The sequence below is a fragment of the Serratia sp. 4542 genome (assembly GCF_016805595.1).
In the GTDB taxonomy this organism is placed as follows: domain Bacteria; phylum Pseudomonadota; class Gammaproteobacteria; order Enterobacterales; family Enterobacteriaceae; genus Serratia; species Serratia nevei.
Genome location: NZ_RXKV01000010.1, coordinates 682,051 through 737,848, shown reverse-complemented (window position 1 = coordinate 737,848; position 55,798 = coordinate 682,051). Strand labels below are relative to the sequence as shown.

General features: G+C 61.0%; 51 protein-coding genes (1 of these 51 cut by a window edge). 26 read left to right on the top strand and 25 right to left on the bottom strand.

Going from position 1 to position 55,798, the window contains the following annotated elements:
* Window positions 1-48 precede the first annotated feature (48 nt).
* Entirely contained in the window at window positions 49-459 is a 411-nt protein-coding gene (locus EKL15_RS15760; protein WP_038880297.1) for a hypothetical protein, read from the bottom strand.
* A 184-nt stretch (window positions 460-643) separates the two neighbouring features.
* On the opposite strand from EKL15_RS15760, the gene folM reads away from it, so the two are divergent.
* The 4 genes from folM (at window position 644) to EKL15_RS15740 (ending at window position 5,002) form a co-directional block, all read left to right on the top strand.
* Window positions 644-1,366 (top strand): dihydromonapterin reductase, encoded by a 723-nt coding sequence (gene folM / locus EKL15_RS15755; RefSeq protein ID WP_060418637.1) that lies wholly within the window; start codon window positions 644-646, stop codon window positions 1,364-1,366.
* A 75-nt stretch (window positions 1,367-1,441) separates the two neighbouring features.
* Complete coding sequence (rstA, locus tag EKL15_RS15750) at window positions 1,442-2,167, top strand: two-component system response regulator RstA (protein ID WP_049198289.1); 726 nt, start codon at window positions 1,442-1,444, stop codon at window positions 2,165-2,167.
* Complete coding sequence (rstB, locus tag EKL15_RS15745; RefSeq protein WP_049198288.1) at window positions 2,164-3,468, top strand: two-component system sensor histidine kinase RstB; 1,305 nt, start codon at window positions 2,164-2,166, stop codon at window positions 3,466-3,468. The genes rstA and rstB overlap by 4 nt, the downstream gene beginning before the upstream one ends.
* A gap of 34 nt (window positions 3,469-3,502) precedes the next feature.
* Window positions 3,503-5,002: a carboxypeptidase M32 gene (locus tag EKL15_RS15740; RefSeq protein ID WP_060418634.1), complete on the top strand. Its 1,500-nt coding sequence runs from the start codon at window positions 3,503-3,505 to the stop codon at window positions 5,000-5,002.
* Window positions 5,003-5,169: 167 nt separating this feature from the next.
* Here EKL15_RS15740 and EKL15_RS15735 read toward each other — a convergent pair whose 3' ends face one another.
* On the bottom strand, window positions 5,170-6,075 hold the full coding sequence (locus EKL15_RS15735) for an alpha/beta fold hydrolase (protein ID WP_087762739.1): 906 nt from the start codon (window positions 6,073-6,075) through the stop codon (window positions 5,170-5,172).
* 185 nt (window positions 6,076-6,260) lie between these two features.
* On the opposite strand from EKL15_RS15735, the gene asr reads away from it, so the two are divergent.
* From asr to EKL15_RS15725, 3 genes are all read left to right on the top strand, one after another.
* On the top strand, window positions 6,261-6,536 hold the full coding sequence (asr, locus tag EKL15_RS15730) for an acid resistance repetitive basic protein Asr (protein WP_025302975.1): 276 nt from the start codon (window positions 6,261-6,263) through the stop codon (window positions 6,534-6,536).
* Window positions 6,537-6,571: 35 nt separating this feature from the next.
* Window positions 6,572-6,703: a hypothetical protein gene (locus EKL15_RS24770; protein ID WP_016927581.1), complete on the top strand. Its 132-nt coding sequence runs from the start codon at window positions 6,572-6,574 to the stop codon at window positions 6,701-6,703.
* Window positions 6,704-6,830: 127 nt separating this feature from the next.
* Window positions 6,831-7,643 (top strand): serine protease, encoded by an 813-nt coding sequence (locus EKL15_RS15725; RefSeq protein ID WP_049198285.1) that lies wholly within the window; start codon window positions 6,831-6,833, stop codon window positions 7,641-7,643.
* Window positions 7,644-7,681: 38 nt separating this feature from the next.
* Here EKL15_RS15725 and EKL15_RS15720 read toward each other — a convergent pair whose 3' ends face one another.
* Window positions 7,682-8,458, bottom strand: coding sequence for a helix-turn-helix domain-containing protein (locus EKL15_RS15720; RefSeq protein ID WP_087762738.1), 777 nt, complete (start codon window positions 8,456-8,458; stop codon window positions 7,682-7,684).
* A gap of 101 nt (window positions 8,459-8,559) precedes the next feature.
* Here EKL15_RS15720 and EKL15_RS15715 point away from each other — a divergent pair, with 101 nt between their 5' ends.
* Window positions 8,560-9,717 carry an MFS transporter gene (locus EKL15_RS15715; protein ID WP_100395855.1) on the top strand — a complete coding sequence of 386 codons (1,158 nt, stop codon included), beginning with the start codon at window positions 8,560-8,562 and terminating at the stop codon, window positions 9,715-9,717.
* On the opposite strand, the gene hrpA is transcribed toward EKL15_RS15715, so the two are convergent.
* Window positions 9,695-13,582: an ATP-dependent RNA helicase HrpA gene (gene hrpA / locus EKL15_RS15710; protein WP_100395722.1), complete on the bottom strand. Its 3,888-nt coding sequence runs from the start codon at window positions 13,580-13,582 to the stop codon at window positions 9,695-9,697. The genes EKL15_RS15715 and hrpA overlap by 23 nt on opposite strands.
* A gap of 269 nt (window positions 13,583-13,851) precedes the next feature.
* Between hrpA and azoR the strand changes: the two genes are divergently transcribed.
* Window positions 13,852-14,457, top strand: a complete 606-nt coding sequence (gene azoR, locus EKL15_RS15705) for an FMN-dependent NADH-azoreductase (protein WP_015377994.1) — start codon at window positions 13,852-13,854, stop codon at window positions 14,455-14,457.
* Between the two features lie 121 nt (window positions 14,458-14,578).
* Here the strand turns inward: azoR and EKL15_RS15700 are convergent, their stop codons facing one another.
* Genes EKL15_RS15700 through EKL15_RS15690 form a run of 3 tightly spaced genes read right to left on the bottom strand, consistent with a single transcriptional unit; the run spans window position 14,579 to window position 17,717 of the window.
* Complete coding sequence (locus tag EKL15_RS15700; RefSeq protein WP_060418625.1) at window positions 14,579-14,902, bottom strand: YdbL family protein; 324 nt, start codon at window positions 14,900-14,902, stop codon at window positions 14,579-14,581.
* Window positions 14,903-14,910: 8 nt separating this feature from the next.
* Window positions 14,911-15,108, bottom strand: a complete 198-nt coding sequence (locus EKL15_RS15695) for a YnbE family lipoprotein (protein ID WP_100395721.1) — start codon at window positions 15,106-15,108, stop codon at window positions 14,911-14,913.
* Entirely contained in the window at window positions 15,105-17,717 is a 2,613-nt protein-coding gene (locus EKL15_RS15690) for a YdbH family protein (protein WP_060418618.1), read from the bottom strand. Before EKL15_RS15690 ends, EKL15_RS15695 begins: the two co-directional genes overlap by 4 nt.
* Window positions 17,718-18,184: 467 nt before the next feature.
* Here EKL15_RS15690 and EKL15_RS15685 point away from each other — a divergent pair, with 467 nt between their 5' ends.
* Entirely contained in the window at window positions 18,185-19,177 is a 993-nt protein-coding gene (locus EKL15_RS15685) for a 2-hydroxyacid dehydrogenase (RefSeq protein ID WP_038880333.1), read from the top strand.
* Between the two features lie 50 nt (window positions 19,178-19,227).
* On the top strand, window positions 19,228-19,656 hold the full coding sequence (gene hslJ, locus EKL15_RS15680) for a heat shock protein HslJ (protein WP_087762735.1): 429 nt from the start codon (window positions 19,228-19,230) through the stop codon (window positions 19,654-19,656).
* 29 nt (window positions 19,657-19,685) lie between these two features.
* Here hslJ and EKL15_RS15675 read toward each other — a convergent pair whose 3' ends face one another.
* Window positions 19,686-19,940 (bottom strand): DUF333 domain-containing protein, encoded by a 255-nt coding sequence (locus EKL15_RS15675; RefSeq protein WP_015377999.1) that lies wholly within the window; start codon window positions 19,938-19,940, stop codon window positions 19,686-19,688.
* A gap of 499 nt (window positions 19,941-20,439) precedes the next feature.
* Complete coding sequence (gene ssmE, locus EKL15_RS15670; RefSeq protein ID WP_004930487.1) at window positions 20,440-20,772, bottom strand: multidrug efflux SMR transporter SsmE; 333 nt, start codon at window positions 20,770-20,772, stop codon at window positions 20,440-20,442.
* Window positions 20,773-21,010: 238 nt separating this feature from the next.
* Between ssmE and nifJ the strand changes: the two genes are divergently transcribed.
* From nifJ to EKL15_RS15655, 3 genes are all read left to right on the top strand, one after another.
* The gene (gene nifJ / locus EKL15_RS15665) at window positions 21,011-24,544 is read left to right on the top strand and encodes a pyruvate:ferredoxin (flavodoxin) oxidoreductase (protein WP_100395720.1); all 3,534 of its coding nucleotides are present in this window, start codon (window positions 21,011-21,013) and stop codon (window positions 24,542-24,544) included.
* Between the two features lie 228 nt (window positions 24,545-24,772).
* Window positions 24,773-25,711 (top strand): tRNA 2-thiocytidine(32) synthetase TtcA, encoded by a 939-nt coding sequence (ttcA, locus tag EKL15_RS15660; RefSeq protein WP_060418604.1) that lies wholly within the window; start codon window positions 24,773-24,775, stop codon window positions 25,709-25,711.
* A 146-nt stretch (window positions 25,712-25,857) separates the two neighbouring features.
* On the top strand, window positions 25,858-26,256 hold the full coding sequence (locus EKL15_RS15655) for a VOC family protein (protein ID WP_100395719.1): 399 nt from the start codon (window positions 25,858-25,860) through the stop codon (window positions 26,254-26,256).
* Window positions 26,257-26,474: 218 nt separating this feature from the next.
* On the opposite strand, the gene zntB is transcribed toward EKL15_RS15655, so the two are convergent.
* Window positions 26,475-27,458 carry a zinc transporter ZntB gene (gene zntB, locus EKL15_RS15650; RefSeq protein ID WP_064290024.1) on the bottom strand — a complete coding sequence of 328 codons (984 nt, stop codon included), beginning with the start codon at window positions 27,456-27,458 and terminating at the stop codon, window positions 26,475-26,477.
* A gap of 228 nt (window positions 27,459-27,686) precedes the next feature.
* Between zntB and EKL15_RS15645 the strand changes: the two genes are divergently transcribed.
* Window positions 27,687-28,709, top strand: coding sequence for a hypothetical protein (locus EKL15_RS15645; protein WP_087762870.1), 1,023 nt, complete (start codon window positions 27,687-27,689; stop codon window positions 28,707-28,709).
* 194 nt (window positions 28,710-28,903) lie between these two features.
* Window positions 28,904-29,152, top strand: a complete 249-nt coding sequence (locus EKL15_RS15640; protein ID WP_004930507.1) for a hypothetical protein — start codon at window positions 28,904-28,906, stop codon at window positions 29,150-29,152.
* 159 nt (window positions 29,153-29,311) lie between these two features.
* On the opposite strand, the gene EKL15_RS15635 is transcribed toward EKL15_RS15640, so the two are convergent.
* Complete coding sequence (locus EKL15_RS15635) at window positions 29,312-30,946, bottom strand: ABC transporter substrate-binding protein (RefSeq protein WP_183907076.1); 1,635 nt, start codon at window positions 30,944-30,946, stop codon at window positions 29,312-29,314.
* Window positions 30,947-31,105: 159 nt separating this feature from the next.
* Complete coding sequence (locus EKL15_RS15630) at window positions 31,106-31,456, bottom strand: hypothetical protein (protein WP_025302994.1); 351 nt, start codon at window positions 31,454-31,456, stop codon at window positions 31,106-31,108.
* 206 nt (window positions 31,457-31,662) lie between these two features.
* Between EKL15_RS15630 and mpaA the strand changes: the two genes are divergently transcribed.
* Window positions 31,663-32,370, top strand: coding sequence for a murein tripeptide amidase MpaA (mpaA, locus tag EKL15_RS15625; RefSeq protein WP_060418590.1), 708 nt, complete (start codon window positions 31,663-31,665; stop codon window positions 32,368-32,370).
* Window positions 32,371-32,373: 3 nt separating this feature from the next.
* On the opposite strand, the gene ycjG is transcribed toward mpaA, so the two are convergent.
* Window positions 32,374-33,348 (bottom strand): L-Ala-D/L-Glu epimerase, encoded by a 975-nt coding sequence (ycjG, locus tag EKL15_RS15620; protein ID WP_100395718.1) that lies wholly within the window; start codon window positions 33,346-33,348, stop codon window positions 32,374-32,376.
* Between the two features lie 225 nt (window positions 33,349-33,573).
* On the opposite strand from ycjG, the gene tpx reads away from it, so the two are divergent.
* Window positions 33,574-34,077, top strand: a complete 504-nt coding sequence (gene tpx, locus EKL15_RS15615; RefSeq protein WP_004930536.1) for a thiol peroxidase — start codon at window positions 33,574-33,576, stop codon at window positions 34,075-34,077.
* A gap of 57 nt (window positions 34,078-34,134) precedes the next feature.
* Here tpx and tyrR read toward each other — a convergent pair whose 3' ends face one another.
* From tyrR to pspA, 7 genes are all read right to left on the bottom strand, one after another.
* Window positions 34,135-35,706: a transcriptional regulator TyrR gene (tyrR, locus tag EKL15_RS15610; protein WP_038880356.1), complete on the bottom strand. Its 1,572-nt coding sequence runs from the start codon at window positions 35,704-35,706 to the stop codon at window positions 34,135-34,137.
* 314 nt (window positions 35,707-36,020) lie between these two features.
* Window positions 36,021-37,082 (bottom strand): YcjF family protein, encoded by a 1,062-nt coding sequence (locus tag EKL15_RS15605; RefSeq protein WP_100395717.1) that lies wholly within the window; start codon window positions 37,080-37,082, stop codon window positions 36,021-36,023.
* Window positions 37,079-38,476 (bottom strand): YcjX family protein, encoded by a 1,398-nt coding sequence (locus EKL15_RS15600; protein WP_038880359.1) that lies wholly within the window; start codon window positions 38,474-38,476, stop codon window positions 37,079-37,081. Before EKL15_RS15600 ends, EKL15_RS15605 begins: the two co-directional genes overlap by 4 nt.
* Window positions 38,457-38,723 carry a phage shock protein PspD gene (gene pspD / locus EKL15_RS15595; RefSeq protein WP_072035771.1) on the bottom strand — a complete coding sequence of 89 codons (267 nt, stop codon included), beginning with the start codon at window positions 38,721-38,723 and terminating at the stop codon, window positions 38,457-38,459. The genes EKL15_RS15600 and pspD overlap by 20 nt, the downstream gene beginning before the upstream one ends.
* 96 nt (window positions 38,724-38,819) lie before the next feature.
* The gene (gene pspC / locus EKL15_RS15590; RefSeq protein WP_004930552.1) at window positions 38,820-39,179 is read right to left on the bottom strand and encodes an envelope stress response membrane protein PspC; all 360 of its coding nucleotides are present in this window, start codon (window positions 39,177-39,179) and stop codon (window positions 38,820-38,822) included.
* Window positions 39,179-39,406: an envelope stress response membrane protein PspB gene (gene pspB / locus EKL15_RS15585; protein WP_039565931.1), complete on the bottom strand. Its 228-nt coding sequence runs from the start codon at window positions 39,404-39,406 to the stop codon at window positions 39,179-39,181. The genes pspC and pspB overlap by 1 nt, the downstream gene beginning before the upstream one ends.
* Window positions 39,407-39,469: 63 nt before the next feature.
* A complete protein-coding gene (gene pspA / locus EKL15_RS15580; protein WP_025303000.1) occupies window positions 39,470-40,135 on the bottom strand; it encodes a phage shock protein PspA in 666 nt (221 codons plus the stop codon).
* 184 nt (window positions 40,136-40,319) lie between these two features.
* Here pspA and pspF point away from each other — a divergent pair, with 184 nt between their 5' ends.
* The gene (gene pspF, locus EKL15_RS15575; RefSeq protein ID WP_100395716.1) at window positions 40,320-41,327 is read left to right on the top strand and encodes a phage shock protein operon transcriptional activator; all 1,008 of its coding nucleotides are present in this window, start codon (window positions 40,320-40,322) and stop codon (window positions 41,325-41,327) included.
* A 194-nt stretch (window positions 41,328-41,521) separates the two neighbouring features.
* On the opposite strand, the gene zigA is transcribed toward pspF, so the two are convergent.
* From zigA to folE2, 3 genes are read right to left on the bottom strand one after another with little or no spacing between them, the layout of a single operon-like run.
* Complete coding sequence (gene zigA, locus EKL15_RS15570; RefSeq protein ID WP_084827731.1) at window positions 41,522-42,709, bottom strand: zinc metallochaperone GTPase ZigA; 1,188 nt, start codon at window positions 42,707-42,709, stop codon at window positions 41,522-41,524.
* A gap of 10 nt (window positions 42,710-42,719) precedes the next feature.
* Complete coding sequence (locus EKL15_RS15565) at window positions 42,720-43,280, bottom strand: carbonate dehydratase (protein WP_100395715.1); 561 nt, start codon at window positions 43,278-43,280, stop codon at window positions 42,720-42,722.
* Window positions 43,270-44,196 (bottom strand): GTP cyclohydrolase FolE2, encoded by a 927-nt coding sequence (gene folE2 / locus EKL15_RS15560; RefSeq protein WP_100395714.1) that lies wholly within the window; start codon window positions 44,194-44,196, stop codon window positions 43,270-43,272. The genes EKL15_RS15565 and folE2 overlap by 11 nt, the downstream gene beginning before the upstream one ends.
* 204 nt (window positions 44,197-44,400) lie before the next feature.
* Between folE2 and sapA the strand changes: the two genes are divergently transcribed.
* The 6 genes from sapA (at window position 44,401) to EKL15_RS15530 (ending at window position 51,302) form a co-directional block, all read left to right on the top strand.
* On the top strand, window positions 44,401-46,050 hold the full coding sequence (sapA, locus tag EKL15_RS15555) for an ABC transporter substrate-binding protein SapA (RefSeq protein ID WP_060418574.1): 1,650 nt from the start codon (window positions 44,401-44,403) through the stop codon (window positions 46,048-46,050).
* Window positions 46,047-47,012 carry a putrescine export ABC transporter permease SapB gene (sapB, locus tag EKL15_RS15550; protein ID WP_004930575.1) on the top strand — a complete coding sequence of 322 codons (966 nt, stop codon included), beginning with the start codon at window positions 46,047-46,049 and terminating at the stop codon, window positions 47,010-47,012. Before sapA ends, sapB begins: the two co-directional genes overlap by 4 nt.
* Window positions 46,999-47,889, top strand: coding sequence for a putrescine export ABC transporter permease SapC (gene sapC, locus EKL15_RS15545; RefSeq protein WP_060418571.1), 891 nt, complete (start codon window positions 46,999-47,001; stop codon window positions 47,887-47,889). Before sapB ends, sapC begins: the two co-directional genes overlap by 14 nt.
* Complete coding sequence (sapD, locus tag EKL15_RS15540; RefSeq protein ID WP_019452674.1) at window positions 47,889-48,881, top strand: putrescine export ABC transporter ATP-binding protein SapD; 993 nt, start codon at window positions 47,889-47,891, stop codon at window positions 48,879-48,881. The genes sapC and sapD overlap by 1 nt, the downstream gene beginning before the upstream one ends.
* A gap of 1 nt (window position 48,882) precedes the next feature.
* A complete protein-coding gene (gene sapF, locus EKL15_RS15535) occupies window positions 48,883-49,695 on the top strand; it encodes a putrescine export ABC transporter ATP-binding protein SapF (RefSeq protein WP_033648455.1) in 813 nt (270 codons plus the stop codon).
* A 422-nt stretch (window positions 49,696-50,117) separates the two neighbouring features.
* Window positions 50,118-51,302, top strand: a complete 1,185-nt coding sequence (locus tag EKL15_RS15530; RefSeq protein WP_203089875.1) for a carboxymuconolactone decarboxylase family protein — start codon at window positions 50,118-50,120, stop codon at window positions 51,300-51,302.
* Between the two features lie 43 nt (window positions 51,303-51,345).
* Here the strand turns inward: EKL15_RS15530 and EKL15_RS15525 are convergent, their stop codons facing one another.
* Together EKL15_RS15525 and dacD are read right to left on the bottom strand one after the other, a co-directional pair.
* On the bottom strand, window positions 51,346-52,251 hold the full coding sequence (locus EKL15_RS15525; RefSeq protein WP_025303008.1) for a LysR family transcriptional regulator: 906 nt from the start codon (window positions 52,249-52,251) through the stop codon (window positions 51,346-51,348).
* Between the two features lie 64 nt (window positions 52,252-52,315).
* Complete coding sequence (gene dacD / locus EKL15_RS15520; protein WP_336948146.1) at window positions 52,316-53,485, bottom strand: serine-type D-Ala-D-Ala carboxypeptidase DacD; 1,170 nt, start codon at window positions 53,483-53,485, stop codon at window positions 52,316-52,318.
* Between the two features lie 282 nt (window positions 53,486-53,767).
* Here dacD and EKL15_RS15515 point away from each other — a divergent pair, with 282 nt between their 5' ends.
* On the top strand, window positions 53,768-55,798 hold the 5' portion of the coding sequence (locus EKL15_RS15515) for an FdhF/YdeP family oxidoreductase (protein WP_201966447.1). 276 nt of this gene lie beyond the right edge of the window; only the first 2,031 of its 2,307 coding nucleotides appear in the window; its start codon is at window positions 53,768-53,770; the stop codon falls past the right edge of the window.

The following is a 55,798-nucleotide window of genomic DNA, read 5'->3' as shown; positions in this document are numbered from 1 at the left end:
TCAGTCAATTGCCTAACCATGAACGGGCGGCCGGGTCGATGCACCCGGTCAGCTTTTAGGGGGAATGGTGACGGTCATGCGCTCACCCACCAGGGCAATCGCGATGCCTTCCGCGCACTCTTTCTGAATGGCCGCCAGCTGTTGAGTCTCCAGCGCATAGGGCAGCTGAATATCAAACACCGTCAGGCCCTGCTGCTGCGCCAGGTCAATCAGGCGCACGATATTGGTTTCATCGCTGACCTGCGTTGACACCACCTGCAGCGCCAGCTCTTTCAACTGCTCTTTGCGCGTTTGTGACGTGGTCACGCGCGATTTCAACACCATGCCGAAGATCGGCATCACACCATAAATAGCATCAACAAAGCGCCAGTGCTTCCTGCACGATGCGGACAGAAAATCCATGTAGTCGAAACAGATTTTCTCACTGCGCGCGATGGATGCAAGGTGATTGCTGTTCATCCCCTCATTCCTCTCATGGCCAGTGTTAACCCGTGGTCTTTCAAGCCGCCGCCGGGCGACAACCTGAAATGCATTGGGGATCTTACATCCAGAAATGGATAATCATGCGAAGCTTTAACGACTTTCCGCCGTATAATGGCATAATTCCCCTATTGTTTGCCAGTCTGTCCAGGAGCTTTAATCAATGGAACACCCCAACTCTGCCCCGGTGCTGATTACCGGCGGCGCGCGGCGCATCGGGCTGGCGCTCGCCAAAGCGTTTCTCGAGCGCGGCGTTCCCGTCATCATCGCCTATCGCAGCGAATATCCGGCGATGGCCGAGTTGAAAACCTTGGGCGCCTGCTGCATTCAGGGCGACTTTTCCACGCACGAAGGCATCTACCTTTTCGCCGACCGGGTGCGGCAGGTGGCGCCTAAACTGCGCGCGGTGATCCACAACGCCAGCGCCTGGCAGGCCGAGTCGCCGGAGGTGCCGCCGGAGCAGGTAATGGCGGCGATGCTGCAGATTCACGTCTATACGCCCTATTTGCTCAATCAGCTGCTCGAATCCTGCCTGACCGGCCAGGGCCAGGCCGGTGCCGACATCATCCATCTGACCGACTACGTGGTGGAAAAAGGCAGCGACAAACACATCGCCTATGCCGCCAGCAAGGCCGCGCTGGACAATATGACCCGTTCATTTGCCCGCAAGCTGGCGCCGGAGGTCAAGGTCAACGCCATCGCGCCGGCGCTGATCATCTTCAATGCGGGCGACGATGAAGCCTATCGCCAGCAGGCGTTGGCGAAGTCGCTGATGAAGGTCGCGCCGGGCGAGAGCGAAGTGGTCAACCTGGTGAACTACCTGCTGGAGAGTCGCTACGTGACCGGCCGCACCCACGGCGTCGACGGCGGGCGGCCGCTACGCTGACGCAAAGATCCGCATGGCGCATCCTCGCGGGCCGCGCTATGCTGAAATCCGCTTTTCTTATTAAAACACGGGCATATGCATAAAATTGTTTTTGTGGAAGACGATCCTGAAGTCGGCAAACTGATCGCCGCCTATCTGGGCAAACACGACATCGAGGTGCTGATCGAGCCGCGCGGCGACAGCGCGCAGGCGCGCATCGAGCGCGAGCAACCCGATTTGGTGCTGCTGGACATCATGCTGCCCGGCAAAGACGGCATGACGCTGTGCCGCGATCTGCGCCCCACCTTCCCCGGCCCGATCGTGCTGCTCACCTCGCTCGACAGCGACATGAACCATATCCTGTCGCTGGAGATGGGCGCCAACGACTATATCCTGAAAACCACGCCGCCGGCGGTGTTGCTGGCGCGCCTGCGTTTGCACCTGCGCCAACACAGCCAGCAGCCGAAAGAAGAGTCGGTTCAGCCGCTCACCCAGCACAACGCGCTGCATTTCGGGCTGTTGTGCATCGATCCGGTCAACCGGCAGGTCACGCTGGGCGAAGAAACCGTCACCCTGTCCACCTCGGATTTCGATTTGCTGTGGGAACTGGCGACCCACGCCGGGCAGATCATGGATCGCGAGGCGCTGCTGCAAAACCTGCGCGGCGTGAGCTATGACGGTATGGACCGCAGCATCGACGTAGCGATCTCCCGCCTGCGCCGCAAGCTGTACGACAATGCGCTGGAGCCTTTCCGTATCAAGACCGTGCGCAATAAAGGTTATCTGTTCGCCCCTAACGCCTGGGCATCGGTGCAACAATGAGAAAACTTTTCGTCCAGTTCTTCCTGTTGCTGTTCGTCTGTTTTCTGGTGATGGCGATGCTGGTCGGCCTGGTGTACAAAGTGACCGCCGAGCGCGCCGGCCGCCAGTCGATGGACGACCTGATGAAAAGTTCGCTGTACCTGATGCGCAGCGAGCTGCGCGAAATCCCGCTGAAGGACTGGAACAAGACCATCGCCACGCTGGATCTCAACCTGTCGTTCAAGCTGCATATCGAGCCGCTCGGCAAACAGGCGCTGAGCGAGGATCTGAAAAAACGGCTGCGGCTGGGGGAAATCATCGCCCTCGACGATCAGTACACCTTTATGCAGCGCATTCCGCGCAGCCACTACGTGTTGGTGGTCGGCCCCATTCCTTATCTGTTCTATCTGCATCAGATGCGCCTGCTGGATCTGGTGTTGCTGGTGTTTATCGGCATGTCGCTGGCGCTGCCGGTGTTTCTGTGGATGCGGCCGCACTGGCAAGACCTGCTCAAGCTGGAAAACGCCGCCCAGCGGCTCGGCGCCGGGCATCTGGATGAACGTACCCACTTCGATCCCACCTCCAGCCTGAGCCGGCTCGGCGTGGCGTTCAACCAGATGGCCGACAACGTCAACACCCTGATCGCCAGCAAGAAACAGCTGATCGACGGCATCGCCCACGAGCTGCGCACGCCGCTGGTGCGCCTGCGTTACCGGCTCGAAATGAGCGATAACCTGTCCGAAAGCGAGCAGCAGGCGCTGAACCGCGATATCGGCCAGCTGGAGTCGCTGATCGACGAGCTGCTGACCTATGCCCGTCTGGACCGTCCGCAGGTTGCGTTAAACATTGAACCCATCGATCTGCCAAAGTGGCTCGAGGACAAGGTCGATGATATCCGTCTTATTCATCAGGAACGCGACATCCAGCTCGATATCCCGCACGTCGGCGACTTCGGCGGCGTCGATCTGCGCCTGATGGAGCGCGTGCTCGACAACCTGGTCAACAACGCGCTGCGCTATTCCGAACAGCGTCTGCGCGTGGGGCTGTGGTTTGACGGCGACCTCGCCTGCTTGCAGGTCGAGGATGACGGGCCGGGCATCCCGCCGGAAGAGCGCGAACGGGTGTTTGAACCTTTCGTCCGTCTCGACCCCAGCCGCGATCGCGCTACCGGCGGCTGCGGGTTGGGGCTGGCCATCGTCCATTCCATCGCCGTCGCCTACCAGGGACAGGTGTTCGTCGAAGGCAGTTCGCTCGGCGGCGCCAGCTTCCGTTTCTGCTGGCCGGTGAAGCCGACATTCAGTTTAAAAGCCGATCTGGCGTAATACCGCCGGACCTTCTCATTGGAGCCGAATAATAATGACATCTGCACATTCCAACACGTCTGCTTACGATCACCTGCGCGCCCTGTTCAGCCGGCTGTCGCGTTTCGGCCACCTGTCCGCCATCGCCGGTTGGGACATGCAAACCATGATGCCGCCTGGCGGCAGCAAGGCGCGCTCCGAAGCGCTGGCCGAACTGAGCGTGCTGCAGCACCAGATTTTAACGGCACAAAGCACCGGCGAGCTGTTGGATCGCGCACAGCAAGAGACGCTGGACGAACTCGATCGCGCCAACCTGCGCGAAATGCGCCGCCAATATGAAGACGCCGTGCTGCTGCCGGCGTCGCTGGTCGAAGCCAAGTCGCTCGCCGGCGCGCGTTGCGAACACGCCTGGCGCGCCCAGCGCCCGGCCAACGATTGGGACGGTTTCGTCGAGAACCTGCGCGAGGTGGTCAAGCTCAGTCGGGAAGAGGCGCAGATCCGCGCACAAGCGGCCGGCACCAGCCGTTACGACGCCCTGCTCAACCTGTATGAACCGGGTATGCGCAGCAGCGATCTCGACCGCATCTTCGGCGATCTGAAAACCTGGCTGCCGGATCTGCTGCAGCGCGTGGTGGCCAAACAGGCCAATGAGCCTTGCCAGACGCCGCAGGGCCCGTTCAATGTGGACACACAGCGCCAGCTGAGCCTCAGCGTGATGAAACTGCTCGGTTTCAACTTCGACAACGGCCGCGTCGACGTCAGCGCCCACCCGTTCTGCGGCGGCGTGCCGGAAGATGTGCGCATCACCACCCGTTACAACGAGAAAGAGTTTTTGACCGCGCTGCTCGGCATCGTGCATGAAACCGGTCACGCCCGCTACGAGCAGAACCTGCCGCGCGATCTGCTCGGCCAGCCGGTCGCCCTGGCCCGTTCCACCGCTATCCACGAATCGCAGAGCCTGCTGTTCGAAATGCAGCTGGCGCGCGGCAATGAATTCCTGAAAATCTTGCGTCCGCTGGTTACCGCGCAGTTTGGCGAACAGCCGGCGCTGGAAGAAGCCAACTTCATTCGCCTCAACCAGCGCGTTAAACCGGGCCTGATCCGCGTCGACGCCGACGAGGTGAGCTATCCTGCCCACGTCATCCTGCGCTACGAAATTGAAAAAGCGCTGATCGAAGGCGATATCGAAGTGGAAGACATTCCGGCGCTGTGGAATGAGAAGATGCATGCTTACCTCGGCCTCGACACCATCGGCAACTACCGCAACGGCTGCATGCAGGATATTCACTGGACCGACGGCGCTTTCGGCTACTTCCCGACGTACACGCTCGGCGCGATGTACGCCGCGCAGCTGTTCCACAGCGTGCGTCAGGCCCTGCCTTCTCTCGGCGAGGACATCGCCGCCGGCAACCTGCAGCCGCTGTTCCACTGGTTGCAGCACAACATCTGGCGCCACGGCAGCCGTTTCCCGACCGAGACGCTGATCGCCAACGCAACCGGCGAAGCGCTCAACCCACGCTATTTCCGTCAGCATTTGGAAAACCGCTACCTGTAATCTCCGCTGGCGCGGCCCTGCCGCGCCCTTTTCCCGCCTGTATGACCGGATAATGCTTCATAACGCACGTTCTGTGCCGACATCGCCTTGGCCACAGAGTGGCGGGTGGCCTCCCCCCATTTGTATGTTGTAACTAAAATAGCAAAAAACGCCGGCGTTCCGGCCTCTCATCCCAGCGCATGACGGGCGATCATCGCCGCCAGCTGCGGCCTCAACGGGGACGGCAGGTCATGCCCCATGCCCGGCATAATATGTAATCTGGCGTTGGCGACCGCGCGGGCGATCGCCACCCCGCCCGCCTTGCGCACCAGCCGATCGCGATCGCCGTGAATGACCAGCGTCGGCGCGGCAATGCGCCGGCTGTAGCGACGCAGATCGCCGCTGCCGAGCAACGCGGAAAGTTGCCGCTGCATGCCTTCCGGATCCACGCCCCGCTTTAACAGCCGATGCACCAACGCATCCAGCTCCGCCTCCTCCGGTGGGTAAAACCGGGTGCCGAGCGCGCGCAGGAAGGCTTTCATCCCCTCGCGGCGCTGCTGCAGCGTCAGATCGGCCGCAGGCCGGCGCACCAACAGCCACAGCAGCGAAGGTGCCGGCGGCGGCAACAGCGGCTGATTGGTGCTGGAGAACAAAATGCACAACGAGGCGACGCGCTGCGGATAGTCGGCGGCCAGTACCTGCGCGATCATGCCGCCCATCGAGGCGCCCAAGACGTGGGCCTGTGGGATACGCAGGTGATCGAGCAGATGCGTCGCGTCCGCCGCCATGTCCGCCAGGGTATAAGGCACCGGCGTTTGCCAACCGAGCTGGGCGCGCAGCATCAGCAGCCACAACGGCTGCGTGCGTTGCGCCTGCGTTTTGCCGGAAAGGCCAACGTCGCGGTTGTCATAACGGATCACCCGAAATCCCTTGGCCACCAGGGCACGGCAGAAATCGTCAGGCCACAGCAGCAGCTGTGCGCCGATGCCCATGATGAGCAGCAGCGGCGGGTGCGCCTCATCGCCCCAGTCCTCATAGGCCAGCGGCACCTCGCCCTGTTCAGTCACGCCACAGCGAATCGTTATCTCTTTCATTTTAAATCCCTTTTATCGCGCCTGGCGGTCATTATAGCAGCAATCCCCCTTGCCGCCGCCGCCCTGTACATTAGGTTACAAGCCGAAACCAATCACTCACGGAAAGCCGGGCGCCGTTTGCCTACTATCATCTCAACGGCCCCGCAGTGGGGTTGATACCCAAAAGTCATGTTGAGGATTCTGCGATGAAAAAAGTATTAGCTCTGGTTGTTGCCGCTGCAATGGGTCTGTCTTCCGTGGCTTTCGCTGCCGAGGCTGCCACCACCGCACCTGCGGCTACCGCAACCACCGCCACCGCTGCGCCGGCTAAAGCTCAGGTGAAACACCACGGCAAGAAAGCCCCGGTTCAGAAAGCTCAGGCGGCCAAAAAGCATCACAAAAAAGCCGGTAAGAAAGCCCCGGCCCAAAAAGCCCAGGCTGCTAAAAAGCACCACAAGAAAGCCAGCCACAAAAAAGCGTAATGACGTGAGGGTCCCCTCACCGCTTCAGGCTTGACATGTACGACACCCGGTTCGCCGGGTGTTTTTTCATCGGGGGGTTCTCATTGATGCTGCGCCGCTACCTGTTCGAGATCGTTCTGACCGCCCTGATCCTTTGTGGACTGATCGCCGTCTTTTTTTACCTGTAGCCTGCCGCGTCGCCGGCGGGAAATTATTGAAAAATCAATTATTGCCCATCCACATGGCTGCTAAATCAGTCTATAGTTAGCATTCAGTGTGTTTATGGATGATCCGTATTTGTCAGGCAAGAGATCTATGCGCATATCCGTTTTACTGTTGCTGTGCTCACTCCCGCTCATCGCTGCTCAGGCGGCACGCGCCGACGGCCCGTCCAAGGCCGAGCAAACGCGTCTGTTTTTCGGCAAAGATGAACGAATCAAGGTCACGGATACCGCCGCCCAGCCGTGGCAGGCCATCGGCCAGGTCGAAACCGCCAGCGGTAATCTGTGCACCGCCACGCTGATCTCCCCGCACCTGGCGTTGACCGCCGGCCACTGCGTACTGGCACCGCCCGGACAACTGGATAAAGCCATCGCGCTGCGCTTCGTGGCAGGTGATAAATCCTGGCAGTATCAAACCGGCAATATCGAGACCCTGGTCGACAGCAAGCTGGGCAAAAAGCTGAAGCCGGACGGTGATGGCTGGATCGTGCCGCCCGCCGCTGCCGCCTATGACTTTGCGCTGATCCGTCTGAAAGACAAAAAGCCGCTGCCGATCGCACCGTTGCCGCTGTGGCAAGGCGACAGCAAGGCGCTGACCCAGGCCCTGAAACAGGCCAAACGGCTGATTACTCAGGCGGGTTACCCGGAAGATCATCTGGATGACCTTTACAGCCACCAAAACTGCAAGGTGACCGGCTGGGCCCAGCAAGGCGTACTGTCGCATCAATGTGATACCCTGCCCGGCGACAGCGGTTCACCGCTGCTGTTGAAAACCGCCGACGGCTGGCAGCTGATCGCCATCCAAAGTTCGGCGCCGGCGGCGAAAGATCGCTATCGCGCCGATAACCGCGCCCTGGCGGTGCCCGGCATCCGCGAAGCGCTGGACGCCCTGGCCGCAGGCAAATAATCCTCTCTCAGCGGCGCATTATGCGCCGTTGTGCTTTTTCAGCCCCCCTGCATATAGCGCCGCGGCGTGGTGCCGGTGAACTGACGGAAAAAGGCGATAAACGCGCTGTCGCTGGAAAACCCCAACCGCTGCGCCACCGCGCTGACCGACGGCAACGTCGCCAGCAGTTCGATCGCGCGCATCAACCGCCACTGCTGGCACCACTGCTGATAGCTCAGGCCGGTTTCCCGCACAAACAGCCGCGTCAACGTTTTGGCGTGCAGATTCAAGCGCTGCGCCAACGCCGCCAACCCCGGCAACTCGTCACTCTCCGGCAGCGTGGCCAGCCAGGCGGCAAGACGCCTATCCTGCGGCAGCCGCAGCTGGGTATTCTCGCGCTGCGCCTCGCTCAGCTCATTGATCAGCACCGCCAGCAAATCGCGCGCCTGGGGCTGCGCCAACGCAGAGTCCAGCGGCCAGTGCGCGATGCGCTCGACGATCGCCGCCAACAGCGGGTTCACCGCCAGCACCGCAGCCTGTGGCGGCATTGCGGTGGTCAGCGCCGGATCGAAATACAGCGAGCGATACGCGACGCGGCCGCGCAGCTGCACCCGATGCGCAATGCCGCCCGGTATCCAGACGCCGCGCGTCGGCGGCAGAATCAGCCACTGCTGCGCCAACGTGACCGTCATGCACCCCTGCGGCGCATACAGCAGCTGCGAGCGCTGATGCCAATGCAGCCCGGAGTCGTGCTCCGCCAGTTCGGCCGCAATGCCGAGCACCGGTGCCGGCAGCCGATCCGGGTCGAACGGGTGATGCTGTTGAATCAGCGCCATCAGATTGTCCTATATCCGTTGTTTTTTGTCCTAATGATTGTAATCGAACAAAGCGTCGCTCCCTATACTGGCCGCATTAACTTTTAGGGAGAATGTGCATCATGCAACGCTTATCTTTACCGCTGCTCGTCACCGCCATCATGACGCCGCAGATCCTGGAAACGCTGTACAGCCCGGCGCTTACCGCCATCCGCAGCGATTTCGGCATCAGCGCCGCGCAGGCCGGGCAGACGTTATCCATCTATTTCTTCGCCTTCGCCCTCGGCGTCGCCTTTTGGGGAGCCTTCTGCGATCGGTTCGGCCGCCGTCCGGCGATGCTGGCCGGCCTGGCGCTCTATTTGGTCGGCGCCGGCATCGCGCTGCTGAGCGGCAGCTTCACGCTGTTGCTGGCCGCCCGTGCGCTGATCGCCTTCGGTGCCGCGGTCGGTTCCATCGTCACGCAAACCATGCTGCGTGACGTCTATCAAGGCCCGGCGCTGGGGCGCATGTTCGCGCTGGTCGGCATCGCGCTTTCCATCAGCCCGCTGCTGGGAATGTTCGCCGGCGGCGCGCTGGTCGCCTGGGGCGGCAGCGCGGCGATCTTCATCGCACAGGCGGCCTGGGCGCTGGCGCTGCTGCTGTGGAGCTACGGCACATTGCCGGAAACGCGGCAGCGGCAGACCGCAACGGCCGCCGCACCGGGCATTGCCCTGACGACGATGCTGCGCGATCGGCATATCTGGTGTTCGGCACTGCTGGTCGCCAGCTTCAATATCATGGTGTTCAGCTACTTCAGCCTGGCGCCGTTCATGTTCGAAAGGCTTGGGTTGAGTAGCCAGCAGTTTGGCTACTCGGGCGTGATGCTGGCGCTGGGCAGCCTGGCGGGAGCGCTGTTGAACCGCCACCTGCTGGCGCGCGGCGTCAGCGCCAAGCGTCAGATCCTGCTGGGCGGGTTGCTGGCGATGGCCAGCGGCGTGGCATTGTTCTGGTGGCAACACAGCCTCTGGATGCTGCTTCCCTGCGCGCTGGTGATGCTGGCGTTCGGGTTGGCTATCCCGAATGTGCTGAGCCAGGCGCTGACCCGCTACCGGGAGCAACTCGGCACTGCCGGCGCGTTATTCGGGCTGCTGTACTATCTGCTGATCGGCCTGGGGTTGACGATCGCGGCACGCGGGCAGGATTTGGCCGCCACGCTGCTGCTGTGCGGCCTGTTGAGCCTGTGGTGTGCCGGCCGCTTGCCGGCCGGCGCACCTGAGCTTAGCCCGAAAGCTGCTCGATAGTTTGCAAAATGCGCTTGTCGGAGATCGGGTAAGGCGTACCCAACTGCTGCGCGAACAGGCTGACGCGCAGCTCTTCGATCATCCAACGCACCGCTTTCACCTCTTCCTCCTGCTGTCGCTTCGGCGGCAGCTTGTTCAGCCACTGCTGCCAGGCCTGCTGCACCTGCTCCACCCGCAGCATCTGCGCGCGATCGCGGTGCGGATCGATAGCCAGTTTTTCCAACCGGCGTTCGATCGCCTGCAGGTAACGCAGCGTGTCCGGCAGGCGTTTCCAGCCGTTGCCGGTCACGAAACCGCGGTAGACCAACCCGCCGAGCTGGGTCTTGATGTCCGACAGCGCCAGCGCCAACGACATGTCCACCCGACCTTTCAGCCGTTTGTTGATGTTGAAGACCGCCGTCAAGATCTGCTCAACCTGCTTGGCCACCTCGACGACCGTGTCGTTCAGCTCGGCGCGGATCTGCTCCTGCAGGCGGGCAAAGCCTTCCTCTTGCCAGACCGGGCCGCCGTGTTCGGCGATCAGCTTGTCGATGCCACACGAAATGCAGTCGTCGATCAGCTCCAGCACCTTACCGTACGGGTTGAAATAGAGCCCCAGCTTGGCCTTGTTCGGCAGCTTTTCATGCAGGTATTTGATCGGCGAAGGAATATTCAGCAACAGCAGGCGGCGCGTGCCCTGCCACATCGCCTGTTGCTGCTCGCTTTCGCTGTCGAACAGGCGGATCGCCACGCTGTCCTTTTCATCCACCAGCGCCGGGTAAGCCTTCATCGAATAGCCGCCGCGCTTCTGCTCGTAAAACGCCGGCAGTTGGCCAAAGCTCCAGACATGCAGATTGCTCTGCTCCAGCCCGTCGTCGGCCACCGCCGACAGCGTCTCCTGCACCTTCTCTTTCAGCTGCAGGCGCAACGCGGCCAGGTCTTTGCCTTCGCGCAGCGTCTGGTTTTTCTCGCCCACCACGCGGAAGGTCATCTTCAGGTGATCGGGCACCTGATCCCACTGCCAATCATCACGTGACACGGTCACGCCGGTCATGCGTCGCAGCTCGCGCTCCAGCGCGTCCAGCAGCGGCAATTCCAGCGCAGTGACGCGGCCAAGGAACGCCTCGGCGTAGTTCGGTGCCGGCACGAAGTTGCGGCGCACCGGCTTCGGCAGCGATTTGATCAGCGCAATCACCAGCTCGCGGCGGATGCCGGGGATCTGCCATTCAAAGCCCTGCTCCTCCACCTGGTTGAGGATCGGCAACGGAATGTGCACCGTCACGCCGTCGGCGTCGGTGCCCGGTTCGAACTGGTAGCTCAGCCGCAGCTTGAGGTTGCCCTGATGCCAGAAGTTCGGGTAGTCGAGCGCGCTGATTTTGTTGGCGCCGTCCTTGATCAGCATCTCTTTTTCGAAGTTCAGCAGGTCCGGCTGCTGTTTGGCCGCGCTCTTCCACCAGCTGTCGAAATGACGGCCGGAAACCACGTCGTTGGGGATGCGGCGATCGTAGAAGCCGAACAGCGTTTCGTCGTCCACCAAAATGTCGCGGCGGCGCGATTTATGCTCCAGCTCTTCCACTTCGGCGCGGAGCTTTTGGTTGTCGCGGAAGAAGGCGTGGCGCGTCTGCCAGTCGCCCTCCACCAGCGCATGGCGGATAAACAGCTCGCGGCACAGCAGCGGATCGATGGCGCCGTAATTGACCTGGCGCGCCGCGACGATCGGCAGACCGAACAGCGTGACTTTTTCGCTGGCCATCACCGCCCCCTGCGATTTCGACCAGTGCGGCTCGCTGTAGCTGTGTTTCACCAGGTGCTGAGCCAGCGGCTCGATCCATTCCGGTTCGATGCGCGCGGCGATGCGGCCCCACAGGCGGCTGGTTTCCACCAGTTCGGCCACCATGGTCCACTTCGGCGGCTTCTTGAACAGGCCGGAGCCGGGGAAGATCGAGAAACGGGCGTTGCGCGCGCCGGTAAATTCCTGCTTGTCCGCATCCTTCTGGCCAATGTGCGACAGCAAGCCGGTCAGCAACGCGGTGTGCACGCTGCGGTAGTCGGAAGGCGTGCTGTTGATCGGCAGCCCCAGCTCTTTCACCACCTGGCGTAGCTGGGTATAGATATCCTGCCACTCGCGCACCCGCAGGTAGTTGAGGAAATCGTTGCGGCACAGCCGGCGGAACTGGCTGGAAGAGTTCGCCTTTTGCTGCTCCTGCAGATAATCCCACAGGTTGACGAACGCCAGGAAGTCCGAGTCCTTGTCGGCAAAGCGGCGGTGTTTTTCATCCGAGGCCTGCTGCTTGTCCATCGGGCGCTCACGCGGATCCTGAATCGACAGCGCGGCGGTGATGATCATCACCTCGCGCACGCTGCCGCTCTTCTGCGCTTCCAGCACCATGCGCGCCAGACGCGGGTCGATAGGCAACTGCGCCAGCTGGCGGCCCTGCGGCGTCAGCTGATAGTGGCCGTTATCGGCGGTGGCGATCGCCCCCAGCTCTTCCAGCAGGCGCACGCCATCCTGAATGTTGCGCTTGTCCGGCGCCTCGACGAACGGAAACGCGGCGATGTCGCCCAGCCCCAGCGAGGTCATCTGCAGAATGACCGACGCCAGGTTGGTACGCAGAATTTCCGGATCGGTAAACGCCGGCCGCGAGAGGAAATCCTGCTCGGAGTACAGACGGATGCACACCCCTTCCGATACGCGACCGCAGCGCCCTTTACGCTGGTTGGCGGAGGCCTGCGACACCGGTTCGATCGGCAGGCGCTGCACCTTGGTGCGGAAACTGTAGCGGCTGATGCGCGCGGTGCCCGGATCGATGACGTACTTGATGCCCGGCACCGTCAGCGAGGTTTCCGCCACGTTGGTGGCCAGCACGATGCGCCGGCCGTGGTGCGACTGGAATACCCGGTTCTGCTCGCTGTTCGACAGGCGCGCATACAGCGGCAGCACCTCGGTATGCGGCAGATTGAGGCGGTTCAGGGCGTCGGCGGTATCGCGGATCTCGCGCTCGCCGCTCATGAAGATCAGAATGTCGCCCGGCCCTTCGCGCCCAAGCTCGTCCACCGCATCGAAAATCGCCTGCAGCTGATCGCGATCGGTATCGTCGCCGTCGTCGACCACCGGGCGGTAGCGTACCTCCACCGGGTAGGTGCGGCCGGAAACCTCGATGATCGGCGCATTGTTGAAATGGCGCGAGAAGCGCTGCGGATCGATGGTCGCCGAGGTGATGATCACCTTGAGATCCGGGCGCTTCGGCAGCAGTTCACGCAAGTAGCCGAGAATAAAGTCGATATTGAGGCTGCGTTCGTGCGCTTCATCGATGATCAGCGTGTCGTACTGCATCAGCAGGCGGTCCTGCTGAATTTCCGCCAGCAAGATACCGTCGGTCATCAGCTTGACCAGGGTATTTTCCCCCACCTGATCGTTGAAGCGCACCTTGTAGCCGACGCTGCCGCCGAGCGGGGTTTCCAGCTCGTCGGCGATGCGGTTGGCAACGGTGCGCGCCGCCAGGCGGCGCGGCTGGGTATGGCCGATCAGCCCTTTCACCCCGCGTCCCAGTTCCAGACAGATCTTCGGCAGCTGGGTGGTTTTCCCCGAGCCGGTTTCCCCAGCGACGATCACCACCTGGTGATCGCGAATGGCGTTTAAAATGTCCTGCTTTTTTTGGCTGACCGGCAGGCTTTCCGGATAGGTAATGCGCGGGCAAGACGCGGCGCGCGCCTGCACTTTTTGCCGCGCCGCCGCGATGTCGCTTTCTACTTCGGCGGCAACCGCCAGCTGGGCATCGGGATTTTTGATTTTTCGTGCGCCCTGCAGGCGACGACGCAGGCGTTGTTGATCGCGGAGCATCAGCTCACCCAGTTGGGCCGGCAGTGCCTCGAGCGGAGATTTCACGTTCGGTGTTCCTTGTTTCTTCGCCGCCAAGGCCAGGCTTAGCAACGGTTTGGTGTTTTTTTAGCGATTTTTTTACTTTAGCCGCACAGCCTATCACAAACGGCTTTCTCCCCCTACTTCCGCGAGTAAAGCGTCGCCATGTCATTCAATAAAATCGAACGAAGATCTCGAAATATTGCGCTATCACTGTTGGGGGAATGTGAATAGCATGTACTTCATGCAAGGGACGCTGAGTCCTGATGTCACTGTCACAACGTAAGGAATTATCGATGAGCAACGTATTGGTTCTGAAATCAAGCATCCTGGCGACCTACTCTCAGTCTAACCAACTGGCCGATTTCTTCGTAGAACAATGGAGCAACGCCCACAGCGGCGACACCATCACCGTACGCGATCTGGCCGCGCAGCCAATCCCGGTGCTGGATGGTGAGCTGGTCGGCGCGCTGCGTCCTTCCGATGCTCCGTTGACCCCGCGTCAACAAGAAGCGCTGGCCTTGTCGGACGAGCTGATCGCCGAGCTGCAGGCCAATGACGTCATCGTGATTGCCGCGCCGATGTACAACTTTAACATCCCGACCCAGCTGAAAAACTATTTCGATCTGGTTGCCCGCGCCGGCGTAACCTTCCGCTACACCGAAAACGGTCCGGAAGGCCTGGTGAAAAACAAACGCGCCGTGATCCTGACCAGCCGCGGCGGCATCCACAAAGGCACTCCAACCGACCTGGTAGAACCTTACCTGCGTCTGTTCCTGGGCTTCATCGGCATCACCGACGTGGAGTTCGTCTTCGCGGAAGGCATCGCCTACGGCCCGGAAGTGGCGACCAAAGCCCAGGAAGACGCCAAGGCGGCCCTGTCTCAGGTGGTTGCTGCCTAAGACCCTGCGCAGGGGCGCCACGCCCCTGCCGGACAAGACGCACGTCCTGTCAAACCTGCACTACCCTCATAATAATCATCTATCCGTATCTCTTGGCGCGCCAGACGGCGCGCTTTTTTTTTTATTTCTGCAGCCACTGGCCGTTGATGCCGCGCACATACTCGCCGCTCTGCGCCCGCGTCACCAGCTTCTGCCCGGCCATGCGCGCCACTTCGTCAACGGCGATGTGGTTGCCGTCCGCCACTTCCTGATACTTCTCGGCGCGGCCGGCGTTGATGCGCTTCACCAACGCCAGCGTTTCCGCGTCCTGCTTCACCGGCGCGATATAGCCGCTCAGGGTTTCGCCTACTCGCCCTTGCTGCTTCGCCTCATCCAGCGTCAGTGCCATTACCACGCCGCTGAACAACCAGGCAGCGCCGGCCAGCCACAAATAACGTTTTTTCATGTCGGCTCCTAGAACAGACCGCTTTGGGTTTTCAGCAGGTTTTCGACGTCCTTATCCACCTTGATATGAATTTCATGCTCGATCTTGACGTTCATATTGATGGTGATCGGATCCTTCGGCGTCGCCACCTCGATGCGCGGCACGCAGCCGCTCAGCAGCGAAACGCACAGCACCGCTGCCAGCGTCGGCACACTCATGATTTTCATTGTTGTTCCCCAGGTTGTGAGAGGGCCTGCTCCAGCCACTCCTGTAAATTGTCGCCGAAGCGCAAACTGCGCCACAGCTGAAACACATTTTCCTGATGGCGATAGTTCAGGATCACCTCGCGCTTGGCGCTCTTCTGCGGGTTGATGCCGTCGATGCGCGCGCTCAGCGTCAGCTCGCCCAGGTTATCGAGATCGACCCGGGCGTGCGAACGGTTGATTTCCATATAGCGCAGCCAGTCGATCGCCGCGCCGGTCGCCAGGTTGTTGCTGCCGATGGCGTCGGCCATGTCTTTGTCCAGCCGCAGCGTCAGCGTGCCGGCGTTGGCGATCCAGCCGTTCTGCACCAGCCATTTTGGGTGGTTCAGGAACAGCGGCAGCTCGCCGTCGACGCGGCCGGACATGGCGAACTGCTTCGGTTTCAGGGCGGTGAACAGCGCGCTGAGATCGACCTTGTCCAGCTTCAGCACCGCGGCGTCATGCTGCGGCAACCGCAGCGCCGATAGGCTGATATGCCCGTTGAGCATGTCCACGCCGACGTTGCTCAACGTCAGCGGCTGCCTTTCGCTGTAGGGATAAGTGCCCTGCAGATCGGCGGAAATGTTCTGCATCTCGAACAGGTTGGTGAAGGACTTGATGCGCAGCGATACCGGCTGTTTGGCACCCAGCAGCCACTGATGCTGCTTGAACCGGTACGACAGGATGAAATCCAGACCGCTCATTTCGCCGTCCTTTAGCCACATGCCGCCGTTTTTCACCACCCAGTGGCCGCCGGCTTCGAAGCCCTGCTCGCGGGCGGCGGAAAACGCCGACTGCGCATAAAACTCGCCGTCGCGCAGCGTGAGATTGAGATCCGGCGCGAGCAGCGGCTGGAAGACCTTCAGCGACTGTTTCGGCCACCAGCCTTCGCCCCGCAGGCGTTCGCCGTCCCAGCGGCCGCGCAGCGCGATCGGCCCGATCTGCTGCGCCTGCAGTTTGCCCTGCAGCTGGAAACTGTCCGGCGAACGGCCGTTCAGCTGCAGCGCCAGCACCGGCGCCGGCAGATGGCCGCCGTCGCTGAAGCTGACCTTATCCGCCGCCAGCTGCAGCTCGCCGTTGAACTGCGGGTTTTGTTCATCGCGCCGCCAGCGCAGCGGTTGGTTGAGGCTCAGGCGCGGCGCGGCGACCGTCACCAGACCGTACTTTAATTTGTCGAAGCCGGTGGAGAGTTTGTCGAGCACCAGCTCGCTGTCCTGCCAGCGGCCGCTGCCGGCAACGTCCCAGGCGGCCTGCAGCGGCGGCAACCGGCCATTGCCCCAGTAGCGCCACTGCCAGTCACCCTTGTCCGGCCAGAAATCCTGCGCCTGGCCGTCCAGGTGCAGCTTGAAACGCCCCCAATAACTGTCGCTGGCGCTCAAAATCGCCTGCAGGCGGCCGGTGATACCGGCAGCGGTCACCTTCACGCCCGCCAGCGGTAAACGTGCCTCCTCCAGCTTCATTTCCGGCGTCACCTTGCCCCACAGGCGCAGGAGCGACCCCGGCTGCAGTACCAGCGTCGGATTAAGAATGCTGCCGCCAATCACGCCCGGGATCGACGCGGTGGTGGAGAAATCGGCCAGATTGGCCTGGCCGGTCAGCTGGAAGCGCAGATCGCTGTCGGTCAACCCTACCTTGCCCGGCCCGAGGGTGAGCACCGCATTGCCCTTGCCGTTGTGGCCGGCGGTGATCACGTTCAGCCGCGCGCTGATCTCCGTTTCATCCCACCCTTTGCTCCAGTCGTGCAGCGCGATGTTCAGGCCGCCGCTCAACGGCTGCCCGCTGTACGGCCAACGCCACTCGCCCTGCTTGATGCTGAGCCGCTGCGGCGCGACTTCCCACGGCAACACCGCCAGCGGGCGATCGTCGCCTTTTTCGCTCACCGTCAACACGCCCTGCTGCTGTTGCCAGCGCATGTCCAGCAACACCGGCTTTTCCAGATAGGCGGTCTGCATTTCCCCCTGCAACGCCCCCTGCGTCGGCAGGCTGGCCAAATCCAGCGGAATGGTTATCTTGCCGGCGAGGTGCAGCGGTTGCGCGCTGTTGGGCGGGACGATGGTCAGACTTTGCAACGTCAGCTGCTGTTTTTCATCCAGCTGCGCCTCGGCGCTGAGATTCGGCCCCTGATAATGCAGGCGTTGCCCGTCAGGGCCGGAGGAAAGCTGCAGCTTGCCGGCATAGCGCTGCCAGGGAATGAGCGTCAGGTCACTAAGGGTGAGATCCAGCGACGGCAGCTCCCGCTGCAGCTGATCGAGCGCCAGCGGCGCGCTGTTGGCGTCGCCGCCCGGCAGTTTTGACAAACAGGCGCTGTCGACGCTGACCTTATCGCTCGACAGCTGCCAGCGGCCCTGGTGATAAGCCAGCCGCGTCGGCCCGACGTTGGCCAGCAGGCAATCTTGCGCGGTGAAACGCGCCCCCGCCAACGCCAGGCCGCCCTGGCGCCAGTGCAAATTGCCCTGCAATTCCAGCCGGCTCCCCGCCGGTAACCAATGCGATAGCACTCCCGGCAGCCAGCGCGGCAGGGTTTGCCACAACGCCAACACCAGAATTGCACAGCCCGCCACCGTCCCTATGAATACTTTCAATCGCCTGGTCATTAAATGATTGCTTGTTCCTGAGTTAGGCATTCGTTAAGTCTATGCCTGAATTGACAATAATGATGGCACGAATTTGACATAGGGTGAAGCTGAGTGCGGTTCCAGAAGCGATTTGCACCTTTTTGGCGCAAACGTGTGCGGGGTTGTAGATTTTCGTTACATATACATCACATAAATAGGACAGTTTTCAGACTTTTGTTATTGTCGTTACCGTTGATGATTAATAGTCTTGCAACCATTCTAATAAAAGTTTAGCTGCTAGCTAACTGTGTACTAGAGAAGCCATTCCCCACACCCCCGTGGGGATTTTTTTGCCGCCTGCCGCCACCGTCGCCTTCCCTCCACCGTATCACGCCTCCGCAACTGCCCGGCAGCGGCCATATCGCCCGCGTCGAAAATGGCTAACCAATTGTCGAATTTACTAAAATCTGTTAAATTGATCACAAAATCACGGTGGAGAAACCACGATGAAATTGGCGATATACAGTACTAAACAGTATGACCGTAAATATCTCGAACTGGTGAATCAGCAGTTTGGCTACGAGCTGGAATTCTTCGACTTTTTACTCAGTAAAAAAACCGCCAAAACGGCCGCCGGTTGCAAGGCGGTGTGCCTCTTCGTTAACGACGACGGCAGCCGTGAAGTGCTCGAAGAACTGGCGGCGCTGGGCGTCGAAATTCTCGCCCTGCGCTGCGCCGGTTTTAATAACGTCGATCTGGACGCCGCCCAAGAACTGGGCATCAAGGTGGTGCGCGTGCCGGCCTATTCGCCGGAGGCCGTGGCAGAGCACGCGGTAGGCATGATGATGTGCCTGAACCGCCGTATTCACCGCGCCTATCAACGCACCCGCGACGCCAACTTCTCGCTGGAAGGGCTGATCGGCTTTAACATGCACAACCGCACCGCCGGGGTGATCGGCACCGGTAAAATCGGCGTGGCGACGATGCGCATTCTGAAAGGCTTTGGCATGAAGCTGCTGGCCTACGATCCCTTCCCGAGCGAACAGGCGCTGGAACTGGGCGCGGAGTATGTCGATCTGAAAACGCTGTACGCGCAGTCCGACGTGATCACCCTGCACTGCCCGCTGACGCCGGAAAACCACCATCTGCTGAATGCCGATGCCTTCGCGATGATGAAAAACGGCGTGATGGTGATCAACACCAGCCGTGGCGCGCTGATCGACTCCACCGCCGCCATCGACGCGCTGAAGCAGCAGAAAATCGGCGCGCTGGGGATGGACGTTTACGAGAACGAACGCGATCTATTCTTCGAAGACAAGTCGAACGACGTGATTCAGGACGACGTGTTCCGCCGCCTCTCGGCCTGCCACAACGTGCTGTTTACCGGCCATCAGGCCTTCCTGACCGAAGAGGCGCTGACCAGCATTTCGCAAACCACGCTGCAGAACATCAGCCAGTTGGAACGCGGCGAAGCCTGCCCGAACCAGTTGAACGCCTGAGCGTAACCTCGGGGCGCCCTTGCGGCGCCCTGTTTATTTGAGAGAACGCGATGAGAAAAACCACGGTAGCCGCCCTTGCGGCGCTGGCCTTAGCGGGGTGCAGCATGAAACCACACACGGCCGTCACGCCAGGCGATCTGTTACATCACAACTTTGTGTTGCAGAGCGTGGATGGCGAAACGGCGAAATCACCGGCGGGTGGCGGCCTGCTCAATCTGGAGTTCGGCGAGAGCCTGCATGTCTCCGGCACGATGTGCAACCGCTTCTTTGGCCAGGGGCAATTACGCGACGGCGTGCTGACGGTGAAACCGCTGGCCATGACGCGCAGGCTGTGCCCTGATGAACAGCGCAACCGCTGGGATCGGGTGATCGGCACCGTGCTCGAAAACGGCGCCGAAGTGACGCTAAACGCCCAGCAGCTGACGCTCAACGGCAGCGGCCACACGCTTATCTATACCCTGCGCGATTGGGTGTATTGATCCTGCACGCCAGGCCTGGCGCCGCGGGCTTACCCGGCGCAGCTGCCCAGGCCCAGCGTGCGTTCTTCGCACTGCTTGCCGTTCGGCATTTGGCACATGCGCAGCGCTTCACCGTTCAGGTTGTGCGCGATGGTGGTGACGCCGCCGACCGCCGCGCAACCGGCGCTGGTCTGTAACGTATTGATTCTGGCACTGTTGCCCTGCTGTACTGGCTCTTCGTTATTGCTGCTGCAGGCGGCTAAAAGCAGCACAGCGCTGGCAAGCAGCCATTTTGATGTCGTCATTATCCCACTCCTGAACCCGGAACTGCGCTGTGTAAAATCGCCATTGCTGATAACGCGCGTCACTTGGCGGACACGTTTCGCTATCTTTGATGCAAACTTGTTTAATCTAGCTCGATATATAAATAATGAAAATATATTCCAGCCATTATTTGTCGTTTTTTTGCGCCGGCCGGACATTTATTTTGTTTGCAGAATATTTCCACACCGGCGCGCGGTGCCAAACGTGACGGCGCCACCCACTACCCGGCCCCGGCCGCACGCAGAAAGTGATAACGTCACCGCTGCCGACGGGGAGATTTCTCCCGCAATATCGATATTCATTATCTTCGCGTGCTTTCAGTATGGCGGCGCATTTTTTGCTACCGGAGAGGAGGATATTTGCGTCTATGCTGGCGGCGCTAAGTAATTAGCATTCCACTATTTTCAGTGAATGATGGCTGAATTCTTCAACCGGCGCGACTTGCTGTCACGCCGGCCTTTTTTCACATTAAAATAACACTCAGTGCACCGAGGCTTTGGACAGTAAATTAATCACCAGCACGCCGGCAATAATTAATCCCATACCGACGATCGCCGGCCAATCCAATTTTTGCTGATAAACGAATACCGCCGCGACCGACACCAGCACGATACCCATGCCCGACCAGATCGCATATACGATGCCCAGCGGCATACTCTTGACCACCATCGACAGCCCCCAAAATGCCACGCCGTAGCCCAGCACCACCAGCAGCGACGGCCACAGGCGGGTAAAGCCTTCGGAGGCTTTCAACATGGTGGTGGCGATCACTTCCGCGACTATCGCCATCGTCAAATACATAAATGCGCTCATGGTTTTCTTCTGTCAGTTTGCCGATGCGCAATTATGACGCGCCGGAAATAAATTGTCTTTAAACGGTGAAAACAATTTATTGCCGCCGGCCCCCAATCGGCGAGGAAATACGCCTTTGACGATTTATCACCCGCCACACAAACACGATAAAGCCACGTTCAAACCCTCTGTTAGACTTTTTTCCATTACTGCGAAAGTGCGCTTTCGCGGCTTTGTGAGCAATGAAAAGGTAACGTCGATGATAACTACAGATGGTAATAATGCAGTCGCTTCCGTGGCCTATCGCACCAACGAAGTGATTGCCATCTACCCTATCACGCCGAGTTCCACCATGGCGGAACAGGCGGATGCCTGGTCCGGCGATGGCCGGCAAAACATCTGGGGCGACATCCCCCGGGTGGTGGAAATGCAGTCGGAAGGCGGCGCGATCGCCACCGTGCACGGCGCCTTGCAAACCGGCGCGCTGTCGACCTCGTTCACTTCATCGCAGGGCCTGCTGTTGATGATCCCGACGCTGTACAAACTGGCCGGCGAGCTGACGCCGTTTGTGCTGCACGTCGCCGCGCGTACCGTGGCCACGCACGCGCTGTCTATCTTCGGCGATCATTCGGACGTGATGGCGGTGCGCCAGACCGGCTGCGCCATGCTGTGCGCCGGCAGCGTGCAGGAAGCGCAGGACTTCGCGCTGATCTCGCAGACCGCCACCCTCAACGCGCGCGTGCCGTTTATCCATTTCTTCGACGGCTTCCGCACCTCGCACGAAATCAACAAGGTCGTGCCGCTCAGCGACGATACGCTGCGGCAAATGCTGCCGCAGGCGGCGATCGACGCTCACCGCAGCCGAGCGCTGTCGCCGGATCATCCGGTGGTGCGCGGCACTTCCGCCAACCCGGACACCTATTTCCAATCGCGCGAAGCCACCAACCCTTGGTATGACGCCACCGGCCAGCACGTGATCGACGCCATGGCGGCCTTCGCCGCCCTTACCGGCCGCCACTATCGGCCGTTCGACTATTACGGCCACCCGCAGGCCGAGCGCGTGGTGGTGGTGATGGGGTCCGCCGCCGGCACCTGCGAAGAGGTGATTGACACCCTGCTGGCCCGCGGCGAGAAAGTCGGCGTGCTGAAGGTGCGCCTGTTCCGGCCGTTCTCCGCCCAGTATCTGCTCAGCGCGCTGCCGGACAGCGTGCGCAGCGTCGCGGTGCTCGATCGCACCAAAGAGCCGGGCGCGCTGGCCGAACCGCTGTATCTGGACGTGATGACCGCGCTGGCGGAAGCCTACAGCCGGGGTAAACGCGCCACGCTGCCGCGGGTGATCGGCGGCCGTTACGGACTGTCGTCGAAAGAGTTCGGCCCGGACTGCGCGCTGGCGGTGTTCCGCGAGCTGGCCCAGCCGCAGCCGCGTCCGCGCTTTACCGTCGGCATCTTCGATGATGTCACCGGGCTTTCACTGCCGCTGAGCGACGAAATCCTGCCACAGCGCGCCTCGCTGGAAGCGCTGTTCTACGGTTTGGGCAGCGACGGCTCGGTCTCGGCCACCAAGAACAACATCAAGATCATCGGCAACGCCACGCCGCTGTATGCCCAGGGCTATTTCGTCTACGACTCCAAAAAGGCCGGCGGCCTGACGGTGTCGCACCTGCGCGTCAGCGAGCAGCCGATCAACTCGGCCTACCTGGTCAGCCGCGCGGACTTCGTCGGCTGCCACCAGCTGCAATTTATCGATAAGTACCAAATGGTTGAACGCCTGAAGCCCGGCGGCACCTTCCTGCTCAATACCCCTTACGGCGCCGACGAGGTCTGGTCGCGCCTGCCGCAGGAGGTTCAGGCGCTGTTGCACCAACGCCAGGCGCGTTTCTATATCATCAACGCCGCCAAGCTGGCGCGCGAATGCCGGCTCGGCGCGCGCATCAACACCGTAATGCAGATGGCGTTTTTCCACCTGACGCAGATCCTGCCGAGCGACGTGGCACTGCAACAGCTGCAGGACGCCATCGCCCGCAGCTACAGCAGCAAGGGCCAGGAGATCGTCGAGCGCAACTGGCAGGCGCTGGGTGCCACCCGCGCCGCGCTGACCGAGATCCCGCTGCAGCCGGTCGACGCCAGCAGCCCGATGCGCCCGCCGGTGGTCTCGGACGCCGCGCCGGACTTCGTCAAAACCGTCACCGCCGCGATGCTGGCCGGGCTGGGCGATGCGCTGCCGGTTTCCGCCTTCCCGCCGGACGGCACCTGGCCGGTGGGCACCACCCAATGGGAAAAGCGCAACATCGCCGAAGAGATCCCGGTGTGGCAGCCCGACCTGTGCACCCAGTGCAACCACTGCGTCGCCGCCTGCCCGCACTCCGCCATTCGCGCCAAGGTGGTTCAGCCGGCGGAGATGGAGCACGCCCCTGCTTCCCTGCAGTCACTGGATGTCAAAGCGCGCGATATGCGCGGCCAGAAATACGTGCTGCAGGTAGCCCCGGAAGATTGCACCGGCTGTAACCTGTGCGTCGAGGTCTGCCCGGCGAAAGATCGCCAGAACCCGGAGATCAAGGCCATCAACATGGCTTCGCGCCTCGATAATCTGACTGCTGAGAAAGACAACTACGACTTCTTCCTGCAGCTGCCGGAAATCGATCCGACGCAGCTGGAGCGCATCGACATTCGCACTTCGCAGCTGATCACGCCGCTGTTCGAGTATTCCGGCGCCTGTTCCGGCTGCGGCGAAACGCCGTACATCAAGCTGTTGACCCAGCTCTATGGCGACCGTTTGCTGATCGCCAACGCCACCGGCTGTTCGTCGATCTACGGCGGCAACCTACCGACCACGCCTTACACCACCAACGCCGAAGGGCGCGGGCCCGCGTGGGCCAACTCGCTGTTCGAAGACAACGCCGAATTTGGCCTGGGCTTCCGTCTGACGGTCGATCAACATCGCGCACGGGTGCTGCGCCTGCTGAATTCGCTGGCGCCGCAGCTGCCGGAGCAGTTGGTCAATGCCTTGCAGATGGACGACGTGGCGCCGGAGCCGCGCCGTAAGCAGATCGCCGAACTGCGCACGCTGTTGGCGAGTCTCGAAGGCGAAGACGCGCGCCAGCTGGCGGCCGACGCCGACTACCTGGTGGATAAATCCATCTGGCTGATCGGCGGTGACGGTTGGGCCTACGACATCGGCTTCGGCGGTTTGGATCACGTGCTCAGCCTGACGGAAAACGTCAACGTGCTGGTGCTCGACACCCAATGTTACTCCAACACCGGCGGCCAGCAGTCTAAGGCCACGCCGCTCGGCGCGGTGACCAAGTTCGGTGAACACGGCAAGCGCAAGGCGCGCAAGGATTTGGGCGTCAGCATGATGATGTACGGCCATGTCTACGTCGCGCAGATCTCGCTGGGAGCGCAGCTTAACCAAACGGTGAAAGCGATTCAGGAGGCCGAAGCCTATCCGGGCCCGTCGCTGATCATCGCCTACAGCCCGTGCGAAGAGCACGGCTACGATCTGGCGCTCAGCCACGATCAGATGAAACAGCTGACCGCCACCGGCTTCTGGCCGCTGTACCGCTTCGATCCGCGCCGCAGCGCCGAGGGCAAGGCCGCATTGGCGCTGGACTCCCGGCCGCCGAACAGCAGCCTGTCGGAAACGCTGCTGAAAGAACAGCGCTTCCGCCGCCTGAACTCGCAGCAGCCGGAAGTGGCCAGCGCGCTGTATCAGGCCGCCGAGAAAGAGCTGAAGGAGAAATACGATTTCCTCAGCCTGCTGGCCGGCAAGGCGGAAAAATCCGCCGCAGAGTAATCCCTTCAGGGCGCGAGTGATTCGCGCCCTGTTCTTTTACCGCCGGCGTAAGCCGCAGCAATAAAACCCGCTGGCATTCCTGCTCGCAATCCGTACCATACAGGCCTCGCGTCGGGCGCGTGGAAGCTGGATGATGAATAATGATCAAAATTGGCCGGTTGAATGGTAAACTCGCGGTCTACAACGCCATGCCCCTAGTGCCCCCCATTGAGAATGAGCACGATTTAAATGTCAGAAAAGCAATCCGTTAGCCAAAAAGAGCAGTACAACCTGAATAAATTGCAAAAGCGCCTGCGCCGCAACGTGGGCGAAGCGATCGCCGATTTCAATATGATTGAAGAAGGCGACCGCATCATGGTCTGCCTGTCCGGCGGTAAAGACAGCTACACCATGCTTGAGATCCTGCGCAACTTGCAGCAGAGCGCGCCGATTAACTTCTCGTTAATCGCGGTGAACCTCGATCAGAAACAGCCCGGCTTCCCGGAGCATATTCTGCCCGCCTACCTGGAAAGCCTGGGGGTGGAGTACAAGATCGTCGAAGAGAACACCTACAGCATCGTCAAAGACAAGATTCCGGAAGGCAAAACCACCTGTTCACTGTGCTCGCGCCTGCGTCGCGGCATTTTGTACCGCACCGCCACCGAACTGGGTGCCACCAAGATCGCGCTGGGCCACCACCGCGACGACATTTTGCAAACGCTGTTCCTCAACATGTTCTACGGCGGCAAAATGAAAGGCATGCCGCCCAAGCTGATGAGCGACGACGGCAAACACGTGGTCATCCGCCCGCTGGCCTATTGCCGCGAGAAAGACATCGAGCGTTTCTCTATCGCCAAAGCCTTCCCGATCATTCCGTGCAACCTGTGCGGCTCGCAGCCTAATTTGCAGCGCCAGGTGATCGGCGACATGCTGCGCGACTGGGACAAGCGTTACCCTGGCCGATTGGAAACCATGTTCAGCGCCATGCAAAACGTGGTGCCTTCGCACCTGAGCGATATCAATCTGTTCGATTTCAAAGGCATTCACCACGGTAGCGCCGTGGTAGACGGCGGCGATTTGGCCTTCGATCGCGAAGACATCCCGATGCAACCGGTCGGTTGGCAGCCGGAAGACTCGGACGACGCGGTGCCAGCGCCAGAGCGGTTGAACGTGCTGGAAATCAAATAAGCCCCTCTCGCCGCTTGCCCTCTGCAAGCGGCGACATTCCCCGCTCTCGACGATCTCGATCCTGTTCACAGTTTGCGCAAAATTTACTGGGCAGTGCCGCTTTTACCCTATACTGTTTATTTATACAGTCAATTGGAGAGCGCGCAATGAATATTACCCCTTGCCTGTCCCACGTCTCGCTAGGCTCCAACGATTTCGAGGCCGCCGCGGCCTTTTACGATCGTGCGCTGGCCGCCTTGGGTTGCCGACGCGTGTTGGAACATCCCGGCGCCATCGGTTACGGTCGCGACTACCCGGAGTTTTGGCTGCAGGTGCCGATCGACGGCCGACCTGCCGCGCCCGGCAACGGCACGCACGTCGGCTTTTTCGCGACCAGCAAGCAACAGGTGGATGAATTCCATCGTCAGGCGCTGCTGGCCGGCGCCGTCGATGAAGGCTCGCCCGGTTCGCGGCCGCACTACGGTGAGGCTTACTACGGCTGCTTTGTTCGGGATTTGGATGGGCACAAGATTGAAGCCAGCTTCTGGGATGAAAGCGCGGCCTGAAACAGAGTAAAAGCCGAATAAAAAAATGCCGGTGATTAAACCGGCATTGTACGAATCAAATGTGCTATGCAGTAATTCAAAAATAAGAAAGTAAGACAATTATGGAGCGCAACGCCCATCGCTTGACGTTGCATTCACCTGCGAGAGAGATCATGCCCCATTTCCCCCGGCTAAATGTTGATATTGCTCAATGTTAACCGGGTTTTCGTCATTTTTGCCTACAACCAGCGGCTGCGCTTCAGCCACCAGGCGACGCCGCCCACCAGGGCCAGCAGCATCAGGCAAAAAGTGCCGAAGCCAAACGGCGCGCTGTTGCCCGGAATGCCGCCGAGGTTGACGCCAAACAGCCCGGTCAGGAAGGTGGTAGGTAAAAAGACCATTGCCAACAATGACATGGTGTAAGTGCGGCGGTTCATCGCGTCGGCCATCACCGTGGTGATTTCGTCGGACAAGATGGCGGTGCGCGCGATGCTGCCGTCCAGATCGTCCAATCCCCGCCCCAGGCGATCGGCGATGTCCTGCATGCGGCGGCGATCGTCGTCGCTCATCCACGGCAGGCGGTCGCTGGCCAGCCGCGCGAAGACGTCGCGCTGCGGCGCCATGTAACGGCGCAGCACGATCAGCTGTTTACGGATCAGCGCCAGCTGGCCGCGCTCCGGCACCTGCTGCTCCAGCAAGGCGTCCTCCAGATCGATAATCTTGTCGTGCAGATCCTCGATAAATTCGCTGGTGTGATCGGTCAACGCATCGGAAATTTCCACCAGCCAGCTGCCGCTGTTGGTCGGCCCAGCGCCGCTTTGCAAATCGTTCACCACCTGATCGATGGAATACACCTTGCGGTGCCGGGTGGAGATAATCAGTTTATCGGTGATGTACACGCGGATGGTGACCAGTTGATCCGGCCGGGAGTTGGCGTTGAAGTTAATGCTGCGCAGGGTGATCATGGTGCCTTCACCCTGGCGGCTGACGCGCGGCCGCGAGCTTTCGCCTGAGAGCGCCTCGCGCACCGAATCCGGCAGCAGCGGCGTGGTGCTCAGCCATTCGGCGCTGGCCGGGTGCGCATAATCGAGATGCAGCCAGCACGGCGCGTCGCAGGTGATCTTGTCATCCTGCTCGATCGGCGTTACGCCCCCCTTGCCGTCCAGCTGGTAGGCATAAACCGCATCGGCGACCTGCAGCTCGCTCCCCTCAATCACATCCATTCATTTATCCCCTCAGTCTTGCTTATGTTGCTGAGTCTAGCGTTAACACCTTGGAGATCAAAGGCCAAGCTGTAACGCCAGTTTTCACGCCGGACAAAAAGCGTGCTCTATACTTCAAGCGAAGCCACATTTGCGACCGGGTGAGGAACGACGATGGCGGGAAGTAGTGAATCAGGCGCAAGACATTTTGCATTGAACCTGGCTGTGCTGCGGTGCCTGTTCTGTACCATGGCGGCGCTGCTGCTGTTCGCCAGCCAACCGCTGCACGCGGAGCCGGCGCTGGAACGCATGTCTACCCCTTTACGGGTCGCGACGGCCGGCGGCAATTTTTCTTACTATGTCGCCCAGAAGCACAACGCCCAGCCGCGTAACGCACTGGTGGTGATGCACGGTCATCCACGCGACGCCGTTAAAACGCTGCAAGCGGCGATCGACGCCGCGCAGGCGGCAGGAGCGGGAGACGATGCCTTACTGGCCGCCCCGCTGTTCCAGGTGCCGGAAAAACTCGCCGTCCACTGCCATTCCGCCGGTCTGCCCCAGCCGCAAGACGGCGACGCCCTGTGGCGCTGCGGTTCCTGGATCGAGGGCGGTTTGGATAATGCCGGGAAGACCGGCTCATTCAACGCCATGGATAACCTGCTGGCCGATATGAAACGGCGCTGGCCGTCGCTGCAGACGATAACCGTGGCCGGTTTCTCTGCCGGCGCCCAGTTCGTGCAACATTATGTCGGCTTTGCCCATCCGCCAGGCGGGGTGCGGCTGCGCTATGTGGTGGCCGATCCTGGCAGCTGGCTCTATTTTGATAATCTGCGCCCCCAACCAATAAACGGGGGGAGCTGTGGCAGTGAAACAGCCTGCCGCTTCCGTTGGCAAACGCTGAACGCCGGCCAGTGCCCACAGGCCAACCGGTGGAAATACGGCCTGGAATCGCTTCCCGCTCACCTGCAGCGCACTGCCGATGCGGCCCGCGGGCGCTATGCCGCTGCGGATATCTCCTACCTGGCCGCCGCCGGTGATACCGGCACCGCGCCGGGCGCCTACTATCGGATACTCGACAAATCCTGCGCCGCCCAGCTGCAGGGCCCCTATCGATTGCAACGTGCCCTGGCCTATGCCGACTATGACCGGCGTTACCTGGCGCCGGATAAGCCGCATCGGTTAACGATCGTTCCCGGCTGCGGGCACAACGTCGCCTGCGTCTTTCCCGCCCCGGCGGCCAGGCAGGCGCTTTTCCCCATTAATGCAGACTAATAATAACGGCAATGAAATAAACCTTTGCCGACAAATCAGGCAATATCGCCGATAAAGCGCTGGCAATGCCGTTATTATTATGACTTAACATATTGCTATCATTTTTAATTCAAAATGATAATAATAAATCAACACAAAGCTGTTTCAGCGCAAATTTTAGGGGCATATACTTTTCTCACTACGAGGAGGTAGTTATGTTACGCGACCATTTAAAAATAAACGCCAGCGATACGCTGGAAAAAATCAGTAATATCCATTTGCAAAACCAGGGCCAGGAAGAGATCAGTGAGTTTGTGGTGAAGAACGCCGCCGGCCTGCAGATTGGCAAGGTCTCCGTCCACGATCGTTTCAGCACCCGACGCTCGTACCCCACCAGCTACCGCATCACCCAGACCGACATGAGCGGCCGCGTGGTGGTGGATGCCATGCGGGACTGTCTATAAGCGTAACCTCTCTCTGAAATAACGAAATAATCATATGATGATGGCAACCCTGTTTATTATTAAACGGGGTTTATCGCGTGGGAAAATTAATTATCGTCTTCGTTGCATCGTCGATAAAATAAAGCCCCCGCATTAGGCGGGGGCGATAAATAAATCGACTCAGTGTTTGATGATATACATCGTCTGGCTGTAGGCCACGTCTTCCGGGTTGGTGATCGGGTAGCCTTTTACCCACGGTTTGATCAGGCGGCCGTTGGTGTACTGGTAAATCGGCGCGATCGGCGCCTGGTCGGCAATGATCTGCTCCATCTTGTTGTAATCGGCGGTCACCGCCGCCGGATTGGTTTCCCGCCCCGCCTGCGCCAGCAGCTTGTCGTAGTCCGCGTTCTTGAACTTGGCGATGTTGCCGCTGTGGGTCGAGGTCAGCAGTGACAGGAAGGTCGACGCTTCGTTATAGTCACCCACCCAGGAGGCGCGGATCACGTCGAAATTGCCGGTGTTGCGGCTGTCGATATAGGTTTTCCACTCCTGGTTTTGCAACTTGACGTCAATGCCGAGCTTCTTCTTCCACATCGAGGCCACGGCGATGGCGATCTTCTGGTGGCTTTCCGAGGTGTTATACAGCAACGTCAACTTCAGCGGGTTGTTCGGGCCGTAGCCGGCCGCCTGCAGCAACGCCTTGGCCTGCGCGTCCAGCTCCGCCTGCGATTGCTGTTGCAGCAAACTCGCCTCCGGTTTGAACCCGGCGGTCACGTCCGGCGTGAAGTGATAGGCCGGTTTTTCGCCGGTGCCCAGCACTTTTTCCGCGATAATCTTGCGATCGATGGCGTAGGACAAGGCCTGGCGCACCCGCACGTCGTTGGTCGGCGCGCGCTGGGTGTTGAACGCGTAGTAATAGGTGCCGAGCTGATCCGGTGTGTACACCTGCCCCGGAATGTCTTTCAGCAGCTTCTGATACATGTTTTTCGGGAAGGATTCGGTGATATCGATGTCACCTGCCAGGTAACGCTTGGTGGCGTTGGATTCCTGGTTGATGGGTACGAAAGTCACTTTGGTCAGCACGGTATGCGCATGATCCCAGTAATGATCGTTAGGCGTCAGCACCAGCTTCTCGTTCACCACCCGCTCCTGCAGTTTGAATGCGCCGTTGCCCACCAGATTGCCGACCTTGGTCCAGTCGTTGCCATATTTTTCCACCACCGCCTTATTCACCGGGAACAGGCTGAAGTTGGCCGTCAGGCTGGCGAAATAAGGCACCGGCTTGTCCAACTGCACTTTGAGCGTGTAGTCGTCCGGCGCCGACACGCCCAAGCGATCGGCCGGCAATTTGCCGCTGATGATCTGCTCGGCGTTCTGGATCCCCGCCAACTGCGCGAACCAGGCGAACGGTGACAGGTTTTTCGGCTCTACCAGCCGCTGCCAGCTGTAGACGAAATCCTTCGCCGTGACAGGGTCACCGTTTGACCACCGCGCGTCTTTACGCAGATGGAAAATGTAAGTCTGGTTGTCGCTGGTCTGCCAGCGCGTGGCGACGCCGGGGATCACTTTCCCGTTGGCGTCCTGATTGACCAGCCCTTCGAACAGATCGCGCGCCAGCTGGGCCTCCGGCAGGCCAACCGCTTTAATCGGATCGAGCGAGGCCGGTTCGTCTTTAATGTGGCGCACGATTTCCTGTTTGGCCGCCAGCGCGGTGCCCGGGGGAACCTGCGCCGCCATGGCGCTGCTCATACAGGCGCCGATCGCCGCCGCGCAAAGCGCCAAACGAAAACCTCGTTGCATTTTTCTTCCCGTCATTATGATGTTCCCCCGTTAACCATCTGAATTTTTTATCATATAGCACAAGATCCGTCCGGCCTAGCGCTCCCGGCCGAGAAGTTGCAAAAAGTGCGATTCAGGCGATAAAAAAACCCGTGCGGCGCAGGGCGGCACGGGCGGTGTTTGCAGCAACGACCGTCAGTCGTACAGGTGGATGCTGTTGATGCGGTAGCTGAACTCTTCGCCTTCTTCTTCATCGAACACGGTGAAAAAGCCTTTCTCGGCCAGCGGACGGGCCGAAATATCGGTTTTTTGCAGCTGGCGCGCGTCGGCGTCGTCGTAGCCATAATCAAGGTAGAAGACATCTTTCTGGTAATCGATATGCAGGGTGAACGGATAATTCGATTCGTCCCCGCGCCCGTCGTCGTTTTTCACCACGCCGAACCACTCCCCCTGACGGATCTGGTTTTCAGCGTCCACGCCGCACAGCAGCGTGATGGTGTCATTTTCATTTTCGCTATAGCTGGCGATGATTCTGGCTACTGGCATGTTAAATCCTCTTGCGGGTGATTGGCTTAGCACTGCCGTTAGTATAACAACAGCGTCAGGCCAGGTGCGGTTTAATTGGCGTTTTCGCCGCCGCCGCGTCACAGATCGCGCAAACGCCGCACAATTGCGATGGGAAAGATGCCTCAAAGCGTAATACACTGAATAAAATGACAATGACTCTCGGCCTTTTACTCAGGGACAACACCATGACCGAACATCGACCGCGCAGTGAACGTGGCCAGTTGGCCGTCGCAGGAGAGAACTACGGCAGCTCGCTGCTGGGCGCGCCGCTGCTCTATTTCCCGGCGGCGGTCAGCGGCCCGGAGACCGGCCTTATCATCGCCGGCACCCACGGCGATGAGAGCGCCGCCATCGTGACCCTGTCTTGCGCGCTGCGCAGCATCGCCCCCGAGCGGCTGCGGCACCACGTGGTGCTGGCGGTCAACCCCGACGGCTGCCAACTGGGGCTGCGCGCCAATGCCAACGGCGTCGATCTGAACCGCAACTTCCCGGCCGCCAACTGGCGCTCCGGCGACACCGTCTACCGCTGGAACAGCGCGGCGCCGGTGCGCGACGTCAAGCTCTCCACCGGCGGGCGCCCCGGTTCCGAACCGGAAACTCAGGCGCTGTGTCACCTGATCCATCGCCTGAAGCCGCACTGGGTGGTGTCGTTCCATGAGCCGCTGGCCTGCATCGAAGATCCCGCCAGCTCGCGGCTCGGCGTTTGGCTAGCGCACAAGTTCGAGCTGCCGCTGGTGACCAGCGTCGGTTATGAAACGCCCGGTTCGTTCGGCAGCTGGTGCGCGGATCTGTCGCTGCCGTGCATCACCGCCGAATTCCCGCCGATCTCCGCCGATGCCGCCAGCGAGCGCTACATTGACGCGATGACCGAGCTGCTGACCTACCCGAATTAATCCCTACGGGGCGATATCGACGATCGCCCCGCATTCGAACGCCAGGCCCGGTTCGACGTCCCGCGCCAGCCAGGTCGGGCCGTCCAGATCGACGAAGCGCGCCGCCGGCGCCAGCGGCAAGGCGGCGGATATCGCCCGCGACGTACACAACATGCAGCCGAGCATGATGGCGACCCCTTGTTCGCGCGCGGCCTGCGCCAGCGCCAACGCCTCGGTCAAGCCGCCGGTTTTGTCCAGTTTGATGTTGACCATCTGATAGCGCTGCGCCAGCCGAGGTAGATCGGCGCGGGTGTGGCAGCTTTCATCGGCGCAGATCGGCAGCGGATGAATAAAGTGCTCCAGCGCGGCATCGTCACCGGCCGGCAGCGGCTGCTCCAGCATCGCCACGCCGAGATCGGCCAGCAGCTGGCAGCGCGCCGCCAGCCCTTCCGCCTGCCAGGATTCATTGGCGTCGACGATCAGCGTCGCCTGGGGTACCGCAGCGCGGATCGCGACCAATCGTTCGCTGATATAGTGATCGTCGAGTTTGATCTTCAGCAGCGTAGCGCCCTGCTGCTCCAGTTCACGCGCGGCGAAGGCCATCGCTTCCGGCGTGCCGATGCTGACGGTCTGCGCCATACGGATATGCGCCGGGGCCGTCACGCCGCTGAGATGCCACAGGCTCTGCCCGTGAAGGCGGCACTCGAGATCCCACAGCGCCGAATCCAGCGCGTTGCGGGCGGCGCCCGCCGGCATCTGCACCCGCAGCTGTTCGCGGGTCATGCCTTGTGCGATCGCCGGCGCCATCTCCGCCAACTGCGCCATCACCGACTCCTCGCTTTCGCCGTAGCGCGGGTACGGCGTGCACTCACCGATGCCGCGCACGTCCTGCTGTTCGATTTCGACCACCACCACCCGGGCTTCGGTGCGGCTGCCGCGCGCAATCACGAAGGCGGTATGCAGCGGCCAGGCTTCCGGGTAAAAACGCATGTCTCTCATAACGGCTCCTGAGCGAAAACTGCGCATTCAGCCAGGCTGATGCGCCGGTGATGTTTTATAGAACAGCCTAATATATACAACTATTTAGCAAACTTTGATATCCAATCCGCCCCGGTTGTCATAAACTGGCGCCAGGGTGTGAACCTGATGTTAAATGCCGTTGCCGGTGCGCCGTTTCATCAGGTTCATACCCTTTGTATAAACACCTGTAAAAGGAATCTAGCAATGACTCAGACAGTACATTTTCAAGGCAATCCGGTCAGCGTAGCGGGCAAACTGCCACAGCAGGGCGAACAGGCCAAGGCCTTCTCACTGGTTGCCAAAGACCTGTCAGACGTAGCGCTGAGCAGCTTCGCGGGTAAACGCAAAGTCCTGAACATCTTCCCAAGCATCGATACCGGCGTCTGCGCGACTTCGGTGCGTAAATTCAACCAGCTGGCCAGCGGCCTGGATAACACCGTGGTGCTGTGCATCTCCGCCGATCTGCCGTTCGCGCAGTCTCGCTTCTGCGGCGCGGAAGGCCTGAGCAACGTGGTCACCCTGTCCACTTTGCGCGGCGCCGAGTTCAAGCAGGCGTACGGCGTCGAAATCGCCGAAGGCCCGTTGGCAGGCCTGACCGCGCGTGCGGTCGTGGTGCTGGATGGCCAGGACAACGTCCTGTACAGCGAGCTGGTGAACGAAATCACCACCGAGCCGGACTACGACGCAGCGCTGGCTGCGCTGAAATAACAAAGCCGGCGAACGCCGGCTTTGGAAACCCGTTAAAGGCGCCGCAAGGCGCCTTTCTTATTCCTCGCCCTCGGCGCCGCCTTTACGGCTGCTCAGGCCATACTCGCGCAGCTTGTTGGCGATGGCGGTATGGGAAACGCCCAGGCGCTTCGCCAGCTTGCGGGTGCTGGGATAGGTGCGATACAGGCGCGTCAGCACCGAGCGCTCGAAACGCTTGCTGATGTCGTCCAGCGAGCCGTCCAGCACCTCGTCGCCCAGCGACATCTCCACCTCGAACTCCGGCAACACGATATCCTGCGGCCGCAGCTCATAGCCTTCGGTTTGCGTCAGCGCGCGGTAGATGGCGTTTTTCAGCTGGCGCACGTTGCCCGGCCAGCCGTACTTGCTGAGGAAGCCGCCCAAATCGCTCGCCAGCTTGGGCCGCGCCACACCCTGCTCATCGGCGAAGCGCGCCACGAACAGCTCGGTCAGCGGCATGATGTCCTGCGGACGCTCGCGCAGCGGCGGGATGGTGATGGTCAGCACGTTGAGGCGGTAATAGAGGTCTTCGCGGAATTCACCGCGCTGCACCAGCTCGGTGAGGTTTTTCTGGGTGGCGCAGATCACGCGCACGTCGACGTGCACCTCATGCTCTTCGCCAACGCGACGGAAGGTGCCGTCGTTGAGGAAACGCAGCAGTTTGGTCTGCATGCGCGGCGACATTTCGCCGATCTCATCCAGTAGCACCGAACCGCCGTTGGCCTGCTCGAAGAAGCCTTTCTTGCCTTCCAGCGCGTTGGGATAAGCGCCCGGCGCATGGCCGAACAGCTCGCTCTCCACCACGTCATCCGGCAGTGCGGCGCAGTTCAGCGCCAGGAACGGCTGTTTGCCGCGCGGGCTGCGCAAATGGCAGGCGCGGGCCAGAATATCTTTGCCGGTACCGGTATCGCCGACGATCAGGAGCGGCGCATCGAGCATCGCCAACTTGCGCGCCTGCTCCAGCACGTGACGCATCTTGGCGCTTACCGCGACGATGTGGTCGAATTCGGTATCGTCGTTCACCGACAGATTTTGCAGCTGGCGGCCCATGCGCGCGGTGGACTTCAGCATTACCACCGCGCCGACCGCGGCCGGCTGCTGCTGTTCGTCTTCCAGATAGATGGGCGTGATGTCCATCAGGAAGTCCTGGCTGCGAATCACCACCCGCTCGGAGTGCGGCGCCGTATGCTCGCTCTCCAGCCAGCGGCTGAAGTTATAGCCGCCGATCAGCGCCCCGGCGGTCTGGTTGCGGATCTTGTCTTCGTTCAGGCTGAACAGCGCCTGTGCCGCCGGGTTGGCCAGCTCGACCTTGCCCTTCATATCGATAGAGAACACCGGTTCCGGCATCGATTCCAGCAGCGCACGCAGCGCGCGATGCTCGCGTTCGGAAGGCATAAAGCTGACGGTGCGCACGTCGGTTACGCCGGCGATGCGGCGGATCTCCGCCATCAGCGCGCGGAAAGTATCGAAATCCAGCTGGGAGAAATTGAGGTAAATGCGGCCGATGGGATCGATCTCGATGCCACGTAAGTCAATGCTGCGCGATACCAAAAGATCGAGTAATTCTCGAGTGAGACCGAGGCGGTCTTCGCAAAATACTTCCAAACGCATCAGTGTTGGCCTTATCTCTGCAGGTGCGGGGATCGTTGACGATGATGATACTCCCTCGCACCGGGCGGTAGAAGCGATCTGTCAGCAAAAGTTGACAGAACTCTGATTTATTGCCGTGGTTGCTGATTTTAAACGCAAGCGGATAACAGCATCGGCGTCATTTTAGCCTACAAACAGAGAGTTATCACAACCATAATTAATTTTGCAGAGATTTATCATGCACTCACAGGGGGATCGACTGTCGTCAAGTCTCGATTACGTTCGGCGTCGGCGCCGTTGAGAAAACGGCGCTCCTGAGAGCGCCGTCGTGGGGGTTATTTGGCCTTGCCGTCGCTCTTTTTCAGCGTGTCTTTCAACTGGCCGATCAGCTGGCTGCGGAAATCGCCAAGCTTCGGCTTTTCCCCTTCCAGCCACGGCAGCGGGCGGCACAGCTCCATCGCCTTGATGCCCAGCCGCGCGGTCAACAACCCGGCGCCGATGCCCTGCGCCGCGCGCGCCGACAGCCGCGCCGCCAGATCCTGCGACATCCAGTCCATGCCCATTTCGCGCACCAGCTCGGAAGCGCCGGCGAAGGCGATGTTCAACAGCACCAGCCGGAACAGACGAATGCGGCTGAAGTAGCCCAGCTCGATGCCGTACAGCGCGGCGATGCGGTTGATCAAACGGATGTTGCGCCAGGCGATAAACGCCATATCCACCAGCGCCAACGGGCTGACGGCGATCATCAGCGTCGACTCGGCGGCGGAGCGGCTGATTTCGCGCCGCGCCTGGTTATCGAGCACCGGCTGCACCAGTTTGGCGTACAGCTCCACCACTTCACGATCGTTTTGCGTTTCATGCAGCGACGCCTGCCAGCGCTGTAGCGCCGGATGCCCCTGATCCAGCCCGGCCTGACGCGCCAGCTTCTCGCAGAATTCGCGCCCTTGCCCCAGCCCGTGGCTATGCAACAGCTCGCGCGCCACGTCGCGCTCTTCCGCGCGCTGGCGCAGCCGATACAAACGCCGCCACTCGGTGACCACCGAACCGACGCCGGCGAACACGATCAGGCCGCCGGCCACGCCGCCGCCCATGGCGATCCAGTCCTGCTGCACCCAGGCGGTATGCACCCACTGCACGCCCTGCGCCACCACGCTGACGCCGAACAGCGCCAGGCCGGCGGTGACCATTTTGCGCCACAGGCTGCGTTTAGGTTTCAGCGCGGCATTGATGATGCCTTCGGCGCGCCCTTCTTCCTCTTCCTGCTGCAGCTCCGGCGCCGCCGGGAAAAAGCTTTCTGCCTGTTCAGCATCGAAAGCGACGCCGGCGCGCAACGCCGGCTCCTGCGGCGGCTGCAGCGGCTCGTCAAAATCGATACGCGGTTTGATCGGCTCGCTCATCGCAATTTGTCTCCCAATAAAAACTCCATCACCGCATCCAGACGGATGTGCGGCAACGGGCTGTCCACGCTCATGGCGCGCGGACGAAACTCATCGAAGTGGAACCCCTGGCTCTGCCAGAACGCCGGCCCCGGCAGGCGGGCGGGCACTTCGCCGGGGAACACCGTCAGCGGCGCGCCGTCGCTCAGGCGGTTGCCCTTCAGCGCCGGAATGCGTTGCCCCTGATGATCGACGATGCCGCTCTCGGTCGCCTGCACCGAGGCCAGGCCGACGCAATCCATGCTGATGCCTTCGAACGCCGCGTTCTGCCACGCCTCCTGTACCAACTGTTGCAGCAAGGACACCAGATTGGCGTGCTGATCGGCGGTGATATGGTCTGCCTTGGTGGCGGCGAACATCAGTTTGTCGATGGTCGGCGAGAACAAGCGGCGGAACAGCGTGCGCTTGCCGTAATGGAAGCTCTGCATCAGCTGGGTCAACGCCAGACGCATGTCGTTGAACGCCTGTGGGCCACTGTTGAGCGGCTGCAGGCAGTCGACCAGCACGATTTGCCGATCGAAACGGACGAAATGCTCTTTGTAGAAGTTTTTGACGATCGACTGGCAGTAGTAGTTGAAGCGAGCGCGCAACATGCCGATGTTGGTGTGTTTGTCGGCCTGCGCCAGCTTCGATTCGCCGATCGCGGCCACGTCGGGCCATGGGAAAAACTGCAGCGCCGGCGCGCCGGCCATATCGCCCGGCAGCACGAAACGCCCCGGCTGAATGAAGTGCAGCCCTTCGCTTTTGCAGCGCAGCAGGTAATCGGTGTAGGCCTGGGCGATCGCCGCCAGGCGGTTTTCATCGGCCGGGGCCAGCGGATCGCAGGCCTTGCACAGCTCAAGCCAGGGCTTGGCCCATTCGGCGCGTTCGCCCTGCAGCAGCCCGGTCATCTGGCGCGACCAGGCCAGGTAGTCCTGCTCGAGCATCGGCAGATCCAGCAACCATTCGCCGGGATAATCGACGATCTCCAGGTACAGCGTGGAGGTGTCTTTAAAGTGGCGCAGCAGCGAGTCGTTGGAGCGGTAACGCAGCGCCAGACGAATTTCGCTGACGCCGCGCGTCGGCGTCGGCCAGGCCGGCGGCGTGCCGTACAGCTGCGCCAGCCCTTCGTCATAGGTGAAACGCTGGATGCCGAGATCGCGCTGCGGGATGCGTTTGACGCCCAGCAGGCGCTCTTCACGCACCGGTGAAAACAGCGGCATGCGCGCGCCGCTGTGCACATGCAACAGTTGGTTGACGAAGGCGGTGATAAAGGCGGTTTTGCCGCTGCGGCTCAGGCCGGTCACCGCCAGGCGCAGATGGCGATCCATTCCGCGGTTGACCAGCGAGGTTAACTCATTTTGCAGTCGTTTCATTGCTCTCCTTGACGTAACGCCCGAATGCCTTGTTCAGGCCTTTACGGAACAGCGGTTCCAGCACCAGCGCCAGCACGAAGCGCACCGGTTTGCGGCCGACGGTCTTCAACAGCCAGCCGGCGGCGCCCGCAGGGCCATAGTTCAATAACGCTATGATGATGACTTTAGCCAATGTCTTCAACATTGCCGCCGCTCCTCGTTTAAATCCACCCGTTTTGGCGGTGTTCGCGACATCGATTTTATTCATGACAATGCCCTCCGGCACAAGACGATTAAGGTTACATTTATGGGATAACGGCGGCGAAGATACCCGGCCTGTGCAGGCCGGGTATCGCAAGAAGGGTTACAGCTTGCGGAAACGGCTCTGTACGCCGAAGGTATCGGACGTCACGTAGCGCTCGACCTGACGCAGCTGCTGCTCGCCGCTGCCCAGCTCATACTCCAGCTGATCGAGCAGCTGGCGCGGCGTCTTCTGATGCTCGCCTTCGAAACGGCTGGCCGGCGCTTCATCCAACACGAACACCAGCGCGATATAGGCCACCAGCGTGAAGAAGAACAGCCCGAAGAACAGCGACAGCACCACCATCACGCGGATCAGGCGCACCGGCACGTCGAAATAGTGGGCCAAACCGGCGCAGACGCCTTTCACCATGCCTTCTTCGGGAACGCGATAAAGCTTTTTACTGCCCAGCGTCGTGCTCATCAGGACTGTCTCCAGTTCGGGTGTTCCGTATCGAGGATCTCTTCCAACGCCTGAATGCGTTCACGCATGCGTTTGGCGTCTTCCGCCAGCTGCGCCAGGCGCTGCATTTCTTGCTGACTCAGCTGGATGCCGGTCTGTTGCCGATTGCTGTAATGCAGCCAAAGCCAAATCGGCGCGACAAACAGCACGAAAATTGTCAGCGGAATGGCAAGTAATAAAGCACTCATTGTTATTCCTTCTTATCGGGTCCTGGATAGGCGGCCACCTCCGGCGTGTGGCCGCGGTTCGCCTTACTCTGAGCGGTTCATTTTGGCTTTCAGCGCCGCCAGTTGCTCACTGATGGCGTCGTCGGCCTTCAGTTCGGCAAACTCTTGGTCCAGCGACTTCTTTTTACCGATGCTGATGCTTTCCGCCTCGGCTTCCATGTGGTCGATACGGCGCTCGAACTGTTCGAAACGCGCCATCGCCTCATCCAGCTTGCCGCTGTCGAGCTGGCGGCGCACGTCACGGGAAGAAGACGCGGCCTGATGACGCAGCGCCAGCGCCTGCTGCCGCGCGCGGGTTTCGGTCAGCTTGTTTTCCAGCTCGCCGATTTCGCTCTTCATGCGCGCCAGCGTTTCTTCTACGGTCGCCACTTCCTGCGTCAGCGTGGCGATCAGATCGGCCACCTTTTGTTTTTCGATCAGCGCCGCACGGGCCAAGTCTTCTTTATCTTTGCGCAGCGCCAGTTCGGCTTTTTCCTGCCAGTCGCTTACCTGGTTTTCACCCTGCTCGATGCGACGCAGCAGCTGCTTTTTCTCCGCCAGTGCGCGCGCCGACGTAGAGCGAACTTCAACCAGCGTGTCTTCCATCTCTTGGATCATCAACCGCACCAGCTTCTGCGGATCTTCCGCCTTGTCCAGCAGGGTGTTGATGTTGGCGTTCACGATGTCGGCAAAACGAGAAAAAATACCCATAATTCACTTCCTCTTGGTTCTGATGGCGTCTGAAGCGCCGCGTTAAGTCGTACAGCTTGCCCAAAGATATAATCAAAACCCGTGCCAACTTTTATATTATTGAAAAGTAACGAATATTATTTTTTGACTCTCTGCGCGCTTGCTGTAGAGTGATTATTTTCACCAAACATTGGCGAATTTCATCATGAACGAACAGCCAGAGAATTTGTTGGGCGAGGCAAACGCCTTTGTCGAAGTCTTGGAGCAAGTCTCCCAGGTCGCCAAGCTGAACAAGCCGGTGCTGGTGATCGGCGAGCGCGGCACCGGCAAGGAGCTGATCGCCCACCGTCTGCACTACCTCTCCAACCGCTGGCAAGGGCCGTTCATCTCGCTTAACTGCGCGGCGCTGAATGAAAACCTGCTGGATTCCGAGCTGTTCGGTCACGAGGCCGGCGCGTTTACCGGCGCGCAAAAGCGCCATCTGGGGCGCTTCGAGCGCGCCGACGGCGGCACGCTGTTTCTCGATGAGCTGGCGACCGCGCCGATGCTGGTGCAGGAGAAATTGCTGCGGGTGATCGAATACGGCCAGCTGGAGCGCGTGGGCGGCAGCCAGCCGCTGCGGGTGGATGTGCGCCTGGTGTGCGCCACCAACGACGATCTGCCGGCGCTGGCGGCGGCAGGCAAGTTCCGCGCCGATCTGCTGGATCGGCTGGCGTTCGACGTGGTGCAGCTGCCGCCGCTGCGCCAACGGCGGCCCGATATCATGCTGTTGGCCGAGCATTTCGCCATTCAAATGTGCCGCGAGCTGGCGCTGCCGCTGTTTCCAGGCTTTACCGAGCATGCCAGGCGAACGTTGCTCGAGTATGGCTGGCCGGGCAACGTGCGCGAACTGAAAAACGTGGTGGAGCGCTCGGTTTATCGCCACGGCGACAGCGACAGCCCGCTGGACGACATCGTCATCAACCCGTTTGCGCCACGCGAGGCCACGCCGGTCGCGCCCGTTCCTGAAGACGCCGGCGCGTTACCGCCGCTACCGCTGGATTTGAAACACTGGCAGCTCGAGCAGGAGAAGGCATTGATCGAAGCGGCGCTGCAGCAGGGGCGCTTCAATCAGCGCAAGGCGGCGCAGCTGCTGGGGCTCACCTATCACCAGCTGCGCGGCATGCTGAAAAAGCATGTGCTGCTGCAAAATGGCGAAGCGGACGAGGAATAACAGGCAAAAAAAAAAGCCAGCACCCGAGCTGGCTTAAAAAACACTGGAAGCAATGTGAGCAATGTCGTGCCTTCCACATCAGAGCCGCAAACTGTGGCCTTCCGTGAACTGCCAGGCGATGATAATAGTTATCAGTATCGCCTGTAAAGCACTTTGTTGAGAATTTTTCTCATTACCACACGAAGATTGCGCAATTACCACTCAGGGAACGGGTCTGCCATGTCCAGCCAATAGTCCACGCCGGCGGCCATTTCATCGTCGCTCAGCAGGCAGTCGTCCAGCATACGCACGATCGTCGCCTGCTGCAGATGCTGGCCGATAAACACCAGTTCCTGGCGCATATCGCCGAACGGCTCCACCCATTTTTCCTGAATGTGCGCCCGCGCTTCGGGATCCTGCGGCCAATTATCTTGCGGAATGGCGCGCCAAAAGGTGCCCGCGAGGCCGTAGTGGGCGATGCCCCCTGCCTGGCTCCACTGCCCGGCCTGCCGCGGCCGCGTCGCCAGCCAGAAAAAGCCTTTCGAGCGCAGCAACTTGCCGCCGCCCCAATCGCCGTTGATCACGCGGTAAAACTTGTCCGGCGCAAACGGCCGCCGCGCCTGGTAGACGAAGCTGCTGATGCCGTAGTTTTCCGTTTCCGGCACGTGTTCGCCGCGCAGTTCTTTCAGCCAGCCGGGCGCCTGCTGCGCCTTTTCAAAGCTGAAGCTGCCGGTATTCAGCACCGCCTCCAGCGGCAGTTTGCCCGGCGCGATCGGCACAATGCGGGCATCGGGGTTCAGGCTGGCCAGCAGCGCCATCACTTCGCCTTGCTGGGATGGCGTCAACAGATCGGTCTTGCTGACCAGGATCACGTCGCAGAACTCAATTTGCTCAATCAGCAGATCCGCCACGCTGCGCAGATCGTCCTCGCCCAGGCTTTGGCCGGCCTCCTGCAAGCTTTGCGCCTGCTGGTACTGCTGGATGAAATTCACCCCGTCGACCACCGTCACCAGGGTATCCAGCCGGGCGAACTGCGACAGGCTTTCGCCCTTTTCGTCCTCAAAGGTAAAGGTTTCCGCCACCGGCAGCGGCTCGGAGATGCCGCTCGATTCGATCAGCAGGTAATCGAAACGCCCGTCCTGCGCCAGCTCACGCACCGAGACCAGCAGGTCTTCGCGCAGCGTGCAGCAAATGCAGCCGTTGCTCATCTCCACCAGCTTCTCTTCCTGGCGATCGAGATGCACGGCATTTTCCACCAGCGCGGCGTCGATGTTCACCTCACTCATATCGTTGACGATCACCGCCACGCGCATACCCTGCCGGTTGTTCAGGATGTGGTTCAGCACCGTGGTTTTGCCGGCGCCGAGAAAGCCGGAAAGCACGGTCACGGGAAGTTGTTTCATGGGAGCCTCATTAAAATTCATTGCGTAATGCCTGGTAACCGTGCACCAGCTCAACGTTGGTGGCGGCCACTTCTTCCGAAAACTGCAGCGCGCCGCGATCGACCTGGCGATAGCGCGACAGGTCGCTGTCCGGCCCTACGCGCTCGGTCGAGGGGATATAGCGGTTTTCAGGCAGCGTCACGCCGTCCACCACCGCGTTGTAACGCACCACGCAGCCGGACTGGATATGGCAGTTGAACAGCACGCTGTTGAAACCGATAAACACCCGATCGTCGATGCGACACGGGCCGTGAACGATGGCGCGGTGGGCGATCGAGCTGTAACGGCCAATGGTGACCGCCGCCCCGCTCTTGGAGTGGATCACCACGCCGTCCTGAATATTGGAGTGCGAGCCGATGACGATCGGCTCCATGTCGCCGGCGGCGTTCAACTCGTCGGCGCGGATCACCGCATAAGGGCCGACGTAAACGAAATCTTCGACGATCACCCGGCCGCAAATAATGGCGGTGGGATCGATGTAGGCCAGCGGCGAGACCTGCGGCAGATGGCCGCTGGGATTTTTACGCAGCATGATTTTCTCCCCGCCAGCTCAACTCCGCCACCGCATTGTGGGCATGCAGGCTCTCCTGATGCTCGACGCGCAGCGAGAAGGCGCGGTAATCGCACTGGCTGCGCAGCATGCGATACAGACGGCGCGCCGCATCTTCGCAAAACATCAGGTTCTGACCGTTGGCCAGCGCGAAGGCCTGCTCGTCGCGGCGTTTCACCAGCGTTTGTACCGGCGTGCCCAGCGCGTGTTCGATGCGGTCGATCAATTTCACCGGTTCGAACGCCCGTTCATTCTCGGGCGTCACGGTGACCCAGGCCCAGCTGCGCTGGCTGTGAGGGGTGGCCGGCATTCCCTGCTCCAACAGCCACTCGCTCACCTGGCGTTGGCTGACCCGCTCCGCCGCCTGTTCAAAATCAAACTGAAACTGTTGCTGCGCCAACTGACGGCTGAGCGCCGCCGAACTCGGGCAGGTAGAGGAGTAAGGCACACCGACGGTCAGCGCCAGCGTCAGCGTGTTCGTCAGGGTCGCCTCGATGCGCAGCGGGTAAGCCTTCCAGCCGCGCTGCGGCGAAAGCAACGCCGGGCGAGACAACAGCAGCTCGCCGCTGAGCGTCAGGCTGGCGCGATCGCTGTGTTCCGGCTGCGAATCCAGAAAGGCCTGCAGCGTTCGGCCGATGCGCTGCGGCGTCAGCTCACCCTGCGTCAATTCATCCAGCGCCAGATACAGACGCGACATGTGAATACCGCGTTCGCCCGCCGCTTCGGCGCGCAGGTTGATGCCGGCGTCGACTGTGGCCATCAGTGGCTTGCCGGCCAGCTCCAGCGGCAGTGCGATCCCTTGCATCCCGACCCAATCGAGCCCGACATCACTCATTTCGCCGCGCCATGCCTGAGCGTCCGGCAGCGAACGGCGTGGTGGAAGTGCAACTTCGTTCATACATCCCCTTGCGTTATTGTGACTTTGCCGGGGAACGGTATCATGGTTTTGTTATGTTATAACATATCAAATAAGATTTTTTTCACGCAGTTGGGCGACCTGATTAATCAAGTAGCAGAAAACTCAGCGATTTTGCTCAATGGATTGGGCTGCCGGTCAGAGTGCGATACACTAACGCTATTGCTGATTAACCCATGAGCCCCTATGCGTGGTTTACCCCTTTGGATAGTGTCGTTGTGCTTTACCGGCTCCGCCTTGGCCGCGACAACACCGCCCGCGCCCGCCGCGGCGCCGCTGCCGGACATTCGCCAGAGCGGCTTTGTCTATTGCGTCAGCGGCATACTGAATACCTTTAACCCGCAAATGGCCAGCAGCGGCCTGACGGTGGATACCCTGGCCGCCCAGCTGTACGATCGCCTGCTGGATGTCGATCCCTACACCTACCGGCTGATCCCCGAGCTGGCGCAAAGCTGGGAAGTGTTGGACAACGGCGCCACCTACCGCTTCCATCTGCGCAAGGACGTGCCGTTCCAGACCACCGCCTGGTTCACGCCCACCCGCAAGATGAACGCCGACGACGTGGTGTTCAGCTTCGCGCGCGTATTTGACCAAAAACACCCGTATCACGACGTCAACGGCGGCGAATACCCCTATTTCGACAGCCTGCAGTTCGGTGATTCGGTGCAGAGCGTGAGAAAGCTCGACGACTACACGGTGGAGATCCGCCTGCAGTCGCCGGACGCCTCGTTCCTGTGGCACCTGGCGACCCACTACGCGCCGGTGCTGTCCGCTGAATACGCCGACACGCTGACGCGCGAAGGCCACCAGGAGCTGATCGACCGCGAGCCGGTCGGCAGCGGCCCGTTCCTGCTCAATGAATACCGCTCGGGGCAATATATTCGCCTGGCGCGCAACGCCGCCTACTGGAAAGGCCTGCCGCGCATGCCGCAGGTGGTGATCGATCTGGGCGCAGGCGGCACCGGCCGCCTTTCCAAGCTGCTGACCGGCGAATGCGACGTGCTGGCCTATCCGGCGGCCAGCCAGCTGTCTATCCTGCGCGACGATCCGCGCCTGCGCCTGACGCTGCGTCCGGGGATGAACATCGCCTACCTGGCGTTCAACACCCGCAAACCGCCGCTCGACAACCTCAACGTGCGCCAGGCGATCTCGCTGGCGATCAACAACCAGCGGTTGATGCAGTCGATCTATTACGGCACGGCGGAAACCGCCGCCTCAATCCTGCCGCGCGCCTCCTGGGCCTATGACAACGACGCGCACGTCACGGAGTACGATCCGGCCAAATCGCGCGAGATGCTGCGGCAGGCCGGCGTCGGCCAGCTGAACCTGAAGCTGTGGGTGCCGACCGCCTCGCAATCTTACAACCCGAGCCCGCTGAAAACCGCCGAGCTGATCCAGGCCGATCTCGGCCAGGTGGGCATCAACGTCACCATCGTGCCGGTAGAGGGGCGCTTCCAGGAGGCGCGCCTGATGGAGATGAACCACGATCTGACCCTGACCGGCTGGGCCACCGACAGCAACGACCCGGACAGCTTCTTCCGGCCGCTGCTGAGCTGCGCGGCAATCCGTTCGCAAACCAACTATGCTCACTGGTGTGACCCGGGCTTCGACGAGGTGTTGCAGAACGCGCTGTTGTCGCAGCAGCTGTCTCAGCGCATCGACAACTACCGTAAGGCGCAGAAGATCCTCGAGCAGCAACTGCCGGTGCTGCCGCTGGCCTCTTCCCTGCGGCTGCAGGCCTACCGCTACGACATCAAGGGATTGGTGCTGAGCCCGTTCGGCAACGCCTCGTTCGCCGGGGTGTACCGTGAATCCGCGCCGGAGGTGAAAAAGTGATTATCTTTACCCTGCGCCGCATTCTGCTGCTGCTGATCACGCTGTTCTTCCTGACGCTGGTCAGCTTCAGCCTGAGCTATTTCACGCCGCGCGCGCCGCTGAACGGCGCCGCCCTGCTGGACGCCTATCAGTTCTACTTCGTCAGCCTGTTGCACTGGGACTTCGGCGTCTCCAGCATCAACGGCCAGGCGATCAGCGAACAGCTGCGCGAAGTGTTCCCGGCTACCATGGAACTGTGCCTGCTGGCCTTCGCCCTGGCGCTGTTTATCGGCATTCCGCTGGGCATCATCGCCGGCGTGCTGCGCGGCAAATGGCAGGACACCGCCATCAGCACCTTCGCGCTGCTGGGCTTTTCGATGCCGGTGTTCTGGCTGGCGCTGCTGCTGATGCTGTTCTTCTCGCTGCACCTGGGCTGGCTGCCGGTTTCCGGCCGTTTCGACCTGCTGTATCAGGTGAAGCCGATCACCGGGTTCGCGCTGATTGACGCCTGGCTGTCGGACTCGCCATACCGCGCCGAGATGATCGGCAGCGCCCTGCGCCACATGATCCTGCCGATCGCCGCGCTGGCGGTGGCGCCCACCACCGAAGTGGTGCGCCTGATGCGCATCAGCACCGACGACGTGCTGAGCCAAAACTACATCAAGGCCGCCGCCACCCGCGGCCTGTCACGCTTCACCATCATTCGCCGCCACGTCTTGCACAATGCGCTTCCGCCAATCGTGCCCAAGCTGGGGCTGCAGTTCTCCACCATGCTCACGCTCGCGATGATCACCGAAGTGGTGTTCAGCTGGCCGGGCCTCGGCCGGTGGCTGATCAACGCCATTCGCCAGCAGGACTATGCGGCGATCTCCGCCGGCGTCATGGTGGTCGGCACGCTGGTGATCACCATTAACGTCCTGGCCGACATTCTGGGTGCGGCAACCAACCCGCTGAAACATAAGGAATGGTATGCCCTTCGATAACGTATACCGCGAGAAAAAGATGCCGAGCCCGCTGCGCTACACCTGGCGGATTTTCTACGGCGACGCGCTGGCGATGATCGGTTTTTACGGCGTGATCGCCCTGCTGCTGCTGTCGCTGTTCGGTAGCCTGCTGGCGCCCTACGCGCTGGATCAGCAGTTCCTCGGTTATCAGCTGCTGCCGCCTTCCTGGTCACGCTACGGCAACGTGTCGTTCTTTCTCGGCACCGACGATCTCGGGCGCGACATCCTCAGCCGCCTGTTGACCGGCACTGCCGCCACCTTCGGCTCGGCGCTGGCGGTGACGCTGGCTGCGGCGTTCTGCGGGGTGATCCTCGGCGTGTTCGCCGGCGTCACTCACGGGCTGCGCTCGGCGGTGCTCAACCACATTCTCGATACCCTGCTGTCCATTCCCTCGCTGCTGCTGGCGATCGTGGTGGTGGCGTTTATCGGCCCCAAACTTGAACACGCCATGCTGGCGGTATGGCTCGCCTTGCTGCCGCGCATGGTGCGCACCATCTACAGCGCGGTGCACGACGAGCTGGATAAAGAATACGTGGTGGCGGCGCGGCTCGACGGCGCTTCCACGCTGCAGATCCTGTGGTACGCAGTGATGCCGAACATTGCGGCGGTGCTGGTGACCGAGTTCACCCGCGCGCTGTCGATGGCCATTTTGGATATTGCCGCGCTCGGCTTCCTCGATCTCGGCGCGCAGCTGCCTTCGCCGGAATGGGGAGCGATGCTCGGCGATTCGCTCGAGCTGGTGTACGTCGCGCCCTGGACGGTGATGCTGCCCGGCGCGGCCATCCTCGTCAGCGTGCTGCTGGTTAACCTGTTAGGCGACGGTATGCGCCGCGCAATCAATGCCGGGGTGGAATAATGCCGTTACTCGATATCCGCAATCTAACGATTGAATTTATGACCGCCGAAGGGCCGGTCAAGGCGGTCGATCGCGTCAGCATGACGCTGACCGAGGGCGAGGTGCGCGGCCTGGTGGGCGAATCGGGTTCCGGCAAGAGCCTGATCGCCAAAGCCATCTGCGGCGTAACCAAAGACAACTGGCGCGTCACCGCCGACCGTTTCCGCTTCGACGACATCGATCTGCTGCAGCTGAGCCCGCGCGAGCGGCGCAGGCTGGTGGGCCACAACGTCTCGATGATTTTCCAGGAGCCGCAGTCCTGTCTGGATCCTTCCGAAAGCATCGGCCGCCAGCTGGCGCAGGCCATTCCGGGCTGGACCTACAAGGGCCGCTGGTGGCAGCGCTTCAACTGGCGCAAACGCCGCGCCATCGAACTGCTGCACCGCGTCGGCATCAAGGATCACGACGACATCATGGGCAGCTTCCCGTACGAGCTGACCGAAGGTGAGTGCCAGAAAGTGATGATCGCCATCGCGCTGGCCAACCAGCCGCGCCTGCTGATCGCCGATGAGCCGACCAACGCCATGGAGCCAACCACCCAGGCGCAGATTTTCCGCCTGTTGGCGCGCCTCAACCAGAACAACAACACCACCATTTTGCTGATCAGCCACGATTTACAGATGATGAGCAAGTGGGCCGACCGGGTGAACGTGCTGTACTGCGGGCAAACGGTGGAAAGCGCCCAGTGCGAAGAGCTGCTGGCGGCGCCGCACCACCCCTACACCCAGGCGCTGATCCGCGCTATGCCGGACTTCGGCCGCTCGCTGCCGCACAAGAGCCGGTTGAACACGCTGCCGGGTGCCATTCCTTCGCTGGAACACCTGCCGATCGGCTGCCGTCTGGGGCCGCGCTGCCCTTACGCACAGAAGAAGTGCATCGAAACACCACGCCTGCGCCCGGTCAAAAACCACTTCTTCGCCTGCCACTTCCCGCTGAACATGGAGGAACAATAACATGGAAACGCTGTTGGAAGTGCGCAACCTGAGCAAAACCTACCGCTACCGCACCGGGCTGTTCCGCCGCCAGCACGTCGAGGCGGTGAAATCGGTCAGCTTTACCCTGCGCGAAGGCCAGACGCTGGCGGTAATCGGCGAGAACGGCTCCGGCAAATCCACGCTGGCGAAGATGCTCTCCGGCATGGTGGAACCGACCGCCGGCGAACTGCTGATCGACGATCATCCGCTGGAATTCGGCGATTATCGCTATCGCAGCCAGCGCATTCGCATGATTTTTCAGGATCCGAGCACCTCGCTCAATCCGCGCCAGCGCATCGGCCAGCTGCTGGACGCGCCGCTGCGGCTGAACACCAGTCTGGAACCCGCCGAGCGCGAGCAGCGCATCAACCAGACATTGCGCCAGGTCGGCATGCTGCCGGATCACGCCTACTACTATCCGCACATGCTGGCTTCCGGGCAGAAACAGCGCGTCGCGCTGGCGCGTGCGCTGATCCTGCAGCCGAAAGTGATCGTCGCCGATGAGGCGCTGGCCTCGCTGGACATGTCGATGCGCTCGCAAATCATCAACCTGATGCTTGAGCTGCAGGAAAAACACGGTATTTCCTATATCTATGTCACCCAGCACCTCGGCATGATGAAGCATATCAGCGACCAGGTGCTGGTGATGCACGAAGGGGAAATCGTCGAGCGCGGCAGCACCGCCGAGGTATTGGCGGCGCCGCTGCACGAATTGACCAAGCGACTTATCGCCAGTCACTTCGGCGAGGCGCTGACCGCCGACGCCTGGCGACGCGACGGCGGGCGTTTTTGAGCCACGTCTGTACATGCAAACCCGCTGCGGCGGGTTTTTTTATTACCGCGCGTCTTGGCCGCTTAGCCAGAAAACGCACATACAAATTACATTCTTGTTATATATCCTTATATTTTATTCCTTTCAGTTATTGATTAGTCCGTAACATTATTTTATCTCGCCAGGGCGATCGGTGAGGATATCCCCTACGTTGAGCCTCTCATACGACAGGGTATCGCACTGATGAACAGCCTTCGCCATCGCCGCCTCACGCAGTTTCTGCTCACGCTGGCCGCCGGTTTCTCTGTTTACGGCCACGCGCTGTGCTGCGATGAGCTGCGCTAAATCTGCCTTTCGCCCCGCCTGCGGGCATGTTGACTCTTTGTCCAGCCGCCGCTGCCGCACGCACCGGTGGCTGTTGCTCATGATTAAGGATTGACCCTATGGAACGACTCCGTCGACAACATAATGCCCAGTGGTATCACGAAACCCAAAGCAGCGTGCGGGGCGATGCGCCGCTGGAGCCACAGGCGGCTACCCTGCGCGATCGTTTTCTGCTGGGGTTGGGCGCCTTCGCCGATGAAGCGTTAAACGCTGCGCTCGGCGCCCGCGCCGGGGTATTCAACGCCTCGCTGGCCGGTTACCACGCCCTGTTTCCCGACCAGGTGTCGCTATCACGATACGTGACATTGTCACCCTATGATCGACTCAGCACCGCGCTGACCGTCGCTCAGGTGACCGGCGTGCAGTCGCTCTGTAGCCACTACGCCGCACGCCTCGCCCCGCTGCACAGCCCGGACGCCTCCCGTGAAAGCAATATCCGCCTCGCCCAGATCACCCAATACGCCCGCCAGCTCGCCAGCCAGCCCACGCTGATTTGCCGCAGAGCGCTGCAGCAGCTTGGCGACGTCGGGCTGAGCCCGGCGGATATCGTCACCTTTTCGCAGGTCATCGGTTTTGTCAGCTACCAAGCGCGCGTGGTGGCGGGCGTAGCGGCGTTGGCCGGCCGACCGGCGGTGGTAGTGCCCGGTTTCCCAAACGTCGAAGACGCCGATGGCGTCGCTTTCAGTGCCGAAGAGTTAAGCTGGACTGCGCGCCTGTCGCCAATCGACACGGAAGCCGCCGCCGCCGAACAGCTTGACGTGCTGGATCAGAGCCACCCGCAGGCGCGGGCCGAATCTTATTACCTGCTGCTGGCGCACGATGCCGCCGCACTGCGTGAGCGCAACGGCGTGTTTAACGGCATCAATGCCGAAGGATATGGGTTGTCGAGCCGATTGAAAGCGCTGGCGACGCTGGCGGTCTCGCGCATCAACGGCAGCCGCTACTGCGCGGCCACGGTGGCGCACGAATTGCAGGATGACAGACTGACTCAGGCGCTGTTCGCCGGGCTGCCTCAGGGATTGGCGTTTACCGAGGACACGGTCAAACGCGCGGTGATCCACACCGCCGCCGAGCTGACGCGCGCACCGGAGAAATTCACCCCGCAGAGCGTGCAACCGTTGTTCAACAGCGGTCTGAATCAGGCACAGGCGCTGGAAGTGATCCTCACTGCCGCGCTCTACGCCTGGGAAAATCGCCTGCGCCAAACGCTGGGCGATGCCGAATCTTTCATCGCCGCCGACTGAAGACCGCTACGCGGCCTGATTACCGGCCGCAATACGCCGCGTTTTAGACATTCTGCTGACGCAGCCACTCGCTGGCGGCGTCGAAGAATTTTTGCGCCAACGGCGTGGCGCGCTCTGCCATATCGACCACCACCGCCGCATGACGCGGCATGGCGCCGATGGCCACAGGACGGCGCTGCAACGCCGGCATCAGCGGCGATTGCAGCTGGCCGCGCGGAAACAGCCCGCAGCCCAGGCCGACGAAAATCCCCTCCAGCAGTTGGAAGATCGAGGCGGTTTCCAGCCGCGTGTGCAGCGTCAACCCGGCGTCGCGGAAGTGTTGATCGAGATAGCGGCGGAAATAACGCGTCGGCTCGGCCAGGCACAACGGCAAAGCGGCCACCGCTTCCAGCGGCAACGGCGTATCGCCCACCAGCTTCGGAAAGTGTTGCGGATGAAATACCAGCTCGACGCCGGTTTCCACCAGCGGTTGCGATTGGAAGTGCAGCTCCTTTAAGGTCGACAGCTCGAAAAAGCCGATGCCGATGTCGACGGTATGCGCCGTCAGCGCCTCCAGCAGCTGATCGGCGCTCAGCACCGCCAGCCGGTAATCGAGATGCGGGTAACGCTCGCTGACCGCCTTGAGCATTTCCGATACCGAGATACTGCACTGCGGCACCACGCCAAGGCGCAGCGTGCCGTGCAAGCCGTGCTTGAGCGACTCCACCTCCAGCTTCAGCCCCTGGTAAACCGAGACGATCTCACGCGCCCACGCCAGCACCCGCTCGCCTTCGGCGGTAAAACCGCCGAAATGGTTGCCGCGGTTAATCAGCGAAACACCCAGCTCTTTTTCCAGATTTTTCAATCGCATGGATAGCGTCGGCTGGCTAACGAAGCTGGCCTCCGCCGCCCGGCCGAAGTGACGTTCTCGTTCTAAATTACACAAATAAATCAGTTGTTTAATATCCATAGCGCGGCTCAATGATCGGCATTCGCACCAGTATACCACCGGGCACCGTCGTCCGCCCGGCGAGTCAGAGCTTCAGCTTCACGTAATCCACCAGGCGCGAGAACACGCCGCCCTGCGGCACCGCCTGCAGCGCCACCAGCGGCAAGGTTTTCACCACCTGGCCATTGTCGCTGATGCGGATCTCGCCAACGGTCTGCCCTTTGCCAATCGGCGCTTCCAGCCGTGCGGCATTGATCACGTACTGCGCCTTCAGCTTGTCCGCCTCGCTTTTCGGCAGGCTAAGCGACTGCTCTTGCGCGCTACCGACCGGTAACCGGTGATTCTCGCCGTACCAGACCGGCTCTTCCCCCAGACTCTGGCCGGCGCTGAACAGGTGTACGGTGGCAAAGTCGCGCAGCCCCCAAGTCAACAGCTTACGCGCCTGCTCCTCACGCCCTTTAGCGCTTTTGCCGCCCATCACCACGGCGATCAGGCGGCGATCCCCTTCGGTGGCGGAGGCGATTATGTTGAAGCCGGCCGAGGCGGTGTGCCCGGTTTTCAGCCCATCGACGTGCAGCGTCTTATCCCACAGCAGGCCATTGCGGTTCTGCTGCGTGATGCCATTCCAGGTCAGCGACTTCTCGCTGTACATATGGTATTCCGCCGGTTCACTCATAATGATGGCGCGCGCAATCACCGCCAGATCGCCGGCGGTGGTGAACTGCCCCGGTGCATCCAGCCCGTGTACCGTTTCGAAATGGGTGTTCTGCAGGCCCAGCTGCGCGCTCTTCTCGTTCATCAGCTTGACGAAGTTGGCCTGGCTGCCCGCCACATAATCCGCCATCGCTACGCAGGCGTCGTTGCCGGAATCGATGATGATACCGCGGCTGAGATCGCGTACCGTGACCCTGTCACCTGGCTTCAGGAACATCAACGAAGATCCTTTGAACACCGGGTTGCCCTGCGCCCAGGCGTCTTTCCCCACGGTGACGACATCGTCGAGGCCAATCTTGTGCTGATCGAGCGCGTGGTCGATCACCAACCCGGTCATGAGTTTGGTCAGGCTGGCCGGGTTGCGCCGTTCGTCGGCATTGCCGGCGGCCAACACCTGGCCGGTGGTGTAATCCATCAAAACGTAAGAGGCGGCGTCTATCGCCGGCGGGGTCATGGTAGGAAAATTGGGCGTCGTTTCCGACGCCTGCGCCGCTAAAGGCAGCAATATGCCGCCGATTACCACTGATACTGAACGCTTCACGCTGTGTTCCTCAGGCCCGCAGGCTGAATAAAATGCCAATATAATCCGCGAGATAGACTGCATGAATTCACTTTCAGACGAAACCATTACTCTTTTGCAGCGGGTGTCTTTATGCAACCATTTGTTTACGGCACCGCCCGCCGGCGATAGATGCGCTCTATGCCGCCATTGCCCCATTCGATTAGACGCCACCCCTCAGCGCCCCTAAACTTGTGACATAAATACGCAAGACGCATAAAAAAGCGTTTACTTTTTAGCTACAACCACCTGCGAAGTGTCACCATGAAATTCAAACCGTCAATCAAGCCTTATACCGGCCCGGCGGGCGGCTGGGGTTCGCTTGAAGCCACCACCCGCTTTGTCCTCGACAGTAAACAAACGCTAAAAAACATGCGCAACCTGATGCGCGTCAACAAGGCTCGTGGCTTCGACTGCCCCGGTTGCGCCTGGGGCGACGACAACCACAGCACCTTCAGCTTCTGCGAAAACGGCGCCAAAGCGGTCAGTTGGGAAGCGACGCGCAGCGCCGTGGAGCCTGAGTTCTTCGCCGCCCACAGCGTCAGCACGCTGCAGCAGCAGAGCGACTATTTCCTCGAGTATCAGGGTCGCCTCACCCATCCGATGCGCTACAACGCCGAAACCGACCACTATGAACCTATCCATTGGCCGGACGCGCTGGCGCTGATCGCCAAACACATCAACGGCATGGACAACCCGAACCAGATCGAGCTGTATACCTCGGGCCGTGCCAGCAACGAAGCGTCGTACCTTTATCAGCTGTTCGGCCGCATGCTCGGCACCAGCAACTTCCCCGACTGCTCCAATATGTGCCACGAGGCGAGCGGCGTCGGGCTGAAGCAGAGCATCGGCGTCGGCAAAGGCACCATCCGCATCGATGACTTCGAAAAGGCCGACGCCATCTTCGTGTTTGGCCAAAACCCCGGCACCAACCACCCGCGCATGCTGCACAGCCTGAAGAACGCCGCCCGACGCGGCGCGCGTATCGTCAGCTTCAACACCCTGCGCGAGCGCGGGCTGGAAAGGTTCGCCGATCCGCAGGATCCGGTACAGATGCTGACGCCAAAATCCTCGCCGATCAGCTCTTCCTATTACCAGCCGAATCTGGGCGGCGATATGGCGGCGGTGCGCGGCATGGTGAAAGCCCTGCTGGAAACCCACCGTCAGCGTTTAGCCTCCGGCGAGCCCGCCCTGTTCGACCTGGCGTTTATCGAACGGCACAGCGTCGGCGTGGAGGCTTACCTGGCGCAGGTAGACGCCACCGAGTGGCAGACCATTACCGCGCAGTCGGGCCTGAGCGAGGCGCAGCTGCGCCAGGCGGCGGCCACCTATCAGGGCGCCGAACGGGTGATCTGCACCTGGGCGATGGGCGTGACTCAGCATAAACACTCTATTGCGACGGTGCGTGAAATCACCAACCTGCAGCTGCTGTTCGGGCAGTTGGGCAAACCGGGCGCCGGCCTGTGCCCGGTACGCGGCCACAGCAACGTCCAGGGTAACCGCACTATGGGAATCGACGAGAAGTCGCCGAAGGCGCTGCTCGACAGCCTGGAGCGCCACTTTAACTTCACCGCCAATCGCGCGCTGGGCCACAACACGGTGGAAGCGATCGAAGCGATGCTGCGCGGCGAAGTGAAAGTGCTGATCGCGCTGGGTGGCAACCTGGCCGCCGCGGCGCCGGACACCGAACGCACCGCCCGCGCCCTGCGCAACTGCGATTTGACGGTGCATATCAGCACCAAGCTTAACCGCAGCCACCTGGTGACCGGCAAAGACGCGCTGATCCTGCCGACGCTCGGCCGCACCGAGCTTGACATGCAGGCCAGCGGCTCGCAGTACATTACGGTCGAGGATTCGTTCAGCATGGTCCACGCCTCGGAAGGCATCGGCAAGCCGCTGGCGGAGACCCAACGTTCGGAGACGGCGATCGTCTGCGGCATCGCCGACGCGGTGCTGGGCACCCAGCAGCTGGACTGGCTGGAATTGGCCGACGACTATTCGCTGATCCGCGATCACATCGCCGCCACCATACCCGGCTTCGAAGATTTCAACCGGCGCTGCGACCAGCCCGGCGGTTTCTACCTCGGCAATGCCGCCGCCGAACTGCGCTTCGCCACGCCGAGCGGCAAGGCGGAATTCAGCGCCGCCGCGCTGCCGATCACCTTGTTCCCACAGCTGGGCAGCGAGAAAGCGCCGTTCACCCTGCAAACGCTGCGCTCGCACGATCAGTACAACACCACCATCTATGGTCTGGATGACCGCTACCGCGGCGTTTACGGTCAGCGTGAAGTGTTG

What these genes read in the sequence shown, in the direction of transcription:
- EKL15_RS15760 (WP_038880297.1), bottom strand. Translation starts at nt 459, where the DNA reads ATGAACAGCAATCACCTTGCATCCATCGCGCGCAGTGAGAAAATCTGT.
- folM (WP_060418637.1), top strand. Translation starts at nt 644, where the DNA reads ATGGAACACCCCAACTCTGCCCCGGTGCTGATTACCGGCGGCGCGCGG.
- rstA (WP_049198289.1), top strand. Translation starts at nt 1,442, where the DNA reads ATGCATAAAATTGTTTTTGTGGAAGACGATCCTGAAGTCGGCAAACTG.
- rstB (WP_049198288.1), top strand. Translation starts at nt 2,164, where the DNA reads ATGAGAAAACTTTTCGTCCAGTTCTTCCTGTTGCTGTTCGTCTGTTTT.
- EKL15_RS15740 (WP_060418634.1), top strand. Translation starts at nt 3,503, where the DNA reads ATGACATCTGCACATTCCAACACGTCTGCTTACGATCACCTGCGCGCC.
- EKL15_RS15735 (WP_087762739.1), bottom strand. Translation starts at nt 6,075, where the DNA reads ATGAAAGAGATAACGATTCGCTGTGGCGTGACTGAACAGGGCGAGGTG.
- asr (WP_025302975.1), top strand. Translation starts at nt 6,261, where the DNA reads ATGAAAAAAGTATTAGCTCTGGTTGTTGCCGCTGCAATGGGTCTGTCT.
- EKL15_RS24770 (WP_016927581.1), top strand. Translation starts at nt 6,572, where the DNA reads ATGTACGACACCCGGTTCGCCGGGTGTTTTTTCATCGGGGGGTTCTCA.
- EKL15_RS15725 (WP_049198285.1), top strand. Translation starts at nt 6,831, where the DNA reads ATGCGCATATCCGTTTTACTGTTGCTGTGCTCACTCCCGCTCATCGCT.
- EKL15_RS15720 (WP_087762738.1), bottom strand. Translation starts at nt 8,458, where the DNA reads ATGGCGCTGATTCAACAGCATCACCCGTTCGACCCGGATCGGCTGCCG.
- EKL15_RS15715 (WP_100395855.1), top strand. Translation starts at nt 8,560, where the DNA reads ATGCAACGCTTATCTTTACCGCTGCTCGTCACCGCCATCATGACGCCG.
- azoR (WP_015377994.1), top strand. Translation starts at nt 13,852, where the DNA reads ATGAGCAACGTATTGGTTCTGAAATCAAGCATCCTGGCGACCTACTCT.
- EKL15_RS15700 (WP_060418625.1), bottom strand. Translation starts at nt 14,902, where the DNA reads ATGAAAAAACGTTATTTGTGGCTGGCCGGCGCTGCCTGGTTGTTCAGC.
- EKL15_RS15695 (WP_100395721.1), bottom strand. Translation starts at nt 15,108, where the DNA reads ATGAAAATCATGAGTGTGCCGACGCTGGCAGCGGTGCTGTGCGTTTCG.
- EKL15_RS15690 (WP_060418618.1), bottom strand. Translation starts at nt 17,717, where the DNA reads ATGACCAGGCGATTGAAAGTATTCATAGGGACGGTGGCGGGCTGTGCA.
- EKL15_RS15685 (WP_038880333.1), top strand. Translation starts at nt 18,185, where the DNA reads ATGAAATTGGCGATATACAGTACTAAACAGTATGACCGTAAATATCTC.
- hslJ (WP_087762735.1), top strand. Translation starts at nt 19,228, where the DNA reads ATGAGAAAAACCACGGTAGCCGCCCTTGCGGCGCTGGCCTTAGCGGGG.
- EKL15_RS15675 (WP_015377999.1), bottom strand. Translation starts at nt 19,940, where the DNA reads ATGACGACATCAAAATGGCTGCTTGCCAGCGCTGTGCTGCTTTTAGCC.
- ssmE (WP_004930487.1), bottom strand. Translation starts at nt 20,772, where the DNA reads ATGAGCGCATTTATGTATTTGACGATGGCGATAGTCGCGGAAGTGATC.
- nifJ (WP_100395720.1), top strand. Translation starts at nt 21,011, where the DNA reads ATGATAACTACAGATGGTAATAATGCAGTCGCTTCCGTGGCCTATCGC.
- ttcA (WP_060418604.1), top strand. Translation starts at nt 24,773, where the DNA reads ATGTCAGAAAAGCAATCCGTTAGCCAAAAAGAGCAGTACAACCTGAAT.
- EKL15_RS15655 (WP_100395719.1), top strand. Translation starts at nt 25,858, where the DNA reads ATGAATATTACCCCTTGCCTGTCCCACGTCTCGCTAGGCTCCAACGAT.
- zntB (WP_064290024.1), bottom strand. Translation starts at nt 27,458, where the DNA reads ATGGATGTGATTGAGGGGAGCGAGCTGCAGGTCGCCGATGCGGTTTAT.
- EKL15_RS15645 (WP_087762870.1), top strand. Translation starts at nt 27,687, where the DNA reads ATGGCGGCGCTGCTGCTGTTCGCCAGCCAACCGCTGCACGCGGAGCCG.
- EKL15_RS15640 (WP_004930507.1), top strand. Translation starts at nt 28,904, where the DNA reads ATGTTACGCGACCATTTAAAAATAAACGCCAGCGATACGCTGGAAAAA.
- EKL15_RS15635 (WP_183907076.1), bottom strand. Translation starts at nt 30,946, where the DNA reads ATGACGGGAAGAAAAATGCAACGAGGTTTTCGTTTGGCGCTTTGCGCG.
- EKL15_RS15630 (WP_025302994.1), bottom strand. Translation starts at nt 31,456, where the DNA reads ATGCCAGTAGCCAGAATCATCGCCAGCTATAGCGAAAATGAAAATGAC.
- mpaA (WP_060418590.1), top strand. Translation starts at nt 31,663, where the DNA reads ATGACCGAACATCGACCGCGCAGTGAACGTGGCCAGTTGGCCGTCGCA.
- ycjG (WP_100395718.1), bottom strand. Translation starts at nt 33,348, where the DNA reads ATGAGAGACATGCGTTTTTACCCGGAAGCCTGGCCGCTGCATACCGCC.
- tpx (WP_004930536.1), top strand. Translation starts at nt 33,574, where the DNA reads ATGACTCAGACAGTACATTTTCAAGGCAATCCGGTCAGCGTAGCGGGC.
- tyrR (WP_038880356.1), bottom strand. Translation starts at nt 35,706, where the DNA reads ATGCGTTTGGAAGTATTTTGCGAAGACCGCCTCGGTCTCACTCGAGAA.
- EKL15_RS15605 (WP_100395717.1), bottom strand. Translation starts at nt 37,082, where the DNA reads ATGAGCGAGCCGATCAAACCGCGTATCGATTTTGACGAGCCGCTGCAG.
- EKL15_RS15600 (WP_038880359.1), bottom strand. Translation starts at nt 38,476, where the DNA reads ATGAAACGACTGCAAAATGAGTTAACCTCGCTGGTCAACCGCGGAATG.
- pspD (WP_072035771.1), bottom strand. Translation starts at nt 38,723, where the DNA reads ATGAATAAAATCGATGTCGCGAACACCGCCAAAACGGGTGGATTTAAA.
- pspC (WP_004930552.1), bottom strand. Translation starts at nt 39,179, where the DNA reads ATGAGCACGACGCTGGGCAGTAAAAAGCTTTATCGCGTTCCCGAAGAA.
- pspB (WP_039565931.1), bottom strand. Translation starts at nt 39,406, where the DNA reads ATGAGTGCTTTATTACTTGCCATTCCGCTGACAATTTTCGTGCTGTTT.
- pspA (WP_025303000.1), bottom strand. Translation starts at nt 40,135, where the DNA reads ATGGGTATTTTTTCTCGTTTTGCCGACATCGTGAACGCCAACATCAAC.
- pspF (WP_100395716.1), top strand. Translation starts at nt 40,320, where the DNA reads ATGAACGAACAGCCAGAGAATTTGTTGGGCGAGGCAAACGCCTTTGTC.
- zigA (WP_084827731.1), bottom strand. Translation starts at nt 42,709, where the DNA reads ATGAAACAACTTCCCGTGACCGTGCTTTCCGGCTTTCTCGGCGCCGGC.
- EKL15_RS15565 (WP_100395715.1), bottom strand. Translation starts at nt 43,280, where the DNA reads ATGCTGCGTAAAAATCCCAGCGGCCATCTGCCGCAGGTCTCGCCGCTG.
- folE2 (WP_100395714.1), bottom strand. Translation starts at nt 44,196, where the DNA reads ATGAACGAAGTTGCACTTCCACCACGCCGTTCGCTGCCGGACGCTCAG.
- sapA (WP_060418574.1), top strand. Translation starts at nt 44,401, where the DNA reads ATGCGTGGTTTACCCCTTTGGATAGTGTCGTTGTGCTTTACCGGCTCC.
- sapC (WP_060418571.1), top strand. Translation starts at nt 46,999, where the DNA reads ATGCCCTTCGATAACGTATACCGCGAGAAAAAGATGCCGAGCCCGCTG.
- sapD (WP_019452674.1), top strand. Translation starts at nt 47,889, where the DNA reads ATGCCGTTACTCGATATCCGCAATCTAACGATTGAATTTATGACCGCC.
- sapF (WP_033648455.1), top strand. Translation starts at nt 48,883, where the DNA reads ATGGAAACGCTGTTGGAAGTGCGCAACCTGAGCAAAACCTACCGCTAC.
- EKL15_RS15530 (WP_203089875.1), top strand. Translation starts at nt 50,118, where the DNA reads ATGGAACGACTCCGTCGACAACATAATGCCCAGTGGTATCACGAAACC.
- EKL15_RS15525 (WP_025303008.1), bottom strand. Translation starts at nt 52,251, where the DNA reads ATGGATATTAAACAACTGATTTATTTGTGTAATTTAGAACGAGAACGT.